The following is a 56079-nucleotide window of genomic DNA, read 5'->3' as shown; positions in this document are numbered from 1 at the left end:
GGAATTGTCGCAGAATGCTTCGAGGACCGGCATCGAGTTCCACTCCGTCCATTCCCGAAGCGACGGCCAGCGCCGACGCCTCACGGAAGCCGACTATCAGCTGGTCGATTTCCGGCTGCCCCATTGCCATCGGCAACTCACGCGTCGCCGGGTCGGCCACTCTTGACGGTCCCCACAGCACCGACTGGGAGTATGCGCTCGATCCCTGCATGCCGGTATGACCGAGCCCGGCCAGAACCAGCGTTCCGTACGGAGCACATGCAGCCGCGATCGACTGCCACCCCGGGCCACATTGCGACGCCAACGGCGCCCGCTCGTACGGCCAGTCGTTCTCCGATACCGAGGCCACTTCGGTGACGACGATCCCGGTTCCGCCCTCGGCGCGGCGCTGGTAGTACGCACGGTGCCGATCGGAAAGCGAGCGTCCCACAGCAAGATTGGTCTCGTGCGGACCGAAAACAACCCTGGACCGGACGAGGCGTCCGGCCAGGGTCGTGTGTTCGTCGAGTGTCAACTCACAGCTCTATCGGAGCCGTAATCTCAGCTGGCACCCAATGTGCGTGTGAAGCCTTCCGGAATCACCAGGTCCGCCGGGCTCAGTTCGGTGATGGACGAGTGGCCGAGGCCCATCAGCCCCGAGTCGATGCCCATCCGCATGAGGTCGAGCACGTTCTCGACACCGGCCTGGCCGTTGGCCGAGAGGCCCCACAGGTAGGCGCGCCCGAGCATGACGGCCTTGGCTCCGAGTGCGAGCGCCTTGACGACGTCGCCGCCGCGTCGAATGCCGCCGTCGAGAACAACTTCCACCTGATCGCCCACGGCCTCGGCAATGCCCGGGAGCACACGGATCGGCGCCGGGGTGCCGTCGAGGTTGTTACCACCGTGGTTGGAGACCGAGATAGCGGAGACACCGGCGTCGACAGCTCGCTTGGCGTCGTCGATGCGCATGATGCCCTTGAGCATGAACGGTCCACCCCACTGCTCACGAAGCCAGGCGATGTCTTCCCACGTCGGAAGCGGAGTCTGCATCCACTCGCCGTATGCGCCGAAGAACGTCGGTGCAGGCTGGCCGGGAGCCGCGAGGTTGGGGGTGGTCAGGTCCGGAATCTTGCCGGTCTTGGCGAACTCGAGCAACCACTTCGGGCGCATGATTCCCTCGGGTGCGAACTGGAACATCGCCTTGAGGTCCATCTTTTCGGGGATGGACGGGCTGCCCCAGTCGCGACCGTACGAGAAGGACCAGTCGGTGGTGATGATCAGGCCCTTGGCACCGGCAGCGCGAGCGCGCTCCATACGCTGCAGGAGCACGTCGCGGCTACCGACCCAATACATCTGGAAGAAGACCTGCGGGTTGGCCGCGGCAACTTCTTCGATGGACTTGCTGGCAAAAGAACTCAGTCCGATGGCTGTTCCCCGTGCTGCAGCCGCACGGGCTACCGCTACTTCACCGTCGGGGTGCACTGCCTGCACACCGGTCGGTGAAATCATGACGGGCAACGAAATGTCCTGGCCCATAATGGTGGTGGACATCTCGCGCTTGTCCGACAGCCCGGCAGCGTGGGGAGCGAAACCCAATTCGCTGAATGCCGCGACGTTGTCGTCGACCGTCAGCCCTTTCTCGGATCCCGCCACCAACGCCGCGTACACGGACTTGGGCAACCTCTTCTTCGCACGGCGCTGTGCTTCTGCCACCGTCTCGAAGAAAGCATTCTTAGCCATTGAACTGACCTCTCTGGGGTGCAGCTTTCGCCGCACTGTCGGTATCGCGCAGTAGTTACTGCATTCCCGCAAGCGGGTTTTCGTCACAAATCTTGGCGGGCGGACGCATCATCAGTGTCAGTGGCACCGATGCGCGCGGGGTCTTACGTTGACCGGAACGGGAGTGGTCGACACTGGACTTCGGGACCTCGCCCGCCGACGCCAGTGCCATTTCACCGTTGCCGATGACGCACTCGGGGTCAGGTCCGTCCATCGGCAGTCCGGTGAAGAACTTGGCCGCCATGCAGCCGCCGCGGCAGGAGTCGTAGTGGTTGCACTTGCTGCAGGCGCCACCGGTTTGGGGCGATCGCAGCTCCTCGAACAGGTCCGAGTGCTGCCAGACTTCCTGGAATCCACCGTCTTTCACGATGTTTCCGGCGAGGAACTGCTCGTGAATCGCGAAGGGGCATGCGTACACGTCACCGACCGGGTCGATCAGGCACACGACGCGGCCCGCGCCACAGAGATTGAGACCGGGCAGTGCATCGCCGAAGGCGGAGAGGTGGAAGAACGAGTCGCCCGTCAGGACGCCTTCGCCATTGGCGACCAGCCAGTTGTAGAGCTCACGCTGCTGCTCCGGACGCGGGTGCAGGTCGTCCCACACGTCGGCGCCGCGGCCCGAAGGACGCAGTCGAGTGATGCGCAGGGTCGCGTCGTACTTGTCCGCGAGAGCCTTGAACTCGTCGAGCTGACTGACGTTGTGCCGCGTGACGACCACCGAAATCTTGGCGTCCTTGAAGCCGGCTTCCTTCAGGTTCGCGAGAGCGCGCTCGGCCATCGCGAACGAACCAGGCCCGCGCACAGCGTCATTGACCTCAGCGGTGGCACCGTCGATGGAAATCTGCACGTCGACGTAGTCACTGGCTGCGAGGCGCGCCGCGACCTTCTTGTCGATCTTCACGCCGTTGGTGGAGAACTTCACACCAACCTGGTGGTCGGTCGCGTAGTCGACGAGCTCCCAGAAGTCGGAGCGTACCGTCGGCTCGCCGCCACCGATGTTGACGTAGAAAACCTGCATACGCTGCAGCTCGTCGATGATGGACTTGCACTGTTCGGTGCTCAGCTCGTTGGGGTCACGACGACCCGACGACGAAAGGCAGTGCACGCAGGACAGGTTGCAGGCGTAGGTGAGTTCCCACGTCAGGCAGATGGGGGCGTCGAGTCCGAGTTCGAACTGATCGACGAGGCGACCCACCTTGGCGGGCGGGGAGGGCTGTTCAAGAACTGAGGTCATGGCTGTGTCCTCGCGAAGAAATGAAGCGGGCGAACGTGCGGAAGGGCTGTTCCGCACGTGGGGGCGAGCGTCTGGCTCAGACAGGCACGATCATGTGCGAGTCGGCGAGAGTGCTCAGCGCGCGGGCATATTGGGGAGCCGCGTCATCTTCGATGCCTTGCGCACGTAGTGCGGACCGGACATCAGGATGGTCTGGCAACGCCTTGACCACCGCAACGATGGTCGTGTTCTTCAGGAACGACAGCTTGCGTGTTCCGAAGTGGTAGAGCAACGCCCCGAAAGGTTCGGGGCGAAGCGCTACCTGCGGGTGGAGTTTCCACCCCGCATCGAGATCCAAAGCAGACACGGTCAGTACACGCCGCACATGCCGTCGATGGAAACTTCCTCCACGAGGGACTCCTCGACGAGGTCGTTCTCGAGCGCCTTGTTGTCACGATCTGACATGGATTCCTCCTGCGGTCGCACTCCGTCTGGAAGTCTGTAGATCAGACTTCCAACCTGGGAGTTGGTGGTCACTAGTGGGACTTCACTGTGACTCGGTTCACCACTGTAATGGCATCGAGTGCAGAATGACACACATGGAGCGAAAAAAGTATGCGTAGCCGCAAGAAACCGTCCGCTCGGATAGGTCGTCGCCCCTCCACAACGAAGGAGGGAATCAGCACGATCGGGATCGAACTGTTCTCGACAGTCGGCTTCAACGAGGTGAGCGTCGACCAGATAGCCGATGCCGCCGGCATCGCGCGTCGGACCTTCTTTCGCTACTTCCCGTCCAAGAACGCCGTCCCCTGGGGAGACTTCGACGGACATCTCGACGAGATGCGCGAGCACCTGGATTCACTGCCCGCTGATATTCCGTTGGTCGACGCACTCGAATCCGCATTGTTGACGTTCAACACCTTCCCACCGGAAGAGACTGCGGTACATCGCAAACGGATGGAATTGATCCTCGAAGTTCCGACGCTTCAGGCATACTCTGTGGTGATGTACGAAGGTTGGCGGCAGGTGGTCGCCGACTACGTCGCACGCCGAATGAATCTCGAGCCGACCGATCACGGCCCACGCACGGTCGGCTATCTTCTGCTCGGGGTCGCGATGTCGGCGTACGAGCAGTGGCTCACCGACGATTCACTCGAGCTACCGGAACTCTTGAAAACAGGTACGCAGTCCCTGCGGACCGGTATCAGCACCTGAGAAAGCATCACCACCTGAGAAAGGCGATCATGTCCACCATCACGAACGAACCCGTCCTGGATTCCCTGGCGCCGTCGACGCCGGGCTTGTGGTCGTTCGGGCATGTCACCGTCGAACGCGTCGAGTCCGGTCCGATCTCGCTCGATCGCCGAGGCGGTCGCCTCCACGTCAGGCACTCCCTCACTCCCGCCGATCTGAGTGAGCGACTCGTCGCCGGAGTCACCTCGTCGATCCAGGACGCGGAGTTCGGTCAGGACGAATTCGAGTTGACGATGGTCGGCCTGGTTCGCTCCACCGTGGACGGCGCTCTCGAATCCTGGACCACCTACTACCGGAACTCCCTTGCCGAACTACTGGACGGCACTGCAGATTTCGCGCCGATTCACGACAAAGCCGAAGAGTTGGTCCGCGGTTCCGTGCTCGATCTGGGTTCCTGCTTCGGTTTCCTGCCCCTGCGGCTCGCGCGCGCCGGAATGGACGTGACCGCCACGGACATCCTGCCCGGAACGATGATCCTGCTCGACGCGGTTGCCCCCGAACTCGGCATCACGATCGACACGGTGATCTGCGACGCGGGTGAAGTACCGGCACCGGACAACAGCGCCGACACCGTCACCGCGATTCATCTCCTCGAACACGTCGACGACGCAGTCGGCGAGGCCGTGATCGCGCAAGCACTCCGGATCGCGCGTCAACGGGTCGTCATTGCCGTCCCCTTCGAAGACGAAGCCACCGCGTGCCACGGCCACATCCGCACTTTCGATCTCGAGTCACTGCGTGCGGTCGGCCGGCAGAGCCGTGTGCCGTTCGAGGTATTCGAGCATCACGGCGGCTGGTTGGTGCTGGACGCTTCGGCCGCCTGAAAAGAACTACCCTTCTTTCAGCGTATGGGCGACAAGCGCATTCGCGTGCCCATGACCCATACCGTGCTCCGACTTCAACCAGTTGACCAATTCCATGTGCTTCGTGAGGTCTGAGCTTCTGATCAGCTCTTGCCATTCACCGATCGGCCGACCGTACTTCTTCTCGATCGACGGAAAATACGACGCCGGGCCTTTCACGGGTTCAGTCATGACCGGAATCTACCTCCACCGCCCGACAATATTCGCGCACCGGCGGCGCCCGCATGTCCGCACCTGCGGAATCGCTGGGTAGATACGCGACCATCGCATTATGGTCGAAGAACACCCACCCGAGAGCACAGGAGTTCAGCGATGCGACTGTCCACACGAAATCAACTCACCGGCACCATCACCGAGGTCAACCTCGGCACCGTCATGGCGACGGTCAAGGTGAAGTTGGACGGCGGGAATCAGATTGTGACCTCGTCGATCACCCGCGATGCCGCACTGGATCTCGATCTTGAACCAGGCCAAGCCGCAACGGTATTCGTGAAGTCCACCGAGGTGACGATCGGCGTCGAGTAACTGGCGAGCGATGTGATCAGGGCCGGGTGAGATGCGTGGTCATCGTGTAGTCCTTGCTCGGCCCCGTCACGGTCCAGACGACAGTCCAGGTCGATCGATCTCCGGCAGTGACGTCGATTCGCCCGCGGTAGGTATCCGCACCGCACAGGTGCTCGACTTCCTCCCCCGGCGCCCAGTCGTGGAACTCTCTGCCGTCTTCGAATGTCACGGCCCACTCGAGGCCGCGCTCGGCAACGAACAGAGTTCGGAACACGGGTAATTCCAGGTCGCCGTCACGCAGCGTGCCGCTCTCGTACCAGCGCATCCGACCGTCACCGGCGTCGGTGATAGTGGTCTCGCCGAATACAAGCTTGGTGGAACCGGAAAGGCGGTCGACGATGTCCCGCTCGAAGTGCCACTTTCCTACCAGCGCCCTCGGCTCGATTTTCGCGTCGTCGACCATGTGGCGATTCTAGTGACCCTGCATTGCCCGACGACACCGGAGACCGACTCGAACACACTGCGAGAGTATGTTCCGAGTACACCCGGAACACGCAGGAGATTTTCACAACCATGAACGATTCGGCCGCCCTTCACAAACGCGCAGTGTTCGCCGAGGATCTCGAGATCGGCCAAGTGATCCCATTGGGTTCGTATTCGGTGACCGAAGAGGAAATCGTCGAGTTCGCAACACAGTGGGATCCCCAGTGGTTTCACGTCGACAAGGAAGCCGCCGAGTCCGGCGTCTTCGGCGGGTTGATCGCCAGCGGGCTGCACACCCTGTCGATCTGCCAGAAGTTGGTGGTCGCCAGTCTCTACGACCAGTGGAACGTGATCGCCGGGAAAACCATGCGCGACGTGAGCTTCCTCCGTCCGCTTCGCCCCGGTGACACCCTGAGCGGAAAGGTCACCGTCGACAACGTCGTGTTCGACAATCGCGCGCGAGGATTGGTGACCATCACAGCGAAATTGGTCGATGCACACGGCAATCGCGTTCTCGACGTGGTCACTGACGCCTACCTGCACTGCCGCTCGACTCGCGGACAGTGAATTATCGGTAAATTTCGCACCACACTGTCCGAATTGCCGTACTTTCAGTGACGTTGCGACGCAACAATACCCATCCCTGCAATCAGGAGTTCCTCACACATGAGCAGCCTCGGCGAGATCAATCCTCTCGGCATTCTTCAGATCCTCATCTACATGCTCTTCGGTGGGTCGTCCAGCACTCCCGAATAGAACCTAGCTTGCCATAGCCATAGTCAGCACCTAGGGTGCTGACTATGGCAATTACTAGTCAGGCATCAGTGGCGGCCGCGCCGTCGACCGACGCAGCGCGTCATCACACCGAATTCGACTCCAGTTGGCGGAGTTTCGACGGCATCCAGGGCGGACTCGCAATTGCACGGATGCTGCGGGTGGCGGCCGACGCGTCCGGAGCCGAACCGCTGGCAGTCACGGCGCATCTGGACCGCCCCGTTCCTCCTGGGCCGGCCGAGTTGACTGTCGGCGAGATGCGGGGCGGGCGGACCGTCAGTTGCCACGTCACGCTGACCGGTTCGGGATCCGCTCTCGTTCGGTTGGCCCGCGACATAGGAGCTACAACAATGTCCGCCCCTGTCGCCGAACCGGCTCCGGCCGACCCGTCAACCCTGCCGCCGCTGGAGATCCCGGTGGATTTTGTGCCGTTCGCCCAGCACCTCGACATCCGGCCGATCAATTCCGCGAGGCCGTTCGCCGGTGGCGACTCCCCTGAATTCGACGTCTGGATCCGCCTGCTCACAGACCTCGATTTCACGGCCCAAGAGCGCGCCGCGGTCCTTCTCGACGCGCTTCCGCCCGGACTGTTCGCGACACTGACGATGCCCGTGGCCATACCGACCATCGAGTTCACCGCGCATTTCACCCCGGAGCACCTCACGGCAGATCCCCGAACGCTGTCACCGTGGTATCGCCTACGCCACGGGACTGCCTGGGCGACGGACACTCTCTGTGTTGACGAATCCGAACTATTCGACTCGACCGGACGACTTGCTGCTCGGGCTCGCCAGCTTCGTCGAATTCTGAGTTGAGTTTCAGCTCTCCTACACCTGGAGGTCGCGACGACGGAACGCAACAAGCGATGCTGTCGAAAGCACCACTGCCACAACGATCATTGCCAGCAGTGGCAGAACTGTCACTGGCTCGGCAGGGGCACCCGGCACGTGAGTGTAGGGCGACAGATCCAGCACTACCTGCGGAAGCTTCAGCAACGTGCCGAGTTGCCCGAGCACGATGCATGCCGCCAAGATTCCCCAGGAGAGCGCCGACGCGTACGTCGGAAACAGTCCGAAAGCCAACGACACCAACCCCACGACTACGAGCACCGCAGGCAGATAGGCCAACGCGGCGCCAGTCATACGAAGTGTGTTGCCGCCGATGTCGTCCGTGACGAGCCCGAAGGCAAAACCGGTGAAGGCACCCATCAAGACGTGCGCGAGGATCACGCCGCCCACAACCACACCCAGGTGGGAAAGCATCCACCTCCACCGCGACAAAGACGTTGCCAGCAACGGTTCCAGCCGTCCCGATGTTTCCTCGCCCCGCATCCGGAGAAGACTCTGGACCGAATACGCCGCGATGACTATCGACGTGAGCCCCAGAGCAGTGGCCAAGTAGGAATCCACCAGATCCGATCCGCCGCCGCCAAGTTTCTCGAACATCTCCGCGGTCTGCTGCGACGATCCCACCATCGCGTCGATCTCGTTGCCCACAGCGCCGTACGCGAACCCGAGTATGACAACGGCAAAGATCCACCAGAACATCGTCATTCGCTGCATGCGCCACGCCAGGCCCCAGGCCGACGGTAGCCACGATGCCGCGACTGGCGGGCCGGGTCGGGGCTGAACGAGTCCCGCTCCCTGATCGCGATGGCCGATGAGAACAAAAGCCACCACCACGTGCACAGCCGCGAATCCGATCAGCAACAACAGGATCCACCAGGCGTCGTCGTCGAAAGGTCTGATCTGTTGTGCCCATCCGATCGGCGAGAGCCACGACAACCAGCCACTGACCACGCGAGTTCCGTCGTCGACGACCGTACTGTTCACGTCGCCGATCGCGCGCAGCATGAACGCAACGCCGATCGCGGCACCCGCCAGGCCGTTGGCCGTACGAGCACCGTCGGTGATCTGCGCCGTCACGGCTGCCACTCCGGCAAACGCGATTCCGGTCCCACCTATCGAGGCGCCCAACGCGAACGAACCGACGACAGGCAAACCGACGGCGATCGATCCCAGTGCAATTCCCAGTGCAAGAACGACGTTCGCACCGACGGTTACGATCAATGCGGAGGTCAGGAGCGCTCGTCGACCTACCACCGCTGCACCGATCATCTCGGCTCGGCCGGTCTCCTCGTTCTGTCGCGTATGGCGAACCACCGCAAGGGTGCTCATCAATGCGGCCACCAACGCGAACACGAGCACCGACTGACTGGCGACTATCGCGCCCTGCGAATCACCGGACACGATCCCGTTGGTCGCCAGCGCGACCGGCGATACCGCGGAACTGACTGCGATGTTTCGTAATTCCTCGGGTGTCGAGTACAGCCCGGTCACACTGGCGACAACCAGCAGCATGAACAAGACGATGGAGATAACCCACACGGAGAGCTGAATTCGGTCCCGCCGCAAAGCCAGCCGAACCAGTCGGCGTGTGCCGGTGAATTGACTTGCCGAGGCCGGTACCGGTGGAGCGGCCTCGACAACAACGGTCACGGCCGTACTCCGGTCTCGGCTCGCAGGTGTACCGAAGTCTCCCTGGCCCGTTCGTCACCGTAATGCCGCAAGAAAAGTTCTTCGAGAGTCGGCGGAGTGGAAGTGAGCGCCACGATTCCGAATCCGACCAAGTACGTCATGAGTGGTCCGAGTTGCGCGCTGTCGACTTCGCAGGTGACGTGGTTACCGTCGATCACCGCGTCGTGGACACCGCCGAGTCCGTCGAGTCCACCGATCGGACGCTGCGTCTCCGCCGCGACGGACGTGCGCGTGAGATGCCTGAGTTCGGACAGTGTTCCCTCTTCCACCGTCCGCCCGTCGCGGATGATGCTCACACGATCGCACAGCGCTTCGACCTCGGCGAGGATATGGCTCGACAGCAGTACCGTCTTTCCGGCGTGAGCCACCTCCTCGACGCAGTCCTGGAATACCGCCTCCATCAACGGGTCGAGCCCCGATGTGGGTTCGTCGAGGACGTAAAGGTCGACGTCGGACGAGAACGCGGCCACGAGTGCAACCTTCTGCCGGTTACCTTTCGAGTACGTGCGCGCCTTCTTGGTCGGGTCCAATTCGAAGCGATCGAGCAACTCGCTGCGGCGTTTTCGGTCCAGGCCACCGCGCAGGCCCGCCAACAGATCGATAGCCTCACCGCCGGTGAGGTTGGGCCACAGATTCACGTCGCCAGGCACATAGGCGAGACGTCGATGCAAAGTGACAGCGTCTCGCCACGGATCGCCGCCGAGAACGGTTGCGTCTCCGGAGTCCGAGCGGAGCAGGCCGAGGAGCACCCGAATAGTGGTGGACTTTCCGGAACCGTTCGGCCCCAGGAATCCGTGCACTTCACCCGTCGAGACGTCGAGGTCGAGGCCGTCCAGCGCGCGGGTGGTACCGAAGGTCTTGACGAGGCTTTTCACTGAAATTGCCGCACCCATGAATTTGACCGTACGCCGATTTCACAAATGTGTGAAGATAGAAAAGACGGAAAGATCGAAGGGTTCCGATGACCGACACCAGCCACACCGTTGCACCGGACGAGAGCCGACACTATGTCGAGCGACTCTCACTCGTACTGAGCAACATGGGTTTTCCGCCGATGCCCGCCCGCGTCTGGGCCGCGTTGATGACCAGCGAGGCACCCTCGTCCACGCCAGGAGATCTCGGATCTCGGTTGGGAGTGAGCCCCGCCGCCATTTCCGGAGCCGTCAGATACCTCCAGCAAGTCGGATTGATCGAGCGTGTGGCCGTCCCCGGATCGCGGCGTCAGCACTACTGCGTCAGCGTCGACATGTGGGCCGACGCGTTTGTCACGAAACAGTCCTCGCTCTACCAGGTCTCGGCAGTTGCGGACGAGGGCATACGAGTCCTCGGTGAAGGAACAACAGCCGGCGATCGAATGGCAGATCTGCGCGACTTCTTCGACTTCATGGCCGCGGAAATGCCGCGAATGCTCGCGGACTGGCGCTCCCGGCGAAAAGACCGGACACCTGGCAGGTAACTTCAGGTTTACCCGCAATTTCGGCGGGGTACCTCAATTCTCGTTCCAGCATGGTCAGGTGCGGTGTAATCGAGGAGTTGCTGATGAAGCTGTCGATCAGGGGCGCGAACACTTCACCGACTCCACCCTTCGCGCGTACCGCTTCACCCGAAACCTGTGAACGATCGATTTCCCTGAATCGCACCGCCGCCGAGGCATTCGCCGGTGATCACCATGCATTGTCGAAACTACTGGCCCGGTTGCACCCTCGCGTCGTTCTCTACTATCGCGCCAGACTCCTCGGGACGCCCGTCGCGACGTTCGCCGACGATCTCGCCCACCAATGCACCCTGGACGTCGTCACACGAATGTCCGACACGATCTCGGCCGACACACGCATCGAGACCTTCGCGTACGAGTTGGCCTCTCGACGAATTGCGTCAATTCCCCAGTCACGCAACATCGACGGACAATTCAAACGCCCGCGCCGCCTGACCGACGACCAACGTGAGGTTCTGGTACTACGAATCGCAGTGGGTCTGACTGCCGAGATGACCGCATCGACTCTGCGCACAACTCGTTCGAGCGTGCTCCTCCTACAGCATCAAGCGCTGCGCGCCTGGACGGTCTCCGAGCAGAGCTAGATCAGACCTTGCTTACTCGCGGCGTAGACGGCCTCTGCTCGACGGCTCACCTCGAGTTTGCGCATGATGTTGCTGACGTGAAACTTGACGGTGGTCGGTGAGATGAACAATCTCTCACCGATTTTGATGTTGGACAAGCCGTTTGCGAGGAGTCTGAGCACTTCGAGTTCGCGATCGGTCAATCGTTCTTTCGACGACGACTGCCCGTTGAGCGATCGCACGACAGCTGACGCGCTGCGCGAATCGAACGCACTCTCACCCCGCGAGACCGCCCTGATCGCACGCACCAATTCGGTGGTGTCGACGTCTTTGACGACATAGCCGCGAGCACCCGCGTGCACCGCTCGCACCACCAGTTGATCGTCGAGAAACGTGGTGAGAACCAACAGTCCGAGGCCGGGATGCGCCGAGGACAGCTGGCCACACAGGGTCAGTCCCTCGTAGTCGGAACTGGCGGAGAGTTTGAGATCCATCAGGACGATGTCCGGGCCGACCTTGTCGACCACGGCGAGTGCCTCGGCGAGGGACGAAGCCTCCCCCACGATCTCGAGATCGCTTTCGCGCTCGAGAACGGAGCGGAGCCCTTGCCGCAGAATTGCATGGTCGTCGACCAGGACGATTCGAACCAATCCCTGAACCGGCGATGCTCCGCGGGTGATGACGGGACGCGCAGTGGTCATGATTCCTCGCTCTCGATTTCAGTGGTGGAGCAAAGGTTTTCCATGCCCGAGTCGAACGGCAGTGGTAGTCGCACGAGAATCTGAATCCCACCGATCCGCGCGCGCCGTACTTCGAGCGCACCACCCAACTCGAGTGTTCGCGCCTGCATGTTCGCGAGACCGCGATGGCGGCCGTCGACGTCGTTGGTGGCTGCGAGTTTGAGGATCAGACGCATTCGCGCAGGGTCGCCGTCACCGTCGTCGGAGACCGACAGCAACACGGAGTCCGCCCGATAGGTCAGACGAAGCACCGCCCGATTCGCGTGAGCATGGACCGCTGCATTGAAGAGCGCTTCCCCCGCGATCCGGAGAAGAGCGTGTTCGGCATCGCCCGGAAGTTCGGTCGGGGTACCGCCGACGCGAACGCTCACCGCCAACTCGTCCGGCATGTGAACCACGCCGAGCTGCTCGAGCATCTCGGGCAACGACGTCCGGTCCGCGTCCGACGAATGATTGAGCGCGTAGATCGCCGAACGAAGCTGCTCGACCGCCCTCCTGGTCAAATCCTTTGCCAAGTCCAGTCTTTCACTGCGTTCAGCCTCCGGGATGTCACTCCGGCAGACCTCGATCTGCATGCCGGCCGACAACACCGCCTGTGTCACACTGTCGTGCAGTTCGCGGGCGATCCGGTGACGTTCGTCGTCGACCACTTGGTGCCGGTGCGCCACTCCGAGTTGACGCTGAGTGGACTCCAATTCGCTGTTGCGCACCGCAAGGTCGGCTGCAGTACGATTGGCCTCCGCATACGCATCTTCGGCACGCTCGAGCAGTAGTTGTCCGCGCTGATAGAGCGCCGAATTCTGCAGAGCCACAGCAGTCTGGCTGGCCAGAATGCTGAGCACGGCTCCGTCCGTCGTGTCGAGGGTTCGGTTGGCCGGCGTCCAGGCCGCAAAGGCACCTACCACGCCGCCACCGAGCACGATCGGCACAAACGCGTAGTGCGCGTCGATCACCGAGTTGGATTCGATTCTTCCGTACCGGATGTCGTCGAGGCATTCGACGACATCCTCCGGAAGTGGCGGCCCCTCGACGTTGTCGACCAGAAAAGGGGTGGCGTCCGGGCCGAGAACCAGTCGCCGTGGTCCGGCGTCGGGCAAAGTTCCGTCAGCCAAGGCGAAGACTATCCAGTTGGCACTCAGATGCGCACGGGCAGCTTCCGCGACCGCGCAGACGAGGGTTTCCGGCCCCTCGACGGTGCGCACCAAAGCCCGCGAGATCAACTCCAAGGCATGCACGACGCGTTCGAGGCGCTCGGCCGCACCGCGATACTGCGGGTAGAACGAACTCTTACCCGATCGTAATCCGGTGAGCCGGGACAGGTCCGCGGTCATCGCCTGCACCAATTCACAGCGGCCCTCTTCACAGCGTCCATCTTCACAGCGTCCATCTTCACAAGGCACCTCGGAACAACGCCACCATCTGTTCCTGCGTCGCTTCCCTGGGATTGGTGGACATGCAGGCGTCGAGTAACGCGAAGCTGGCAAGTCGACTGAGGTCTTCCTCTCGAACACCCAACTCCCCCAGCCCCTTCGGCACACCGACCTCCCGGGCGAGACGTTCGACACGGTCGGCCACCGCCAGCGCTGCTTCCTCCGGGGTGCCGCGCTGCTCGGGAAGACTCAGTGCCGCAGCGATGGCGACAAAGGGGGCGGCGTCCGTGGTGGAATTGAACCGGATGACGTGGGGCAAGAGAATTCCGTTGATGACGCCGTGCGGAAGGTCGAGCATGCCGCCCACCTGATGGCTCATGGCGTGCGCGGCTCCGAGTATCGCGTTGGTGAACGCCAACCCGGCCTCGAGGCTCGCCTGCGCCATCACCGATCGAGCTTCCATCTCCATCGGGTCCTGGATCGTGTGCACCAGATTCTCGGTCACGAGGCCGACAGCGCGGAGCGCGTGATGATCGGTCAACGGATTGTGCGCCAGTGAGACGAAGGCTTCGATTCCGTGCGTCAGTGCGTCCAATCCTGTTGCCGCATTGAGCCACTCGGGCATCGTCGTGAGCAACCGCGGATCGATGACCGTCACATCTGGAACCAGCGCCCGGCCGATGATGGTGATCTTGGTGCCGCGGGTCGTGTCCGTGACGATGCAGAACTGCGACACGTCCGCGCCCGTGCCGGACGTGGTGGGAACCATCACCAACGGCGGGATCGGTTTGGTCGCCTGATCTACCCCCTCGTAGTCGAGTATGTTGCCACCGTTGGCAGCGAGGACGGCTACACCTTTAGCCGCGTCGATGACCGAACCGCCGCCGAGCGCGATGATGACGTCACACTCGCCTTCCTGGTACACCTCGAAACCGGCCGCGATCTCGAAGTCCTTGGGATTGGGCGTCAGCCCTGACCACACCGTCGCCGTCAATCCCTGCTCCGTGAGATGGTCTTCGAGTTCGCTGACCCACCCCGCGTCGATCAGACCGGGATCGGTGACCAGGAATGGCCGGAACCCGCCGAACCTCAGAGTCGCGTGTGCTGCCTCGACCAGGGAACCGATACCGAAGACGATCTCGGGGGCGTGAAATTTGACCAGTCGAGCAGCAGTGCCGCGGCGATGAACACCGTGGTTCACAGCATCCGGGTATGCCACGGACACGACCCCACTCTCCTCTCGCTGCTCTGAGATCTCCGGTCGGGATTTCGCATCCGTCGCTCTCAGCGCATCAACTCCCACGTGCACAAACTGGTGTGATCCACCTTACAATCGCTGGCCCCGAGCCTACGCGGACAGCAGTCGGGGCACACCCACCGAAGGAGAGGCGCTTACCTACCCGTTCGGGCAGGTAAGGCGTCTCGGGAAAATGAATGGCGCGGCGAGAAGGTCCCGCTGTACTTTCGGTTGCGGCCAGAGTGGCCCGTAGAACCGATTCAGAAGGTGTTTATGACCCAGCCCGCGCCGAGCGCGCCTCCCGCCCCTGCACTGCCGGCAACCTCGAGGGTCACATGCTGATCCTCGAAACGTCGGACTGACAGCCGCGAGGCCCCCTCGGCCTGCTCCTACTGCTTTGTTCACTCAGCTAGGAGTTCTCCAGTGCCTCAATCACACAATTCCATCTCGAAAACCGACACCTTCTCGTGCATTCAGTGCGGACTCACAGTCATGACCTACGGCCCCGATGGTGATCGCCGAAACCACTGCCCCAGTTGCCTGCATTCCCGACACCTGTTCGACCAGGTGGAAGGTGGACCGTCGGACTGCGGAATGCGGATGGCTCCCATTTCGATCGCAGTACTGCGCAGTGGCGATTGGATGATCATCCACCGCTGCGCACAGTGCCTCGAGCTCACCTCCAACCCCGTCAGCCGAGACGACAACCAGTTGTTGTTGATGAGAATGGCAGTGCGACCGCTCGCGCAACCGCCCTTCCCGCTCGAAGCCTTCGGCGACTTGTGAGGGGGAATCAGATGCCACGTAGGAATCCCAGCACCCGCGCGCGGCGGGCACCGCAACGGGCCAAGCACGTACTGCACGGAATCGGCGGAGAACAAGGATCGAGCTTCCGTTGTCTCACATGCCGTTTGGACATCTCCACTGCGGCGCCGGGTACCGCTCATCGGAACCACTGCCCGAACTGTCTGGCCAGCCGCCACGTGGACGGTCGCGTTCCGGGCGACCGAGCACAACAGTGCCGAGGTGCCATGGCGGCGCTGTGCCTGTCGGTCCGTCAAGACGGTGAATGGATGCTCGTTCACCAGTGTGTCGAGTGCAATACGTTGAAAGTCAACAGGATTGCCGGCGACGACAACGTCTTGGTCCTGCTGCGCTTGGCGCTACGTCCGTTGGCAGACCCCCGCCTGCGCTCGCGCGCGTTGCTAGCGCTCTGATGATTCGTCCGGTGTACTCGCGCGGTTCTGCGCACGATTACACCGGACGAAGACCACGAACACGATCCCGGCGAGCACGCCGACCACAGTCGGTCCGAGGACCAGTCCCGAGTACAACCACGGGGCAGGTTCTGCCGGAAAGAGGTCCATGAATATGGGTCCGGTGTATGTCGGTTCGGAAAACGGCTCCCGATAAGATCCTCCGGTGAGAATGTGCGGTGACGCCAACGACTTCCACCACCACTGAAACACGCCGAGCGCCACAACCCCACACACGGCGCCGAGCACTGTCAGCGCCGCGATCGGTCGCCAGATCGATCCCCTGATTTCGGACATGAGATCAAACTAGTTCACGACAGATCGCGCAGTGACATCGGTGAAGTGCACTGACATCAGCGAAGTGCGTGCCCCAGCTCGGCGGCCTTTGCCATCAGTTGCGCGGCATCTCGGGCAACAACAACCTCGTCGCAGATCTCCGAATACTCCGGCATCGCGCACGATGCCTGGTTCCAGTAACGCTGTGGTTCAGGCGTGATCCAGGCCAGACGGTGGACCTTTCGGCGGAGTTCCTCGAGCTTGTCCGCCTGCGGGGGCAACCCGTTGCACCGACCGTCGCCCACGATGATGACAGACGTCCGTGAGTTCAAGGTGTTTCCGTGCTCGTCCAACAATTCTGTGAGCACCCGCCCGTAATCGCTGCTGGCTTCCAGATCCAGACCCGGGTGCGCGAGTACCGCGGCCAGTGCGCCGTCACCACTACTGGCGAGAAGGGTGTCGGTCACGTCGACCGGACGATCGACGAAGGCGAGGACTTCACAACGATCTGCTCGGCGATGCATTGCCTGAGCCAAGCGCAGAGTGAACGCGGTGATGGGGCGCACGGACAGCGACACGTCGGCGATGAGAAGTAGTCGAACACGATCGGGGCGAGGAGCTTTCACGACGAGATGGAAGGGTATCCCGTCGGTGCGCAGGCTCGAACGCACCGTGCGCCGCATGTCGAGATGCCCACGAGAGCGCTCACGGGGCCGCGGTCTGGACGGTCCTCTCATCCGCCGAAGCACTTCGTGGCACGCGAGTTCGATGTCGTTGTGCGTTGCGCCCGCGGCAGATTCACTGTCGGGCGCATCGGGAGCGGTTTCGGCGAGTGCAGCTGCCGAGAGTGCTTGCACGAACGCTTCGACCGCCTCGACGAGCCGGTTCAATTGTGCTTGCGTCAACGGCCCGTCGTCGGAGACATCTGCATACGCTTTGCTCGGGTCGTAGGCATCCAACCAGGCGAGGATCGACGTCGGATCGTCCCAGGACAGCGAGCCGACCACTGCTGCAGCAACACTGGTGCTCAGGTCACCGACCACCGCCGATGCTGCACGGTCCACGTCGACCGTGTAACTGACTCCGCGTCGACCGGTCTCCGAACCGGTATCGACCGACAGTTCGGCATCGCTCGACGTCATCGACACATCGTCGTCGTCCTTGTGCGGGTTGAAGCCCTTCTCCGCTTCCGGAGTGTCGAAGTAGTCGCCGACCTCGGCCGCACGCTCGTTGTACTCGGCGTACCGACCAACTTCTTGATCCTCGTCGATCCCCAGCGCGGTGGGCAGACCGTCCGCCACCTCGGCGCGCGAACCCATCCGCTCGCCGTGCGCTTTGCCTGCGGCCGGCCGGAACAGCGCGTCGAACGCCCGATCGAAACCGGCCTGCTCGTAAGAGTACTTGGCGCACACTGCCCGAAGACATGCTCGCAACGTCTCACGATCCGAAGCGCCGACCATCGCGAGAACACGCCGAACCTCGATGACCTCGGCCGGTGACGCGGAAACTCCGGCCGCCCTCAGCAATCGGCCGAAACTCGCGGACACCACGTCGAGAACAAACGACGGTTGCCACACGGCAAGGCCACCGAGCGTCGTCATCGCGTCGAACGGATTCCGCTGCCGCCGCGGATTCCCTGTTGATGAGGGTCACGTCCACCCGTGCCCCGGAACACGGCCGTCGTCGTGTTGGCGGGTTTGCTTGCCACCGTGGACCGCTCGATCGGCTCGCCGCCGTCACGCGACGGTGATTCGAGACGCTTTCCGTCGAATCGTTCCTTGGCCAGCGTCACATCGGACGAGTACTTGAGCAACGCCGTGAGCAGGATGTCGCGCACCTTGGCGTCGGAAGCGGTGTCGAATCCGCCGGCCGCGAGCACTGTTGCCGCTCTGGCCGCGTCGATGACCTCCGAGATGGACGGGCTCTTGCGCAGCGGGAGATCACGCAAGATGCGAGCCAATTCGACAACCTCGGTGGCCGTAGCCGAATCCACCTCCGGCGCTCGGGCCGTGACGATCTCGCGTTCACGCTCCGATGTCGGATAGCCGAGATGGTAATGCAGACAACGACGCTTGAGTGCGGGTGAGAGCTCGCGGGTGTCGTTGGACGTCAGGATGACCCAGGGCTGCGAGCGGGCAACGAACGTACCGACCTCGGGAATGGTGATCTGCTGTTCGGCGAGAATTTCGAGGAGCAGTGCTTCCATCGATTCCTCGGTGCGGTCTACCTCGTCGACCAGAAGCACTACCGGATCGGGTGAGAGGATTGCTTCGAGCAGCGGTCGTACGGACAGGAAGTTCTCGGAGTACAAACCGAAATCCTGATCGGCCAGAAACTTGGACGCTTCGGCGACGCTGTCGAATTCGGAAACCTGATCGCTGATCCGGTCGCGGAGCATCTGCACGTGCAGGAGTTGCTTCGCGTAGTCCCATTCGTACAGGGCGCGATTGTCGTCCAGCCCTTCGTAGCACTGCAATCGCACCAGTTTGCGGCCCCCGATCGCAGCCAGAGACTTCGCCAGTTCCGTCTTGCCGACACCGGCCGGACCTTCGAGCAGGAGCGGACGCCCCAACGCCGTCGCCAGATGAACGACTACCGCGAACTCGTCATCGGCAATGTAGTCCTGCTCTCGCAGAGCATCTTTCACTTCGATTCCGCTGGAGAAACTGCGACCGGACATGGAATACCTTTCGATAGGGGCACAGCCCATGTGCGCCTTTTTGGTAGTGCGGGCTACCAAAAAGGCGCACGGGGCCGAAGGCCCTGCTAGAAGTACGACTTGTTGATCGCGTGATCGACAACCGGGATCATCGACTCCACGGTGACCTCACGGGGATTGCCCGGGGTGCACCAGTCGTCCTGAATGTGCTCGGAGATGGCGCGCACAGTCTTCTCGTCACCCTTGATGACATCACCACGGCCCTCGTACTTCTTGGTGTTCATCTGGTTCTTCGCGTACGAGTCGGTGCGAACCTGACCGAAGTTGTCGGGGATACCGACGTCCTTGGCCAGACGGATGGCAGCCTCGACGGCAGCATCTGCGGCCTGAACCGTGGTGAGGTTGCGAGTGTCGACACCGAGTGCGCCGGCCAACTGGGCGTAGCGCTCGTAGCGCGAAGGCAGGTTGTACTCCCACACACGCGGCAACGCGATTGCGTTGTTCAGACCGTGGTGGCTGTCGAAGAAGGCACTGACCGCGTGCGAGATCGAGTGAACGATGCCGAGGCCACCGGAGTTGAAGGCCTGCCCGGCAATGTACTGCGCGTTCATCATTCCCTCGCGGGCCTTGAGGTTGCGCGGCTCGAAGACGGCCTCGCGCAGGTTCTTCGCGACCAACTCGACCGAGTAGATCGCGTTACCGAGCGAAGGCGCGAAATCGAGACGAGACACGAAAGGCTCACTGCCGTGCGCGAGTACGTCGAAGCCGCAGTACGCGGTGAAATGCTGAGGGCAGGTGTAGTAGAGCAGCGGATCGTCGATCGCCAGGGTGACGATGGTCGCCTCGTCGAAGCCCACCCACTTGTGTGGGTTGTTCATGTCCGACGTGTCGGTGATGACGTACGCCCACGACGTCTCGGAACCCGTTCCGGCCGTGGTGGATACGGCGATATGGGGCGGGTTCTCCTTGTTGGTGGACTTGGCGAAGCCCTCGAACTCGTTGATGTTGCGACCGTCGTGTGCGATCACGACGCGAGCGCCCTTGGCGGCGTCGTGGCTCGAACCACCGCCGATCGAGATGATCGAGTCGCACTTCTCCTTCTGGTAGAGAGCCGCGGCCTCCATGACGTTGTAGTCCTTGGGATTCGACTCGACCTTGTCGTAGAGCACGACCTCGACACCCTGGTACTCGATCTTGCCGACGAGTTCCTCGATGATGCCCGAACCGCGCAGACCGGTCGTCATCAGAAGGGTGCGCTTGAAGCCGAGGTTCTTGGCCTCCACCCCGATGATGTCGTGAGCGCCCACACCCATCAGGGCGCGAGGGAAGGGGTGGAACTCCTTGATGGGAAAGTCCCAGATCTGGTTGAGCTCGATAGCCATCGGTATCTCCTCAGGGATGTGCACGAATGTGACTGCGGGAGGGATTCGAGCCGAATCTTTGTGACCGGCGTCTCACCTGGTTCCCACTGTGTACCGACAAACAGCCCGTGCACAGACTTCGGCAGCTCAACCGCCCGGACGCCGCTCACGAACCGCCCGTTCGGGCAGGTCGACGCCACCCCGGACTGCCAGGACGGCTGGATCAGACCGCCGTGGTTCCCGCTGATCGGGAACGTGTTGCTCGGCGACTACGATCCCCAGTAGCTTTTCATCACTGCTAACATTGAACTAGAACACGTTCTAGATGTTGCACTTCACTGACCTGCGCTTTACCCAGCTTCACGAGAGGACTAGCTTCGCGATGACGACAGTCGAGGTACCGCACAGCTCGCGATCGGCGGTACTCACCGTGTCCGGAGTCATCGAAGAGACTTCCGACGCCCGGTCGCTGGTGTTCGAGATTCCCGCAGAACTGAAGGACAAGTTCGACTACAAGCCAGGTCAATTCCTGACCCTGCGCATCCCGAGTGATCAGACCGGCTCGGTCGCACGCTGCTACTCGCTGGCCAGTTCACCCTTCACCGACGACGCCCCCAAGGTGACCGTCAAGCGAACCGTCGACGGCTACGGCTCCAACTGGTTGTGCGACAAGCTCCAGGTCGGCGACACCATCGAAGTGCTGCCGCCGTCAGGTGTCTTCACGCCCAAGTCGCTCGATCACGACTTCCTGCTCTTCGGTGCAGGCAGCGGTATCACTCCGGTGATCTCGATCCTCAAGTCCGCCCTCACGCAGGGCAGCGGCAACGTCGTGCTGATCTACGCGAACCGCGACGAGAAGTCCGTCATCTTCGGCGCCGAACTTCGCGAATTGGCAGCGCAACACCCCGGCCGCCTCACCGTTGTCCACTGGATCGAAACCGTGCAGGGACTCCCCGCCGTCTCACAGTTGGCGACACTGGCCAAGCCATTTGTCGCGTACGAGGCCTTCATGTGCGGTCCAGGCCCCTTCATGGACGCCGTCCACAAGGCACTGGCAGAGGCCGGCATGCCCCGCACGCAGGTTCACGCCGAGGTCTTCAATTCACTCGCGGGTGACCCGTTCCGTGACGTCGAGGTAGCCGAGGTCTCCGACGAGGAAGCAGCCGACGCCGCAACCGTCGAGGTCGAACTGGACGGTGAAACCCACACCCTCGTCTGGCCGCGCAAGCAGACGCTCGTCGACATCATGCTCGCCAAGGGCCTCGACGTGCCGTACTCCTGCCAGGAAGGCGAGTGCGGGTCGTGTGCCTGCACCGTCACCGAAGGCGAAGTTCAGATGGACAACTCCGAAATCCTCGACGCCGAGGACGTGGCGAACGGCTACATCCTCGGTTGCCAGGCGAAGCCGATCACCGATCACCTGAAGATCGAGTTCTGAACCCTGCCTCGATGCATGACGGCCCCTGATTCCCTGCGGAATCGGGGGCTTTGTCATGTTCGGAGTCTCCCGAGTCATCTTCCGAGTCCCGCCGCGAAACCCACACCGGCGCCGTTGTGGGCAACCGCCACAGCGCAAGAATCAGTGCGAGGGTCACGATCAGGAAACCCTCACGAAGGAGCAACCCGAACGGCAGCAGGAGCGGCGACGTCTCGATGAACTGCTGTCCCATACTCGGCCCGCAGTAGACGATGGCCAACCCCAGAGCGGCCGCACCGAACTGCAGCGGCGATCGAAGCCGAAAGAGAACCGTGACGGCAGCAGGCACGAGATACACCCAGTGGTGAATCCAGCTGATCGGCGAAAGAATCGGCGCGCTCAATCCGATCACCAACGCCGCATCGACCGCTCGCCCGACGCGATAGACATCTCGGGCGATCCATAGCGCTACCCCCGCGCACAGCACGGTCGACGGCATCGCCAGAGACGCTGTCCATGGGCCCAGCGCGGCAAGTCCGCCCTGCAGCGAACTGTTGCCGGCACTCGCGATCGCCTGCCCGCTCAAATCCACCCGGTCGCTGAGGTTCCAGACGACGTCCGACCAGAAGGTCCAGCTGACGGCCGGGTCCACCACTGCTGCGACGGCGGTCGCCGCGGCAAATCCGATCGAACTCCAGATCGCGAGTCGCCACTGCTTCGTGACGACGAAGTAGACGATGAAGAGAGCCGGAGTCAGCTTGATCGCGGCCGCGACGCCAATCAGCAGTCCTCGCGGAAACCACCGGCCGAATCTCGAATCCTCTCGGCGAGTCACGTCGAGCAGTACGAGCACCATCAGCACCAAGTTCACCTGGCCGAATGAGATGTGCGCACTGACGATGGGCGTCACCGACACGGCCAGGACCAATGCCGCCATGACGAGCGGCCGCTTGGGGACGCGAGCGGGAGTGAACCTCGCAACCGTCCACACCAACGCCGCGATGCACAATCCCGACCACAGCAGATAGGCAGTCCACCAGTCGAAGAGGACAGTCGGCCAGAGGAAGATCACCGCGAATGGGGTGTAGGTGAACGGCATACCCTCTTCGACGATCAACGGGCCGGACAGATTGCCCTCGTAGATGTTCGATCCCGCTGCGAACGCCTGGGCAGCGTAGCGGTAGACGAGAAAATCAACGGGTTCGACGGCTCGAACGGAGTACACGAGATAACACAGAGCTGCGACGCCGGCAGCGATCAGTGAACCGATCGTCACAATTCGAGACGCCTCGACACGGGTGGCGGGCATACCGAGAATCGTCCCACAACCTACCGAGCGGTACTTCGCTAGCGGGCCGCCCGGAAGTGCGCTCGCTCGTCTGCGGTCAGGTGTTCGCACGCGTAGCTCAGTGCCGTGCGTCCCATGTCTGCTGCATTCTTCGCGAGGAAACCGGTCAACAAATCCCGGTCCACCCGCTTGCCCACCTCGCGGAGCATCCAGCCCATCGCTTTCTGGGTCAGGTCTCGTCGATCACCCAGCACCCGCGCGGCAAGCTCGAGCGTGGTCGACCCGTCGCCGCGAGTGATGAATCCGTAAGTCGTCAGCAGCGCCACCCGTCGTCGCCACAGGTCACCCGAATCGGAAAGCTCGAAGATCAGCCGGCGATCTCGGTCGTACAGCCAGCCGCCGAGGATCTGTCCGGCGGACGAATCCACGAGATCCCAATTGTTCACCCGCCCGTCCTCGACAGCGCTGAGATAGAAGTCGGCGATGCGGGAGCGACTCTCGTCGTCGAAAAATTTTGGGCGACTGACCTTTTCGAATCGAGCAACAAGGATCAACAGACCGGCCAAGCGATGCTCGTGGACGTCGCTGTCGAGAAGGAGGCGTACCTGAGACAACTCGAGACCGACATGCTTCTTCACCACCGAACGCGTCTTCGGTACTCGCACGCCGATGAAGACGTCACCCTCGCCGTACTCCCCCGGCGCTGTCTTGAAGAACTTCTGTAGCTGGACGGCATCCGCGGGATCCGCGAGGTCGGCCAACTGTTCGATCACGTCCTGGGCACTCGATTGCGTCACCCCAGAACCTTCTCACGGGTCGTCTGTGCGGACTCTTCGATTCTCTCAGCGTCCTCACACCGTGTGCCCTGCTCGGCCACAGGTCGGCAGACGACACTCGAGGACAGTCAGTGAAAGGACCACCCATGATCACCGCCGCTATCGCATTCACCACTCTCACCCTCATGGCACTCTCGGGACATATCGCGGCCAGCGCTCCGCGCGGGCTCGTGGCAATCCGGACGAATAGTCACAAATCTTGATATTCGAGCCTCCACATCGCCTCTAACTGCAACGCGAATGCAATTGGCGGAGAGTTGATCTCGATCTGCCGCGGGCGTGTACTACAGGTGGACACACTCTCGTCTTTGGAGGTCTCGTCATGAAGTCGTGGAATCGAATGCAAGATGCCGTCGCGGTGGTTCTCGGCGTCTTTGCGGCTCTCTCGCCGATGTGGCTCGACACCACCGATCGGGCAATGTGGTCACTCGTCGTCCTGGGTGTCCTGGTTGCACTGTCGGGTCTGGCGCACATGGCACGTCCGGACATGGCCATGGCGGATTACGCGATGGGCGTTTTCGGCGTCTTGATGTTCATTTCACCCTGGGTCATGAGCTTCGACGCTCTACGCGGTGCGTCGTGGACGGCCTGGGTGGTCGGGGTCCTGACCGTTGTGGTCGCGGTGAGTGCGATGCCGGTGATGAGTGCGCGGATGCATCACGGGGGTCACGGCGGCGTAGCCGCACATTGACGGAGCGGAGTAGCCGCCCATTGACAGAGCGGAGTAGCCGCCCATTGACGGAGCGGAGAAGCTGCCCATTGATGAATGGCTGGCTGCAGGCTGGATCAGGCTTTGATCGCGCCCAACAACCGCCCGGCGTCGAAGGCTTCGGCGCTGGGCGGTAGCGCGCCCGGACGTCCACTCACGAAAACCTCGACGGTTCCCGATCCTTCACCCGCGTCACCGAGCCCGTCGATCCGCCGCAGGGTCTGTCGTGCAACGGCTTCGGCACTGTCGAAGAGTGTGACGCCGGCGGGTAGCCGCGCTGCGATTTCGTCCGCGAGCAGTGGGTAGTGCGTGCAGCCGAGGACAACGCCGTTGACGTCGTCCGGCGTCCGGGCCACTGCGGATTCGATGGCTGCAAGTGCGGCTGCACGATCACCGAGGTCTATCGAATCGGCCAGGCCGTGGCACGGCACCCCGACGACCTTGGCGCCGTTGCCGAACTGTTCGATCAGATCGGCTTGGTACCGGCTGGCAGTCGTCGCGGCGGTAGCCCAGATCGCCACTGAATCGCACGCGGCGGCCGCGGGCTTGATCGCGGGCACCGTTCCGATGACCGGCACACCCGGTCCGACCAGTTCGCGGACGTGTGGGAGAGCGGTGACGCTCGCGGTATTGCATGGAAGAACGATGACCTGAGCCCCACGATCGAGGCTCCGCCGCACCGCACCGAGTACCCGGTCGACGACCCACGGCTCGGGCTTGGGCCCCCAGGGGGCGCCGTCCGGATCGAGGGACAGCACAAGATCGAGATCCGGGCGCAGGCGTCTGAGCCACGCAGAGGTAGGGAGCAGGCCCAGTCCCGAGTCGATGAGTGCAACGATCACCGCACAAATCTATCGTCTCGGTACCGGTCCTGCCTCATCCGTTCAGGCCGGTGTGGACTCCAACACGTCCGAGATGGGCGTGCCGGCTGCGATCTTCGCGCGCATCTTCATCACAGCTCCCGCGCTACCGCCGCCGACGACAGCTGCCAGCACACCGTCGCGCTCGTAGTATGCGACGAACTTTCGGCCGTCGTCCTTCACGATGTGAACGGTGTCCGTGGGTGCGACGGTCCCCAATGCCTGGATCTTGACGTCGTACTGATCGCTCCAGAAGTACGGAACCTGCGCCGGCGCATCCGGATCACCCGTTCCGGTGATCGCTCCCGCCAGGATCTTGGCCTGGTCCCCAGCATTGGTCCAGTGTTCGACACGCTTGCGTCGATCTCCGATCTGCCAGGACGCGACGTCGCCGACCGCCCAGACGTGTTCGGTGCTGGTGCGGCCGACGCCGTCGCAGAGCACTCCGTTGTCGAGTTCGATCCCCGAACCGTCGAGCCATTCCGTGACCGGCACCGAACCGACTCCGATCGCGACCACGTCGACCGGGATTTCCGAACCGTCGCTCAAGGTCGCAGCGGCAACCGCTCCGTCGCCGGACAACGAGGTCAAGCCCGTACCGACTCGGACGTCGATGCCCTCGTTCCGATGCAGACGTTCGACGAGGGCGCCGACGGTGGGGCCGAGCACCGACGCCAGCGGCGTCGGCTGGGGTTCGAGCAACACGACGTCGACGCCGTGAGACTTCATGCTCGCGGCCAGTTCGCAGCCGATGAAGCCGGCCCCGACGATCAGCGCACGCTTACCGGGAGCAAGGTCGGCGCGGAGGGCCAACGCTTCCTCGATGGAGCGCAGAACGTGCACTCCGGATAACTCCGGAAGGCCGGAGATGCGACGCGGAGTCAGTCCGGTCGCGATGACCAACTCGTCGTAGTCCAGGGTGGATCCGTCGGCGAACGCCACCGACTTGGCGACCGTGTCCACCGAGGTTGCCGGCGAACCGAGCTTGAGATCGACCTTGTTCTCGACGTAGAACTCGGCCGGACGCAAGGTCGTCTCGTCCTTGTCGCCGCGGATCACTTCCTTCGACAACGGAGGCCTGTCGTAGGGCAGATGCGTTTCCCCACCCGCGAGCGTCAATTCACCTTCGAAACCAGCTCGTCGCAGTTCCTCGACGGTCCGCAGTCCCGACAAACCCGCACCCACGATCACTATCCGTGCCACCACGTACCACCCTGTCCGACCCACGTCACTTGCAGCGCTCACTATGAACGCCGTCACTATTTGCCTCCGACTCTGCCATACCAAATGCCGGAGTAGGTGTGGTGCATCCCGCATGGTCACCTACCAGTCACTACAGTTGGAGGTACTTCAGACGCACGCACTGACACATGAGCAGGGAGCCCCCATGACCAGCGATTCCAGTGAAAAGAACAGCGTCCGATTCGGCGCCGACGGTGGCGCGGAACTAGTCAGCACCCAGGGTAAGACGATCATCGCCGACGCCGTGGTCGCCAAGATCGCCGGTATCGCGACCCGCGAGATCAACGGCGTGTACGACGTCGGCGGGGGCACAGCGCGTGCGGTGGGGGCACTTCGCGACCGCATACCGGGCGCCCGCGTCAACCATGCCCAGGGCGTGGCGGTGGAGGTAGGCGAGAAACAAGCCGCCATCGACATCGGCATTGTCGCCGAGTACGGCGTCGCACTCCACGAACTGGCGGTAGGTATCCGCCGCAACGTCATTGCCGCAGTGGAAAGCATGACGGGTCTCGAGGTCACCGAGGTCAACATCACCGTCTTCGACGTCATGCTCTTCGAGGATGCAGAGAGCGGCGGCAGTACCGATCCGGAAGCCAAGCCGAGGGTTCAGTGAGTACCGCCGACGCCGGCCGCGAGATCGACGCGGCCGAGGTAGTCGCCGACGCGGTTCTTGCCATCCCGGAAGTGGCAGATCTGCACGGAGGACAGTTCGGCGAAGTGGGAACCTACCTCCCCGGACGCCGCATCACCGGCGTCGTCGTCGACGAAAACTCCTGTGCTGTACACATTTCCGTTCACTATCCGGCAGACGTTCGCAGCGTCGCCGAACGCGTACGAGCGGTGGTGGCGAGATTGGTCGACGTACCGGTGAACGTGACCGTCGGCGACCTGTCGACAGCGGGATATCTACCCGTTGATTCCGAAAATGCAGTCACCGAGCCTGCCACCGTCACAGACATTGCACCGAACATTCGAGAAGGGAACTGACATGAACAGCACCACCGTCGGACTGCTGGTCGGTCTGCTCCTCGCACTCGCCGGAATCATGGGTGGGTTCAGCGGTTTCGTCTTCGCAGTCCTGCTCGGCGCCGCCGGTATGGCGATCGGAGCACACCGCGACGGACATCTCGACCTCGGCGCGATCCTCCGAAGCCGTGGCCGTGGCTGAGTCGTCCGATCCCAGCGCAGCGGACGATCCTGGCCTACGCGGCTCCTTGGTCATCAAGGACCGTGCGATGGCCAAGATCGCCACGGCCGCAGCGGTGAACGTCCCGGGGGTGGTCCGCCAGTCCGGTGGCTTGACCCGCCTGACCGGACGCGACCTTCCGCGAGCCGACATCTCGATGGGTAGCGACGCCGTCGCGATCAATCTCTTCCTCGCCGTGTCCTGGCCGTGTTCGGTCACCGAGTTGACCGGCCGGGTGCGAACGGAAGTCGGACGCAGCGTCGAATCGCTGACCGGGCTTCCACTCCACGACATGAACGTGATGATCGCGGCAACCGAGGGTTCTGACGACTCCTGTGTTTCCGGCGTCGAGATCGCGGAGGGCCCGGCACAGCAGGCACTCTCGGATCCGATTCCGCCGCGGGTCCCCTCTGCGAACCCGGCGGCCGCGGTTTCGGCCGTCGTCATCGCGTGTGGTCTACTCGCACTCGCCTTCGTCGTCTCGCGCGAATGGTTCATCAACCGTGAAACTTTCGAATCGGCACCCTGGATCCGAAACTCCGTGGAGTGGACGTCTCGTCTGCACTGGCAACCGTGGCTACTTCCGGTGGCGATCGCTGCCGTTGTCGCGGGTGTTGTCCTGATAATGTCGGCGATCAAACGCCGTGCGAAAACCCATGTCCCACTCGGGAACCCGAGCGCATCGACGGTGTGGATGCGGCCGACTGACATTGCACGTCTGTGCAGTAGCCACGCAGCGGTCGTTCCCGGCGTCGGCTCGGCTCACACCAGCGTCGACCGTAAACACGTCAAGGTCCACATCGAATCGACCGGTGGCGATCGAGTTGAACTTGCCGCAGCCGTCGACGCGGCGGTTCGGCCCCACCTCGCGATACTGCAGCGGCCACTGCAACTTTCGGTTGTCGTGCGAGAAACTGTAGTACGACGAAAGGACGCCTCGTGAACCGTTGGATCTCCGCGGTCGATCGGATCATCGTCCTCATCGTCGGAATCGCACTCCTCGCGGCGGGCGCATACGCCATCGCGTGGGACGCGGGCGCGTCGCTGATTCGAACCTGGGTGTCACGCCTCGATCGGGAGGTCCTCTTCGGCCTTCCGGAGGAGCCGTGGTGGCACTGGGTACTGTCGGGCACCTTCGTCCTCTGTGTCTTCGCCGGTTTCGGGCTGTTGTACCTGAACCTTCGCCGGCGCCGTACAAGCGCAGTCACATTGCGGCACAACGAATCCGGTACCGACGTCAGCGTGGATCTCGGACCCGTCGCAGACGGCGTAGCGGCCGAACTCGCTCAGCTGACCGGCGTGCGGAGCACCAAGAGCAAAGCGACGGTCGATCGCGGACTGCCGACGCTGTCGATTGTCGTCACTGCAGATCCGTCGATCGACGTCGCCGGATTCACCGCTTCGGCCGAACGCATCGCCGGCGCAACCAGGCGCAGCCTCGACGGCTCAACCGTCGCAGTACAGGTTCTGCTGCACCTCGACAGGGTGGAAGCCAACAAGTAAGTAAGAAGCACGCAGGCACCCGATCACCGAACACTCGATCACAGGCCACTCGATCACAGACACAGAAAAGGCGCTCACTCCCCGAAGGGAATGAGCGCCTTTTCAGTGCTGTGAATCAGCTAGCGAGACAAGAGTCTCACTTGATGATCTTGGCAACCTTGCCGGCGCCGACCGTACGGCCGCCTTCGCGAATTGCGAAGCGCAGGCCCTCGTCCATGGCGACAGGCTGGATCAGCTTGACGGACATCTCGGTGTTGTCACCGGGCATGACCATCTCGGTGCCCTCAGGCAGCGTCACGACGCCCGTAACGTCCGTGGTACGGAAGTAGAACTGCGGGCGGTAGTTGTTGAAGAACGGGGTGTGGCGGCCGCCCTCGTCCTTCGACAGGATGTATGCCTGGCCCTCGAACTCCGTGTGGGGAGTCGTGGTGCCCGGCTTGACGACAACCTGTCCACGCTCGACATCTTCGCGCTTGATGCCACGAACGAGCAGTCCGACGTTGTCGCCGGCCTGGCCCGAGTCGAGCAGCTTGCGGAACATCTCGATACCCGTGACCGTGGTCTTGGTCGAGGTTTCCTTGATGCCGACGATCTCGACCTCTTCGTTGACGTTGACAACGCCACGCTCGATACGACCGGTGACAACGGTGCCACGGCCGGTGATCGTGAAGACGTCCTCGACGGGCATGAGGAAGGGCTTCTCGGTCTCACGAATCGGGTCCGGGATGGACTCGTCGACAGCAGCCATCAGGTCGAGAATGGACTGCGTCCACTTCGGGTCACCCTCGAGTGCCTTGAGTGCCGAGATCGGAATGACGGGGGCTTCCTCGTCGAATTCCTGAGCGGCCAGCAGTTCGCGGACCTCCATCTCGACGAGCTCGAGGATCTCGTCGTCGTCAACCATGTCGGCCTTGTTCAGGGCGACGAGGATGTAAGGAACGCCAACCTGGCGAGCGAGCAGGACATGCTCGCGCGTCTGGGGCATCGGGCCGTCGGTAGCTGCGACGACGAGGATAGCGCCGTCCATCTGAGCTGCGCCCGTGATCATGTTCTTGATGTAGTCGGCGTGACCCGGTGCATCGACGTGCGCGTAGTGGCGCTTTTCCGTCTGGTACTCAACATGCGAGATGTTGATCGTGATGCCACGAGCCTTTTCCTCGGGAGCCTTGTCGATCTGATCGAAGGCCGAAGCCTCGTTCAGGTCGGGGAATGCATCCGCGAGAACCTTGGTGATGGCCGCCGTCGTCGTGGTCTTGCCGTGGTCGACGTGACCAATGGTGCCGATGTTCACGTGCGGCTTCGTCCGCTCGAACTTCGCCTTCGCCACTTTGTGTCCTCCTGGACTGTTGTTGCTTGCCGTATGCAGCAGTGCGGTTGGTTGTTACTAGGTCGTGCTTCGTGCCGGAAGAAACCGAGGTTACTTGCCGGCGCGGGCTGGGGAGCTCGCTGTGCTTACTCGCCCGTCGCCTTGGCGATGATTTCCTTCGAGACGTTCGCGGGAACCTCTGCGTAGGAATCGAACACCATGGAGAAGTTCGCTCGGCCCTGGGTCTTCGACCGCAGGTCACCGATGTAACCGAACATCTCCGAGAGCGGAACCAGCGCCTTCACGACACGGGCACCACTGCGTTCCTCCATGGCCTGGATCTGGCCACGGCGGGAGTTGAGGTCGCCGATCACGTCGCCCATGTACTCCTCGGGCGTTGTGACCTCGACAGCCATGAGCGGCTCGAGAATGACGGGGCCGGCCTTGCGGGCGGCTTCCTTCAGTGCCTGCGAACCGGCAACCTTGAACGCCATTTCCGAGGAGTCGACGTCGTGGTAAGCACCATCGAGCAGCGACAGCTTCAGGTTCACGAGCGGGTAGCCGGCGAGAACACCGTACTGCATCGCGTCCTGCGCACCGGCATCCACGGAGGGGATGTACTCGCGCGGGATACGTCCGCCGGAGACCTTGTTCTCGAACTCGTAGGTAGCACCGTCTTCGCCCACGAAAGGCTCCAGAGCGATGATGACCTTTGCGAACTGGCCCGAGCCACCCGTCTGCTTCTTGTGGGTGTAGTCGTGCTTCTCGACCTTCTTGGTGATGGTCTCGCGGTACGCAACCTGCGGCTTACCGACGTTCGCCTCGACCTTGAACTCGCGACGCATGCGGTCGACGAGGATGTCGAGGTGGAGCTCGCCCATACCGCCGATGACGGTCTGACCGGTCTCTTCGTCGAGCTCGACCGAGAAGGTCGGGTCCTCTTCGGCGAGCTTCTGGATCGCGACGCCCAGCTTTTCCTGGTCGGACTTGGTCTTGGGCTCGATGGAGACCTGGATGACCGGCGCGGGGAACGACATCGACTCGAGGACGATGGGGCTCGCCTGATCGCACAAGGTGTCACCGGTGGTGGTGTCCTTGAGGCCGATCATTGCGTAGATGTGGCCGGCTACGGCCTCGTCTACCGGGTTCTCCTTGTTGGCGTGCATCTGGAAGAGCTTTCCGATGCGCTCCTTCTTGCCCTTGGTTGCGTTGAGCACCTGAGCACCCGGATCGATACGACCCGAGTACACGCGGACGAAGGTCAGCTTGCCGAAGAACGGGTGAGCAGCGATCTTGAAGGCGAGAGCCGAGAACGGCTCGTCCTTGCTCGGCTTGCGAGTGATCTCTACTTCTTCGTCACCGAGCTTGTGGCCGATAACCTCGCCGATGTCCAGCGGGTTCGGAAGGTAGTCGATGACAGCGTCGAGCATGGGCTGAACGCCCTTGTTCTTGAACGCGGAGCCACAGAGAACCGGGTACAGCTCGGAGGCGACCGTCATCTTGCGGATGGCGCCCTTGATCTCCTCGATGGTGAGCTCTTCGCCGCCGAAGTACTTCTCCATGAGAGCTTCGTCGGACTCTGCAACCGTCTCGAGCAGCTTCTCGCGGTACTCGGCAGCCTTCTCGACGAGATCCGCGGGGATCTCCTCGATGGTCGGAGCGGTTCCCGTCGGGACCACGCCGCGCCAGGTGATGGCCTTCATCTCGACCAGGTCGACGACGCCGTCGAAGTCGTCCTCAGCGCCGATGGGCAGCTGGAGAACGAGCGGCTTCGCGCCCAAGCGGTCGATGATGGTCTGGACTGTGAAGTAGAAGTCCGCGCCCATCTTGTCCATCTTGTTGACGAAGCAGATGCGCGGAACGTCGTACTTGGCAGCCTGACGCCAAACCTGCTCGGACTGCGGCTCGACACCCTCTTTACCGTCGAAGACAGCAACTGCGCCGTCGAGCACGCGCAGCGACCGCTCCACCTCGACTGTGAAGTCGACGTGGCCGGGGGTGTCGATGATGTTGATCTGGTTGTTGTTCCAGAAGCAAGTCACGGCGGCAGACGTGATCGTGATGCCGCGTTCCTTCTCCTGCTCCATCCAGTCCGTCGTCGACGCACCGTCGTGCGTCTCACCGATCTTGTAATTGACACCGGTGTAGAACAGGATGCGCTCGGTGGTGGTGGTCTTGCCGGCATCGATGTGCGCCATGATGCCGATGTTGCGGACCTTGTTCAGGTCAGTCAGCACTTCCTGTGCCACAGGTTTCTTCCCCGCTCGTTGCTTGGTTTTCGGGTGTCGGCCTTATCGGTGTGTTCCACCGTCAGGGCCATGGTCTTTCAATTATGTCTCTGCCGAGGCGAACCTGGCCACCTGCGTCCGGAATCCGTCGCGATGATCAGGCCGCCAACGGCGACAAGCGTCGGAGCCCCACCCGATGGCAGTTGCTCCGACGCTTTACATCACCAGCGGTAGTGGGCGAATGCCTTGTTGGCTTCGGCCATCTTGTGAGTGTCTTCGCGACGCTTCACAGCTGCACCGAGGCCATTGCTGGCATCGAGGAGCTCGTTGGCGAGACGCTCGACCATGGTCTTCTCACGACGTGCACGCGAGAAGGTGACCAGCCAGCGCAGTGCCAGCGTGGTGGAACGACCGGGGCGAACCTCGACCGGCACCTGGTAGGTAGCGCCACCGACGCGGCGGCTACGAACCTCGAGTGCAGGCTTGACGTTGTCCAGGGCGCGCTTGAGGGTGACGACCGGATCGGTGCCGGTCTTCTCGCGTGCCTGCTCGAGAGCCTGGTACACGATTCGCTCTGCGGTGGACTTCTTGCCGTCCAGCAGGATCTTGTTGACGAGCTGCGTCACCAACGGGGAACCGTAAACCGGGTCGTTGATGAGCGGGCGCTTCGGAGCGGGGCCCTTACGTGGCATTAGCTCTTCTCCTTCTTGGCGCCGTAGCGGCTGCGTGCCTGCTTGCGACCCTTGACACCCTGGGTGTCGAGGGAGCCGCGGATGATCTTGTAACGGACACCCGGGAGGTCCTTCACACGACCGCCACGGACGAGCACCATGGAGTGCTCCTGAAGGTTGTGACCTTCACCGGGGATGTACGCGGTGACCTCGACCGAAGTCGTGAGGCGAACACGTGCGACCTTACGGAGCGCGGAGTTCGGCTTCTTGGGGGTGGTGGTGTACACGCGAGTGCACACGCCACGACGCTGCGGGCTGCCCTTGAGGGCTGCCGTCTTGACCTTGGCGGTCTTGTCGCGGCGACCCTTGCGGACCAGCTGGTTGATGGTTGGCATTTACCGGCTTTCTTGTGACGAACAGACTGCTCGAGCGAACTCGGGCCGTTCGAAAACGTGGCTGTTCTGAAATTAGGGATCTAGCAGTTGGAGCAAGAGAGCTGCTGCTCCTCACCCACCTCAGAGTCTGTACTCAGCACTTTCATGCCGCGCACTGCCCCCGAGGTCGGGCGTGTCGCATACCCCCACACAGGCAGCCGGATGCTCGTTCATCAGCAGTTTCTGCTCGAACGCGCGCACGGCAATACCTAGCTAGGCACACAGATCGGCCCGGGCATGCCGGACACGACCCATAACGATACCTGTCGGCGCGCCACGAGGTCAAAGCGAGGCCACGGTGATAGTGACCTCACGCTCTGACCAGAGACTCTGGCTGCACACTCAGACCACGCAGCCGGACCGGTCGCGATCAGATGCTGCGGTTCAACGTCAACGCGCCGAGCTTTGCCGCAGCCTCGCACGGATCCGCGCCGCCTTGCGGCTCGGTGACCCACCAACCGAACACTCCCCCGGCCGGTGCGCTCGCGCTCACCCCGCAGCTCTGCGGATCGGCCGGCTGGCGAACCTGGTACCCGCCACTGCCGTTGATGTCGATTTTCGCCACCACGTATCCCAGGTGCTCGAATGCAGCGCGCTCGTGATCGAGGGTGCCCGTCTCGAACCAGTTGAAGGTGATCTTGATCGGACCCGCAGCTCCGATGCCGTCCCAACGGCAGATAGCGCCGAAGAACCCACGCCCGACGGCGTCGGCACCCACTGCGCCGGCGATCTGCTCGTCGGTGACGGCTTCGCATTCTTGGAGGACGTTCGCGAATTCCTGGCTGTCACTACCGCCGTAGCTGCCCTCCGCACGAGGAGTCCCGGTGACCACCGAGCCGCAGCCTGTCAGCAGAACCAGCGACCCCGCCAAGGCGAGTCCGATCCTTATGCGCTTCACGGCGCCCTCGAACTTCACTGTGCCCTCGAAACTGTTTTTTCCATCAGATCCCGCGCCACCGTGCATGGATCCGCGGTCGGTGGCAGCAAACCGTAGGTGATCGACCAGTGCACGAAGTCTCCGCCGAACGCGATACCCAACTCGCACAACGAACCTGCCGTGGACGCGATGAAGCCCTGGTGTCCACCGATCGTGATGTCGTCGGCAGGACGTCCGAGCAGGTCGGACCCGGCCCGTTCGCGGCCGATCGGGCTACCGCGGTACCAGGAGAAACTGACGCTCGGGCCGTTCGAACCGGCGACTTCCCACTGGCAACCGACGCCGTTGCGCGTCGTCGTCGCAAAAGCGCCGAGATTGAAGGCGTTGACAACTTCCTCGTCGGTCACCGAGCCGCATTCGGCGAACATCGGGCCCGGATCCGTAGGTGCGAGTGCCTGCGAACCCGCACCGTCGCCCGGCTGATCGACGGACCCGTCGCCGGAGCTGCAGCCGACCACGGCCGAGAGCACGGCAGCCGAGACCAATACCGAAGTCCCGATCGAAGTGAGAGTGCGTGCGGCCATGGAGCCGACTGTACTTCTCGGTGGCCCCCGACACACGCCACGTGCGCGTCGAGAGCACCGGCGCCGGCCCCGCCGCTACCGATTCAGGTAGTTGCCACCGGTACCCGAACAAGCGTGGAATCCAATTGCGCCGCCCACTGTTTGACCACCTCGGTGCGTCGGCGCGAGTCGTCTGTCAAGACATCAGCCAGCCCCAGCCCGCGGGCCAGGTCCAGGGTCGCCTGTACCAAGCGGTGCGTCACCGGGTCGGAGTCGTCGACACCCAGACTCTCGACGGCCATGCGGTGCGCGATGCGCCCGAATCGTTCCTCGAGGGGCAGTACGCGGGCACGCAGGTCGGGGTCGGAGGCAGCGGCCGTCCACACCTGCAGTGCTGCTTTGAACAGAGTCCCGGTGTAGTACTCCACCAACCGCGAAATGATCGCCTCGGTTCGTCCGGCACCCACCGGAAGGTCGGTCGATTCCTTTCGTGCCTGATCCATCCGGGCGTCGAACATCACCTCGAGCGCCGCGGTGATGAGGTCCTCGCGGGTCGGGAAGTGATGCTGCATCGCGCCTCTGGACACCCCGGCACGCTGCGCGACGACGCTCATCGTCGTTGCGCTCCACCCGAGTTCGGCGAGACACTCCACAGTCACTTCGAGCAGGTGGGAGCGCGTGACTCGACTTCGGTCCTGCTTGGGCTCTCGAGTCATCGCGCCGCCATCCCTTCTACTTCTGTGTTCCAGCGCTTCTGTGTCCCAGCTGCGCAGTTTCTACTGCGCCCAGGCCGCTGGACGCTTCTGCAAGAAGGACATCATGCCCTCACGAGCCTCGTCGGAGGAAAACAGCCGAGCCGACTGCGCGATCATCTCCTCGCCGTCCCGGTCGAATCCAGCCAGGACCGAACGCGTCGTGATCCACTTCGATTCGGCAAGTCCCTGCGGTGAACATTGGCGCAAGGTGCCGAGCAGTTCGGTGATCGACTCCCCCGTGTCCTGCGACGCGGCGGTGACGAGTCCGATGGATTCGGCCTCGTGCTGGCCGAACTTCTCTCCGGTGAGCAGATAGCGGCTCGCAGATCGCTGGTCGAGCCTCGGCAGGACCGTGAGCGAGATGATGGACGCTGCCAAACCCAACCGTGATTCCGTCACCGCGAAGGTGCTCGCCGGTCCGGCGACGACGATGTCGCACGCCCCGACAAGACCCATGCCTCCGGCCCGGACGTGACCGTCGATCCGCCCGATCACCGGCTTGGGAAGCTCGAGAATGCTGCGCAAGAGTGTCAGCATCCCCCGTCCTCGCTCCTTGACGGCGTCCTCCGGTGATGCGGACGAACCGGAGGCCTCACTGAGATCGGCTCCCGCACAGAATGTTCCACCGGTGTGGGTGAGTACCACCGCTCGAACTGCCGGATCGGCGGCAGCCGCCGTCAACCCAGCCTGCAACTCCGTGACCAACCGCGTCGAAATCGCGTTGCGGTTGTGGGGTGAGTCGAGAGTGATCGTGGCAGCACCGCCCGATACTTCGTACCGTACGTATGGCTTGTCCTGATCCGTCATGAGTCGCCTCTTCCTAGTAGGACCGTGGCAGACCGAGGGAATGCTGTGAGACGAAGTTGAGGATCATCTCGCGGCTCACCGGCGCGACACGGGCGATACGAGCCGCACCGAGCATGGCGGCCAGTCCGTATTCCTTCGTCAGTCCTGCGCCGCCATGCGTCTGGATCGCCTGATCGAGCGCCTTGATGCTGGCTTCGGCGGCGGCGTACTTTGCCATGTTCGCGGCTTCGGCAGCACCGAAATCGTCACCGCTGTCGTAGAGCACCGCGGCCTTCTGCATCATCAGCTTGGCGAGCTCGAGTTCGATCTTCACCTGCGCGAGTGGATGCGAAATACCTTGGTGCGCACCGATCGGCGTCTTCCACACCGTGCGCTCGTTGGCGAACTTCACTGCGGCATTCAGGGCGTAACGGCCCATGCCGATGGCCATCGACGCACCCAGGATGCGCTCGGGGTTGAGGCCGGCGAACAACTGCATCAGGGCGGCATCGGCTTCGCCGACCAGAGCGTCGGCCGGCAGACGGACGTCGTCGAGGAAGAGGATGAACTGGTGGTCCGGTTCGATGATGTCCATCTCCATCTGCGTCTTCACGAATCCGGGAGAATCCGTGGGGACGATGAACAGAGCGGGCTTGAGCTTGCCCGTCTTGGAGTCCTCGGTGCGCGCAACGACGAGGACCGCGTCAGCCTGATCGACACCCGAGATGTAGATCTTGTTGCCGCTCAGGATCCAGTCGTCTCCATCCCTGCGTGCCGTCGTGGTGATCTGATGAGAGTTGGAACCAGCGTCGGCCTCGGTGATTCCGAACGCCATGATCTTGGAGCCGTCGGCGAGGCTGGGTAGCCACTGCTGCTTCTGCTCCGCCGTGCCGTACTTGCCGATGATGGTGCCGCAGATGGCCGGGGATACGACAACCAGGAGCAGACCGGCACCCTGCGCCGCCAATTCCTCCTGCACCAGCGCGAGTTCGTAGATGCCTGCACCGCCGCCGCCGTATTCCTCCGGCAGGTTGACGCCCAGGAATCCGAGTTTGCCCGCCTCGTTCCACAATTCGGTGAGCGGCTCCCCCTTTCGCGCCTTGGGCAGCACGTAGTCGACGTAGTTGAAGCGCTCACCCAGTTTGGAAACGGATGCCCGCAGTTCCTTCTGCTCTTCGGTTTCGATGAAACTCATCATGCTTCCTCTTCTGTAGCGGGTTCTTCCACACGTGCGAGTACCGATCCGACCTCGACCTGCTGGCCGACGGCGACCGGAAGTTCCACCAGGACACCGGCAGTCGGCGCGGTGACGGTGTGTTCCATCTTCATGGCCTCCAGCCACAGAATCGGCTGGCCGGCGGTGACGGTGTCACCGAGTGCGGCACCGAGGCGGATGACCGATCCCGGCATCGGAGCGAGCAACGAACCGGCGGCGACTTCTGCCGACGGATCCACGAAGCGCGGTGCTGCCGTCAACGCGACGGGTCCGAGCGAGGAGTCGACAAAAATCTCACTCCCGTAGGCCGCAACGTCGAACGAGCGCTGTACTCCGCTCTGCTCGAGCACTACCCGGGTCGCAGTTGCCGATACCAGGCGCACGTCGTCGAAGCCTTCTGCACTCAGCACGCCGCTTCGGCTCAGGGAGTAGCGGACGTCGTAGTCGCCCGACGCAGTGGAATAGCTCTTGCTCTGCGGCTGCGACGGGAGGTTGCGCCACCCGCTGGGCAAGCGGCCGATGACGCGGGCCGACGCCCGGTTGTGCGCGGCATCGGCAAGTGCCGCCGCCAGCGCCGAGAGTCTTTCGGCGTCGGTATCGGCCAAGGGCGTAGACAGCTTCTCGAGGTCGTGAGTCTCGAAGAAGGCAGTGTCGGTGTCTCCGGCAATGAAGGCGGGGTGGGCCAGGACGTTGACGAGCAGGTCGCGGTTGGTGCGCAGGCCGTGAATCCTGGTGCGCGCCAGCGTCGATGCGAGCAGCCGGGCAGCTGCGGTCCGCGTCGGCGCGTACGAGATGACCTTGGCCAACATCGGGTCGTAGTGGACGCCGACAACACTGCCGTCGACGACGCCGGAGTCGAGGCGAACGCCCTGCTCACGCAGAACACTGAATTCTTGCGGGTCACCGGGCAACTCGATGTGGTGGACGGTTCCGCTCTGCGGCTGCCAGTTCTTGGCGGGGTCCTCGGCGTACAGGCGCACTTCGATCGAATGCCCCCGGATCTCCGGCTGTTCGTCCGGAAGTGCTTCACCTGAAGCGACCTGCAATTGGAGTTCCACCAGATCGAGTCCAGTGGTGCACTCGGTGACCGGATGCTCCACCTGCAAACGCGTGTTCATTTCCAGGAAGAAGAAGTCGCCTTTTTCGTCAGCCAGGAATTCAACGGTTCCTGCGCCTTCGTAACCGATGGCGTTGGCGGCGAGCCGCGAGGCGTCGAACAGCTTGTCGCGCATGGCGGGGATGCGTTGCACGAGCGGCGACGGTGCCTCTTCGACCACCTTCTGATGCCGACGCTGGATCGAGCACTCGCGCTCCCCCACCGCCCACACCGCACCGTGGCGGTCTGCCATGACCTGAACCTCGATGTGCCGACCGGTCTCGAGGTACCGCTCACAGAAGACTGTCGGGTCGCCGAAAGCGGACTGCGCCTCACGCCGCGCCGCTTCCAGTTCGCCGTCCAGCGCCGACAATTCACGAACGACACGCATTCCGCGTCCGCCGCCGCCCGCCGACGCCTTGATCAGCACCGGCAGATGAGCCTCGGTCACCGCGGCGGGATCGAGTTCGGAGAGCACCGGCACTCCGGCGGCGTCCATGATCTTCTTGGACTCGACCTTCGACCCCATGAGCTCGATGGATTCGACGGGCGGGCCGATCCACGTCAGTCCCGCGTCGATGACGCTGCGCGCGAACTCCGCGTTCTCGGAGAGGAATCCGTATCCGGGGTGAATCGCGTCGGCGCCCGAAGCCTTGGCTGCGGCGATGACGAGCTCACCCCGCAAGTAGGTCTCGGCAGGCGTGTTACCCGGCAGGCGAACCGAAGCATCGGCTTCGGCGACGTGCGGGCTGTCGGCATCTGCGTCGGAAAATACCGCGACCGTGCCGATTCCGTTCTTGCGGCAGGTTGCAAAGACACGGCGGGCGATTTCGCCACGATTGGCGACCAGTACTGAAGTGATTGTCACGGCGTGCCTCACATACGGAAGACGCCGAAGTTCTCGGTGCCTTCGATCGGGGCGGTGGCGATGGCCGACAGGCACATTCCCACCACGGTGCGGGTGTCTCGGGGATCGATGACGCCGTCGTCGTACAGACGACCCGACAGGAACATCGGAAGTGACTCGGCCTCGATCTGGTTCTCGATCATCGCGCGCATGCCGGCGTCGGCCTGCTCGTCGAAGACCTGGCCGCGCGCCTCGGCAGCAGCGCGTCCCACGATGGAGATGACGCCGGCGAGCTGCGCACCGCCCATGACGGCGGACTTGGAACTGGGCCAGGCAAAGAGGAATCGCGGATCGAACGCCCGTCCGCACATGCCGTAGTGACCGGCGCCGTACGACGCTCCGAGCAGGATCGAGATGTGCGGAACTTTGGAGTTGGCAACCGCATTGATCATCATCGATCCGTGCTTGATCATGCCGCCCTCCTCGTATTCCTTACCCACCATGTAGCCGGTGGTGTTGTGCAGGAACAGCAACGGCGTGTTGGAACGATTGGCGAGCTGGATGAACTGCGTGGCCTTCTGTGATTCCTCACTGAAGAGCACTCCACGTGCGTTCGCCAGGATGCCGATCGGGTAGCCGTTGAGCTCTGCCCACCCGGTCACGAGGGAGGAACCGTAGAGCGGCTTGAACTCGTCGAAGTCGGAACCGTCGACGATACGGGCGATGACCTCACGCGGATCGAACGGGATCTTCAGGTCGGCCGGAACGATGCCGAGCAACTCTTCCGGATCCTCGAGCGGTTCGATGATCTCCGCGCGCGGCGCCGGCCCCTTCTTGGTCCAGTTGAGCCGCTTGACGATCGAGCGCCCGATGCGGATCGCGTCCTGCTCGTCGGCGGCGAAGTAGTCGGCCAACCCGGACTTGCGAGCGTGCATTTCGGCGCCGCCGAGTGCCTCGTCGTCGGATTCCTCACCGGTGGCCACCTTGACCAGCGGCGGGCCTGCGAGGAACACCTTGGAGCGTTCCTTGATCATCACGACGTGGTCGGACATGCCCGGGATGTACGCACCGCCGGCCGTCGAGTTACCGAAGACCAGTGCAATGGTGGGGATTCCGGCTGCGGACAGCTGAGTGAGGTCACGGAACATACGCCCGCCCGGGATGAACACCTCTTTCTGCGTCGGCAAGTCTGCGCCGCCGGACTCTACGAGGGAGATCACCGGGAGTCGGTTCTGCATGGCGATGTCGTTGGCGCGGAAACCCTTACGCAGCGTCCACGGGTTGCTGGTGCCGCCGCGCACGGTGGGATCGTTGGCGACGATCAGGCATTCGACACCTTCGACGACGCCGATACCGACCACGGTGCTGGCGCCGACCGGGAAGTCACTCCCCCACGCAGCGAGGGGACACAGTTCGAGGAACGGTGAATCCTGATCGAGCAGGAGTTCGATCCGCTCGCGTGCCAGGAGCTTTCCCCGCTTGTGGTGCCGCTCGGTGTACTTCTCGCCGCCACCCGCCAACGCCTTGGCGTGCTCGACCTCGATCTCGGCGAGCTTGGTGTTCATGGTCGAAGTTGCGGTCTTGTACACCTCGGAATTGGTGTCCAGTGTTGACCGGATGACACTCATGACTGATACCCCAATCGCTTGGCCGCGAGGCCGGTGAGGATTTCGGTGGTTCCGCCACCGATTCCCAGAATTCGCATGTCCCGGTACTGCCTCTCCACTTCGCTTTCCTGCATGTATCCGAGGCCGCCGAACAGCTGAACAGCTTGGTTCGCAACCCATTCGCCCGTCTCGACTGCCGTGTTCTTCGCAAAGCACACCTCGGCGATCAGATCGCCGTCACCGGCCATGTACCGCTCGATCACCGAGTGCGTGTACACCTTGGCGACGTCGATCTTGCGGGCCATCTCGGTGACGGTGTTCTGGACGGCCTGCCGACTGATCAGGGGGCGACCGAAAGTCTCACGGGCGCGGCACCATTCGAGCGTCAGCTCCAGGCAACGTTCTGCACTGGCATACGCCTGCGCGGCGAGCGCTACCCGCTCGGAGACAAATGCCTGGGCGATCTGCGCGAAGCCGCTGTTCTCTGCACCGACCAGATTCTCCACCGGAACCCGGGCGTCGACAAAGGAGAGTTCCGCGGTATCGGATGCGCGCCAGCCCATCTTCTCGAGTTTGCGCGAGACGGTGAATCCCGGTGTGCCCTTCTCGATCACGAGCAGTGAGACACCACCCGCGCCGGGACCACCGGTGCGCACCGCTGTAACGACGAAGTCCGCTCGAACGCCGGAGGTGATGAACGTCTTGGCGCCGTTCACGACGTAATGATCGCCGTCGCGCTTGGCTGTAGTTGTCAGGTGCCCGACGTCGCTGCCTCCGCCGGGCTCGGTGATGGCGAGCGAGCCGATCTTGTCGCCGCGCAGGGTCGGCTTGACCCACTTCTCGATCTGCGCCTCGTCGCCGGCCGCGATCAGGTGCGGCACCGCGATGCCGCAGGTGAAGAGCGATGCGAACAGCCCGCCCGACGCACCTGCCTGATGCATCTCCTCACAGATCACGATGGAGTCGACGGCGTCGCCGCCCTCACCACCGGCCGATTCGGGTGCGCTGGCCCCGAGGAGTCCGAGAGCGCCTGCCTTGCGGTGCAATTCGCGCGGAATCTCGCCGTCTCGCTCCCACTGCGTCAGATGCGGCAGAATCTCCTGGTTCACGAATCCGCGTACGGTCTCGCGAAGCGCAAGCCTTTCCGGTGTGGTCCACACGGTCACCGTGAATCCTCTTTCTCGTCAGTTACGGGGAGTAGCGAAATCGGGATGTCGATGTGGCGCGAACGCAGCCATTCACCAATTCCCTTGGCCTGCGGATCGAACCGCGCCTGCGAGGCGACACCCTGACCGAGAATTCCCTCGATCACGAAGTTGACGGCACGAAGGTGCGGAAGCTGGTAGCGAGTGACGTTCAGGTCTGCTGCTTCCGGTAGCAGTTCCTTGAGCATCTCGACGGTCAGTGTGTGCGCCAACCACTTCCACTGATCGTCCGTGCGAACCCAGACGCCGACGTTGGCATTTCCGCCCTTGTCGCCGCTACGGGCACCGGCGATCGTGCCGAGTGGTACTGAAAGCGACGTCTGTGGCGGCAACGGCTCCGGACGCTCCGGTTCGCCGACGGGTTCGAGGTCCTGCGTCAACGTGGACGGAGCGATGTCCACGCGCGTGCCGTCCGGCAGTACGGCCACGTGCGGCACCGATCCCGCGTCGACGTAGCCGGGGGTGAACACTCCGTACGGTTGGCCGTTGCTCGGCGGAGCCGTCAGCGAGAAGCCGGGGTAGCTGGCAAGTGCCATTTCCACCGCAACCGCGGAGAAAGGACGACCGATCACCTTGGGGTCGGAATCGCGAACCACGCAGCGCAGCAACGCACTCGCGGTTTCCTCGGTGTCGGAATCCGGATGATCCGTGCGAGCGAGAGTCCAGACCAGTTCGGCGGGCTTCTTCGTCAGCCAGGATTCGAGCTGAGTCTTCGCCAGATCGGCCTTGGCCTCGATGTCGAGACCGGTGAGAATGAAAGTGGCCTCGTTGCGGAACCCGGCCAGCGTGTTCAGCGAGACCTTGTACTGCGGCGGCGGAGCCTCGCCCGTGACGCCGCTGATCAGCACCCGATCCGGGCCTTCCTGGGTGAGCACTGCGTTGTCGATGCGGGTCGTCACGTCCGGGCCTGCATAGCGTCCACCGGTGATCTCGTACAGCAGCTGCGCCGTCACCGTGCCGACGCTCACCTCGCCGTCCGTTCCGGCGTGCTTGGTGATGACCGAAGATCCGTCCGCGTTGATCTCGGCGACCGGGAAGCCAGGCCGGCCCAGATTGGGAATCTCTGTGAAGAACGCGTAGTTGCCGCCGGTGGCCTGGGTTCCGCACTCGATGACGTGGCCAGCCGCGACAGCACCGGCAAGCTGATCGAAATCATCTCGCTTCCAACCGAAATGGTGAGCGGCCGGACCGACGATCACCGACGCATCGGTGACCCGTCCGGTGACCACGACATCGGCGTCGGCCGACAATGCTTCGACGATGCCCCAGGCGCCGAGGTACGCGTTGGCCGTCAGTGGGGAGCCGAGTCCGAGTTCGTCTGCCCGAGAGATCAAATCGTCGCCCTCGACGTGGGCGATCTTTGCGTTCAACCCCAGCTTGGTGTTGACCTCGCGCAACGCGTCGGCCAGTCCGGCGGGATTGAGACCGCCTGCATTCGCGACGATCTTCACCCCCTTGTCGAGCGCAAGGCCGAGCGTGTCCTCCACCTGCCGCAGGAACGTCTTCGCGTAGCCGAGCGACGGGTCCTTCATCCGATCCCGCCCGAGGATCAACATCGTCAGTTCGGCCAGGTAGTCGCCGGTCAGGTAGTCGAGTTCGCCGCCCTCGAGCATCTCGCGCATCGCCGAGACGCGGTCGCCGTAGAACCCGGAGCAGTTACCGATCCGTACCGAACTCATTTGCCCACCTTCGATGCTCGTCCCTCACCGCTGGATCCGACGGCGGCTCGTCCCTCACCGCTGGGTCCCGCAAAGGCCTGCGCGAACCCGAGCCACTCGTCCGCGTCGGCACCCACGGCGACCAGATCGAGATCGGCGCGATTGGCGCGCTGGGTAACCAGCAGGCAGAAGTCCAACGCCGGCCCGGTGACCTTCTGCGGTGCATCTTCCGGCCCCCAGGTCCAGAGCGACCCGTCCGGCGCGGTCAACTCAACCCGGAAATCGTCGGCGGGCGGCGTTTTCTCGTTGACCGAGTACGCGAAGTTTCGCGTCCGCACACCCAAGTGAGCGATGTTCTTGATGCGCGCCGTCGGAGCGCGTTCGACGCCGAGTGCGTCGGCAACGTCCTGCCCGTGCGCCCACGTCTCCATCAGTCGCGCGGTAGCCATGGAGACACCGCCCATGGGCGGGCCGTACCAGGGGAACTTGGTTCCGGCCGGGGCGGCGGTGAGCGCCTCGACGAGAGCGGTGCGCCCCGCTCGCCAATCGGCGAGCAACTCCGCCGGCTGGCGGGCCGCCTGTTCGGCAGCACCGTCGTCGACAAACCCTGCCGGGTTCACGAACGCCGCCTTCAACTGCTCCGCGAACCCGTCCGGGTCGGTGATCGCCAGGATCGCTGCACTGTCCGTCCAGTGCAGGTGCCCGATCTGATGTGCGATGGTCCACCCTTCCGCAGGCGTCATTGTCGCCCACTTCTCCTCGGGCAGATCCGCAACCAGGGCGTCGAGGCTCTCGCCTTCGGCCCGCAAGTCATCGATGAACGTCTGAAGTTCGGCCATGCGACCAGCATCACACCCACATCCATAAAAATCAAGCACGAATGATTGTTATTGCGAAATCCTGTGGTGAGAGACTGAGTTCAACTGCCATCGACAACCAGGAGCACCCATGAGCGACGCCGTACTGATCTCGCGAACCGGCGATGTGGTCACGTGGACCCTCAATCGCCCGGACACCCGCAATGCGATCTCCGAGATCGACATGATCGAGGCCCTCGAAGACGCAGTCACCGCGGTCAACCGAGATCAGAGTGTGCGCACGGTCATTCTGACGGGGGCCGGATCGGCCTTCTCCTCCGGCGGCAACGTCAAGCACATGCGAGACAAGGAGGGCATGTTCGGTGGCGCACCCGGCGAGATCCGCCAGGGCTACCGGCACGGCATCCAACGCATCCCGCTCGCGCTGTACACGTGTGAGGTGCCGACCATCGCGGCGGTCAACGGCCCGGCCATCGGAGCGGGCTGCGACCTCTCACTCATGTGCGACCTCCGCATCGCCTCGACCGCCGCAGTCTTCGCCGAGAGTTTCGTCAAGGTAGGACTCATTCCCGGCGACGGCGGAGCGTGGCTGCTCCTCCGCGCGATCGGCAACGCCCGCGCGGCCGAGATGGCGTTCACCGGTGAACCGATCGATGCTGCGAAGGCACTCGACTGGGGTCTGGTCTCGCAGGTGACCGAGCCCGAGGAATTGCTTTCCGCTGCACACGCTTTGGCAGCTCGAGTAGCCGCCAATCCCCCGCAGGTACTCCGCATGACCAAAAAGCTCCTCCGCGAGGGCCAGCACCAGAGCCTCGAGAGCTTGCTCGAACTCTCGGCCGCCATGCAGTCGATCGCCCACCACACCCGAGATCACCACGAAGCCGTCGCCGCGATGCTCGAGCGTCGAAGTCCCGAGTTCACCGGAGAATGAAGGCCGGCAGTCAGCTACTGCCGGTCGGAGCAGTCCTCACGTCGATACTGTCGCTCCAGTTCGGAGCGGCATTCGCGACGACACTGTTCTCGCAGATCGGGCCGGCCGGAGCCACGACGCTGCGGCTGACGATCGCCGCGATCATCCTCGGCGTCATCGTCCGCCCGCGATGGAGCAGATGGTCGAACCGGCAGCGCAAAGGCATCTTCGCGCTGGGCATCGCCCTCGCCGTGATGAACGGCGCCTTCTACCTCGCCCTCGACACGGTGCCCATCGGAACGGCCGTCACCATCGAGTTCCTCGGACCGCTCACCCTGGCCGCAGTTCTGTCTCGTCGGTGGGCCGACGGAGCATGGGTGCTGCTCGCCTTCGGCGGAGTGTTGCTGCTCGGGTTGGGCGATCACGGCGAATCCGGTTTGGACCCGATCGGGGTGATGTTCGCGTTGATCGCCGCTACTGCGTGGGCCGGATACATCGTGGCCGGTTCCCACCTGGCCGCGACGCTCCCGAGCGCCGACGGGTTGGCAGGCGCAAGCATCGTCGCGGCCGTATTGACGCTGCCCTTCGGCGTCGTCTCGGGCGGAAGTGAACTGCTGGATCCGACGATGCTCGCCGCAGGCGCAGCCGTCGCCGTCCTCTCGTCCGTCATCCCGTACAGCTTGGAAATGTGGGCGCTGCGCTCTCTAGCCAAGAAAGTCTTTGCCGTCCTCATCGCCCTCGAACCCGCAGCGGCCGCACTGGCCGGAGTCCTCGTGATCGGGCAAACGCTCGACGCGTTCACACTCGTGGCCATCGCACTGGTGGTGGCCGCGGGCGTCGGCACAGTCGTCATGAATCGAAAACCCACAGCGAAGTAGTCCAGGTACCGTCAGAGCACGTCATTCCAACGCACAGGAGAACCATGACCAACCCGATCATCGCCACCGTTCTCGGTAACACCCCGCAGATCGACGAAAGTGCGTTCATCGCACCCAACGCCACCGTTATCGGCGCGGTGACCATCGCTGCGGGAGCCAGCATCTGGTACGGCGCGGTTATCCGCGGCGACGCAGAATCGATCTCCATCGGCGCTGACACCAACATTCAGGACAACTGCACCGTGCACGCCGACCCGACGTTCCCCGCAGTGCTGGGCGAACGAATCTCGGTCGGCCACAACGCAGTGCTGCACGGGTGCACCGTCGAAGACGACGTTCTCGTCGGCATGGGTGCCGTGGTGCTCAACGGCGCACACATCGGCTCGGGGTCACTGATTGCAGCCGGTGCCGTCGTGTCTCAGGGGATGCAAATCCCGCCTGGATCACTGGTCGCCGGCGTGCCCGCCAAAGTCAAACGTGAACTCTCCGAAGGCGAAAAGGCCGGTATCACCGCCAACGGCGCCGGCTACATCATGCTCGCGAAGGCTCACCAGGACATCGAACAAGCCTGATCGAAACGACGCTCGCGGCCGGTAGCAGCAAGAGCAACGACTAGCCTCGGGGCCGCAACGTGCTGTTCGGCAACTCGGGTGCCGGGAGCGCCGGACCGTCGTATCCCGGCACGACGCCGAAACGCCGGTCCGGGACGCTGCCGTCGAATCCGGAGGCAAGCTCGGCCTGCCACTTGCGTCGATACTCGACGATCTCTTCGTGTGTACGGCCCATGAAGTTCCACCACATGATGACCTGCTCGCCCAACGGTTTCCCGCCGAGAAGTAGCAGTCGAGCCGGTTCGGATCCCGGATTGCGCAAAGTCAGTTTTCCGAAACCCGGTGCTTGATAACCCAACTCGGCCCAGCCGACAGTGGTACCACGCAGAACAACCGATCCTTGATCGACGATCACGCCGTGCTCATGTGAACGATCGACATCGAGGGCGATCTCGGCCCCAGGATCGAGAATCACCTCGGCACCGAGTAATTCGGTGAAGGTAGACACCGGAGACGTTTCACCGGCGAGCGAACCGAGGAACACACTGAGCGTGACACCATCGGTGGTCACCGGCTCCGGTCGATAGTGAACGAACGCGGGTGCGGTATCGCGCGCCGCATCCGGCAGGGCCACCCACAACTGCATCCCGTGCAGAACCTTCGTATTCGGCGTCGACACCTCGGAGTGCGCGATCCCACTCCCGGCCGTCATCAGATTCAGTTCACCCGGCCGCACCATCGCATGGGAACCGATGCTGTCACGGTGCTCGATCTCTCCGGTGAACAGCCAACTCACCGTCTGCAAACCGGTATGCGGATGCGGCGGCACATGCATGCCCGGTCCTGAGCCGACGTCATCCGGACCGTAATGATCTGCAAAACACCATCCCCCGATCAGCGAACGCTCGCGTTGCGGGAGGGTGCGTCGCACTCGCATGGCCCGCGGGCCACCGAGCGGTACGTCGCGCGGGGTGAGGATCTGAATCTCGCTCTCCGCCGGATGGCCTTCGCATTCCTGCTCGACGGGCTGCGCTTCGAGGTTACTCATATCGTCCATCCTGCCTCCAGTCATGACTGCGCGAGACGCAGACGCGTGCACAATTCGGCCAACAGTCGAAGTTCATCCGCGTCCAGGGCCGGTCCGACGTGGCGGCGGATGCTCGCGGCATGACGGCGACCCACTGATTTCTGCAGCGCTGCACCCGTTTCGGTGAGTTGCACGATCGTCCCGCGGCGATCCTGTGGATCAACACTTCTCGTCACCAGACCTTCGCCCTCCAACCGTTCCACCAGGCGACTGAGCGAAGGCTGGCTCAGCAATATCTCCCGATTCAGGTCATGCAGGCGAAGGGAACTACTCGACGCAAGACTCAGCGTGAACAGCACGTCGTACTCGCGCATCGACACCTGATCCCAGACGTCGTCGGCAGAGAGCCGCCGCAGCACCGACACCTGGGCGCGAAACAAGGCTTCCCAGGCGTCGGTGGCGAGTTCGGTGGTGCTGACCGGAACCTCAGGCGGTTGCTCGTCAGGCAGTGACACTGCTTGCCTCACGAGCCGCCTTCATCGACGCGTGAGTGGGCGGGTTGTCCGGCACATGTGCTGGCCGCCTGGCCGCGAACTCACGGCGCAGAACCGGAACAACTTCCTCACCGAGCAGATCGAGCTGCTCGAGCACCGTCTTCAGCGGCAGTCCGGCGTGATCCATCAGGAACAGCTGGCGCTGGTAGTCACCGAAGAAATCGGCAAAAGCCAAGGTCTTCTCGATGACCTGTTCAGGGGAACCGACGGTCAGCGGCGTCTGCTCGGTGAACTCTTCGAGTGAGGGCCCGTGGCCGTACACCGGAGCATTGTCGAAATACGGACGGAATTCCTTGACCGCGTCCTGACTGTTCTTGCGCATGAAGACCTGACCACCGAGACCGACGATCGCCTGATCCGCGGACCCGTGGCCGTAATGCTCGTAACGCCGGCGGTAAAGATTGATCAGCTCGATGTAGTGCTCTTTCGGCCAGAAGATGTTGTTCGCGAAGAATCCGTCGCCGTGATACGCCGCGATCTCCGCGATCTCGGGGCTGCGGATCGAGCCGTGCCACACGAACGGCGCGACGCCGTCCAGCGGGCGCGGTGTGGACGTGAATCCCTGGAGTGGAGTGCGGTACTCCCCTTGCCAGTTCACGACCTCCTCGTCCCAGAGCCGGCGAAGAAGTTGATAGTTCTCGAGCGCCAACGGGATACCGGCGCGAATGTCCTTGCCGAACCACGGGTACACAGGCGCGGTGTTTCCGCGACCCATCATCAGATCGACGCGCCCCTCGGCGAGGTGTTGAAGCATCGCGTAATCCTCGGCGATCTTCACCGGGTCATTGGTGGTGATCAGCGTCGTGGACGTGGAGAGCGTGATCTTCTCGGTCTGGGCCGCGATGTATCCGAGCATCGTGGTCGGAGATGACGGCACGAACGGCTTGTTGTGATGCTCGCCGGTCGCGAAGACGTCGAGACCGACTTCCTCGGCGTGCTTGGCGATGGTCGTCATGGCCTTGATGCGCTCGTGCTCTGTCGGGGTCGCCCCCGTCGTGGGATCAGTGGTGACGTCACCGACCGTGAAGATTCCGAACTGCATGGTTGCTCCTCCGCGAACTAGATCCATGCGTTTGCATGTAACTGATCAAACATTCAACCATCCAGCTGTATTCCACGGCAAAAAGGTGAGGGCGGCACACAAGATGTGTGCCGCCCTCACCTGGACGAACGATCTACCGAAAAGCGGTCAGTGCATAACGATCGGCGTTGCCGTCTCGCCCTCGGCCACCGGCCTGGTGGTCTTGCTCCGCGGCAGGAAGAACGCCGGGATGAGGGTCAGGACGATCAGCACAGTGGCAACGAGGAAGGTGTTACCGAAGGCATCCGACGCCGCACTGAGAATCGAATTCGCAGCAGACTCCTCCGGACTTCCCGGTTCGGTCGGAATGTGCGAGGCCGCACCGACCATCGTCGTGTCGAGGCCACGATCGAGAAGCTGGTTGGTCAAGACCACCGACATCACGGCGGTACCGATCGAACCTGCGGTCTGCTGAACGATGTTCATCAGAGTGGAGCCGCGAGCGATCTGCTCGTTGGAGAGCGTCACGATAGCTGCGGTCATCAGCGGCATCATGGTGCAACCCATACCGAGGCCCATGACGAACAAGGCGCCCATCAGCAGCCACGTCGGGGAATCCGAGGCAACCTGTGTGAACACACCCAAACCGATGAGAATCAGCGGCAAACCGGTCAGGACGATCTTGCCCGGGCCGATCTTGTCGACCAGTCGACCAGCGATCGGCATGGTGACCATAGCGCCGAGACCCTGCGGAGCCATCAACAATCCGGCAGCGAGCGTGGTGTGACCGCCGACCTGGATGAAGTAGCTCGGGAACAGCAACCCGGCGCCCATGAAGGCGACGATGAACAGCGACGTCGTGATGACGGCGGTGGTCAACTGACGGTTCTTGAACAGGTGCAGGTCGATCAGCGGGTGATCCTTGTTGAGCGCGTGGAACACGAAGGCGATGATCAGTGCCAGACCGATACCGGCCGACACCAGAACCCGAGCGGACGCGACGGTTCCCACCTCAGGGATGGACGACACACCGAACAGGAACAGCGCCAGGCCGGGCGACAGCAGGATCATGCCGAGGAAGTCGAACGACTCCGAAGGCTTCGCCTTGTCGGACGGCAGAATGATGAATGCTGCTGCCAACGCGATGATGCCGATCGGCAGGTTGATCAGGAAGATCCAGTGCCAGCTCGCGGCCTCGATCAGCCAACCACCAAGAATCGGGCCACCGATGGGGCCGAGCAGCATCGGGATACCGAGAACTGCCATGACGCGACCGACGCGGTCCGGACCGGCGGCCCGGGTCATGATGGTCATACCGAGCGGCATCAACATGCCGCCGCCGAGGCCCTGGAGCACACGGAAGCCGATGAGCGAGGTGATGTCCCACGCCATCGCACAGGCGACCGAACCGAGCACGAACAGCACCAGGGCCGTCATGTAGAGGCGCTTGGTGCCGAAACGGTCGGCAGCCCAACCGGTAACCGGAATGACCGTCGCCAAAGCGAGGGTGTAGGCCGTCATCGTCCACGCGACGGTGGCGTACGAAGTTTCGAAGTCCTCGGCAAAGGTGGTGAGCGCGACGCTCACCACGGTTACGTCGAGAATCGACATGATGGCGCCGAGCACCACCACGGAAGCGATCTTGAGGACCGCCCCGTCAAGTTTGTCGGACGCCGGTGCCGGCGCGTTCGGCGATGTCATCGCGAAGTCTCCTGGTTAAGTGCTCGCAGATAGTCACCCGCGAGAATGGGCTTGAGAGCCTCGAACAAACGAATCCGCTCTGGCTCAGGAACACGCGACGCGAATTCGCGAAGCTGGCCGCGCTTGCACTCGATGTGGTTGGTCGTCACCTTACGACCGGCCTCCGACAAGGAAACCCGCTTGACGCGTCGGTCCCGCTCGTCTTCACGGCGATCGACCAGACCCATGTTCACGAGCTGATCGATGTTCCGCCCCGTAGCTGCCACCGAGAGCCGAAGCTCGTCGGCAACCTCGTTGATCGGGATCGCCGCATCACGTTGTGCAAGTACGAACAGCACACGCACCTGAGAGAACGAGAGATCCAGTTCGATCAACGCATCGATCGACTCCGAATCACCGGCGCTCATCAGGCGAGTGAACAACTCGTCGAGTGCTCCATACAGGTCATCAGAATCGGAAGCGATCACCTGGCAAATGGTAGTGCGGTTGCAACTATTGCCCAAATGAAAACATGTTGCAACTTATTATTTGGTGACCACCATCACGTTGCGAAGAATCATTCCTGCAGCAAGATGGCCTTTCCGAGAACTTTGCCGCTTTCGAGATCAGCCAGGGCAACTGCTGCGTCGGCAAGCGGATACCGTGCCTTGACCAGCGGACGCAAGCCGTTTCGGACGTGTTCTACCAGCGATGCGTGTACCTCGGCTACCGCCTCGGGATTGGTACGCGTGAACTCACCCCATGCCGCGCCGACAATGCTGATATTGCGAAACAGCACCCGGTTCACCTTTACCTCGGGAATACCGCCGCCGGCGAATCCGATCACCACGAGTCGTCCTTCGGGTGCCAGAACCCGGACCGCGTCGTCGAACGCATCGCCGCCCACCGGATCCACCACGATCTGAGCGCCGACGCCGTCGGTCAGTTCCCGAATCCGCTCTCCCCATCCCGGAGCCAGCGCGACCACCTCGTCGGCACCGAGCTCACGCAAGAAGTCATCGACGCCCTCGCGTCGTACCACGGCGATCACCCGGGCACCGTGCGCCTTGGCCAGCTGGATGGTTGCCGTTCCGACTCCGCCTGCAGCGCCGAGCACGACGACAGTCTCCCCCGCGACGATCTTCGCGCGACGAGCGAGCGCGAACTCCATCGTCTGATAGTTGATGATCAGCGAGGCCGCCTCGTCGAAGGCGAGTCCGTCCGGAATTCGGAGTACCTGCGCCGGGTTGACGGCAATCCGCTCTGCATACCCACCCAGATACGCGGCCGCGAGAACACGATCGCCCGGAGCGAAACTCGACCCTTCCGGCGCGGAGACCACGACGCCCGAGATCTCCGCGCCGGGAATGAACGGCGGTTCCGGGCGGATCTGATACTTGCCGTAGGTGATGAGCAGGTCCGGAAAGCAGACGCCACTTGCCTTCACATCGATGAGAACAAGACCTTCGGCTGCGGGCTCGGGAACCTCCTGCGCGACAATTCCTTCGGGACCGGACAGTTCCGTAACCACCATGGCGCGCACAGAAAGCTCCTCTTCGGGACATCTGAAGTCTGGACCGGTAACCCGGTTTTCTCGACTTTAACCCGGTACTCACGTCAGATCATCGTTCGCTCCCGATGTGCAGACGTTCGAGTCCGTCGAGAATCAGATCGAGACCGAAAGCGAATTCGGCGGCGTAGCTGTATCCCGGAGCAAGGACGTGCTCGGTGGTCAACTCGGCTAGGTGCGGATACTGACCGCTCTCGAACGAGCCCATGATCGCCTTCGCCAGTTCCGTCGTTTCCTGCGCTGTTTCGAACGGCAAGCTCACTTCTTGCAGCACGAAGCCGTAGATGTACGCATCCATGATCGAAAAGGCATGCGCAGCAAGGGCGACGGGAAAGTCGGCGGCGCGTAGCGTTCCGATGACGGCATCGTGGTGGCGCAGGGTCGCGGGACCAGGCGTCGTTCGGGACTCCATCAACGGAGTTGCCCACGGGTGCCTCCCCAACACTTCCCTTGTCGATACCGCTCGCACATGAAGTTCCGTGCGCCACGGGCGTCCCGGCGTCGGCAGATCGATCTCCGCGAAGACCGCATCGACCATTCCGTCGAGCAGATCCCCCTTGTCCGAAACATGGTTGTACAGAGACATCGCTTCGACGCCCAGTTCGGTGCCCAGCTTCCGCATGGTCATCGAATCGATTCCGACGGAATCGGCAAGCGCGACAGCAGCGTGTACGACGTCGTCTCGGGTCAATCTTGCGCGCTTCTCCACATTGACAGAACTTACACCGTAAGTGCCATACTTACGTTGTAAGTATTCGACGAACGGAGACTCGCATGCCGAAGGAACTGATGACCGCCGTCGTACAGGATCGCTACGGCGAGGCCGACGTTCTCTACGTCGACCACATTCCGCGCCCCACTGTCGCCGACAACGAAGTGCTGATACGCGTCGAGGCCGCGTCCGTCGACCGCGGGGCATGGCATCTCATGGCTGGACTGCCATATCCGTTGCGCCTCGCGGGTTTCGGGCTGCGCAGACCTAGGAACCGGGTACGCGGACTGGACGTATCCGGCCGAGTCGAGGCCGTCGGCAGTTCGGTGACCCGCGTGGCAGTCGGCCAGGAGGTATACGGGATCGCGGTCGGTTCGTTCGCGGAGTACGCACGCGCACTCGAGACGAAGATTGCCGCAAAACCTGCCCGGTTGTCGTTCGCACAAGCAGCAGCGGTGCCGGTCTCCGCCCTCACAGCGTTGCAAGCCGTGCGCGACCACGGCCGCGTGCAGGCGGGCCAATCCGTCCTCGTACTCGGCGCATCCGGTGGCGTCGGGATCTACGCGGTGCAGGTGGCAAAAGCCATGGGCGCTCACGTCACCGGCGTGTGCAGCACCTCGAAAACCGATACCGTCCGCTCCATCGGTGCCGACGAGGTTCTCGACTACCGCGTCGACGACGCCACCGACGGATCGCATCGGTACGACGTCATCATCGACACCGGCGGCAACCGCCGACTGCGAGATCTTCGACGGGCGCTCACACGCACCGGAACGCTGGTGATCGTCGGCGGCGAGAACGGCGGACGGTGGCTCGGCGGAACCGATCGCCAAATACGCGCACAGTGCTTGTCTCCGTTCATATCTCAGAAAATGGGCACCTTCATCGCTTCGGAGAACGCCGACGATCTGGAGGTCCTGACGCAGATGATCGACGCAGGTGACATCACCCCGGTGATCGACTCCGTTCATCCCCTTGCCGACACCGCCGTCGCCGTGGCACGAATGGTCGACGGCTCCGGCTGCGGAAAGCAGATAATCGCCACTCGCTGAAAAGCCTGACAGAATCGGCTCACTCCAGCGAACAGGAATCTCACGTGAACCCAGATCTCACGCTCGCGCAACAGCCGGACCGAGGACCGATCTTCGTCAAGTCCCGCCCGGTCCGCACCGGCGACATCGACGTCGCCAAGCAGGTCAGGCTCGACGCCGTCGCCCGCTACCTGCAGGACATCGGCAACGACAACATCGAGGCCGCGGGAGCCATCGACACCCATCCGCTCTGGATAGTGCGTCGTACGGTCGTCGACGTCGTACGCCCGGCGATCTGGCCGGAAGAGTTGACGATGACTCGCTGGTGCTCCGGCTTCTCCACGAGATGGGCGAACATGCGTGTGCGCTTCGACGGCAGCAACGGCGCGCTGATGGAAACCGAAGGCTTCTGGATCAACATCAGCGCCGAATCGGGCATGCCCACGCGGATGAGTGACGACTTCATGCGGCCACTGGAGGAATCCACCGACGAGCATCGCCTGAAGTGGAAGCGTGTCCTCGCCGAGAACGCACCGGAGGCGGACGACGCCGGTGTTCTGGACACGCCGTTCGCTCTGCGCGCCACGGATATCGACCCGTTCGACCACGTCAACAACGCCGTCTACTGGCAGGCAGTCGAAGAGGTCCTCAGCGCTCGCACCGAACTACGGACAGTTCCGCATCGAGCACTGAT

At 63.0% G+C, this 56079-nt stretch carries 62 protein-coding genes (2 of these 62 running past the window's edge); 21 read left to right on the top strand and 41 right to left on the bottom strand.

Annotation, left to right across the window (positions count from 1 at the left end; all coding sequences use genetic code 11):
• The 5 genes from GN300_RS19930 to mftA all read right to left on the bottom strand — a co-directional run.
• Positions 1-514, bottom strand: the start of a protein-coding gene (locus GN300_RS19930) for a mycofactocin system FadH/OYE family oxidoreductase 1 (protein WP_063314735.1). 1418 nt of this gene lie to the left of the window's left edge; only the first 514 of its 1932 coding nucleotides appear in the window; the start codon lies at positions 512-514; its stop codon lies off the left edge, out of view.
• 26 nt (positions 515-540) lie between these two features.
• Positions 541-1719 (bottom strand): pre-mycofactocin synthase MftD, encoded by a 1179-nt coding sequence (gene mftD / locus GN300_RS19925; protein ID WP_003942047.1) that lies wholly within the window; start codon positions 1717-1719, stop codon positions 541-543.
• A gap of 55 nt (positions 1720-1774) precedes the next feature.
• The gene (gene mftC, locus GN300_RS19920; protein WP_003942089.1) at positions 1775-2992 is read right to left on the bottom strand and encodes a mycofactocin radical SAM maturase; all 1218 of its coding nucleotides are present in this window, start codon (positions 2990-2992) and stop codon (positions 1775-1777) included.
• Positions 2993-3068: 76 nt separating this feature from the next.
• Positions 3069-3356: a mycofactocin biosynthesis chaperone MftB gene (gene mftB, locus GN300_RS19915; RefSeq protein ID WP_007728309.1), complete on the bottom strand. Its 288-nt coding sequence runs from the start codon at positions 3354-3356 to the stop codon at positions 3069-3071.
• Positions 3341-3436 carry a mycofactocin precursor MftA gene (gene mftA / locus GN300_RS19910; protein WP_063836238.1) on the bottom strand — a complete coding sequence of 32 codons (96 nt, stop codon included), beginning with the start codon at positions 3434-3436 and terminating at the stop codon, positions 3341-3343. Before mftA ends, mftB begins: the two co-directional genes overlap by 16 nt.
• A 150-nt stretch (positions 3437-3586) precedes the next feature.
• Here mftA and mftR point away from each other — a divergent pair, with 150 nt between their 5' ends.
• Together mftR and mftM are read left to right on the top strand one after the other, a co-directional pair.
• The gene (gene mftR / locus GN300_RS19905; protein ID WP_007728311.1) at positions 3587-4186 is read left to right on the top strand and encodes a mycofactocin system transcriptional regulator; all 600 of its coding nucleotides are present in this window, start codon (positions 3587-3589) and stop codon (positions 4184-4186) included.
• A 29-nt stretch (positions 4187-4215) separates the two neighbouring features.
• Entirely contained in the window at positions 4216-5049 is an 834-nt protein-coding gene (mftM, locus tag GN300_RS19900; RefSeq protein ID WP_058038123.1) for a mycofactocin oligosaccharide methyltransferase MftM, read from the top strand.
• A gap of 6 nt (positions 5050-5055) precedes the next feature.
• Here the strand turns inward: mftM and GN300_RS19895 are convergent, their stop codons facing one another.
• Complete coding sequence (locus tag GN300_RS19895) at positions 5056-5259, bottom strand: DUF4287 domain-containing protein (RefSeq protein WP_007728313.1); 204 nt, start codon at positions 5257-5259, stop codon at positions 5056-5058.
• Between the two features lie 141 nt (positions 5260-5400).
• Between GN300_RS19895 and GN300_RS19890 the strand changes: the two genes are divergently transcribed.
• Positions 5401-5613 carry a molybdopterin-binding protein gene (locus GN300_RS19890; protein ID WP_003942061.1) on the top strand — a complete coding sequence of 71 codons (213 nt, stop codon included), beginning with the start codon at positions 5401-5403 and terminating at the stop codon, positions 5611-5613.
• A gap of 16 nt (positions 5614-5629) precedes the next feature.
• On the opposite strand, the gene GN300_RS19885 is transcribed toward GN300_RS19890, so the two are convergent.
• A complete protein-coding gene (locus GN300_RS19885) occupies positions 5630-6055 on the bottom strand; it encodes a DUF6314 family protein (RefSeq protein ID WP_054781287.1) in 426 nt (141 codons plus the stop codon).
• 110 nt (positions 6056-6165) lie between these two features.
• On the opposite strand from GN300_RS19885, the gene GN300_RS19880 reads away from it, so the two are divergent.
• Positions 6166-6642 (top strand): MaoC/PaaZ C-terminal domain-containing protein, encoded by a 477-nt coding sequence (locus GN300_RS19880; protein ID WP_007728315.1) that lies wholly within the window; start codon positions 6166-6168, stop codon positions 6640-6642.
• 233 nt (positions 6643-6875) lie between these two features.
• Positions 6876-7664: a thioesterase family protein gene (locus GN300_RS19875; RefSeq protein WP_042920993.1), complete on the top strand. Its 789-nt coding sequence runs from the start codon at positions 6876-6878 to the stop codon at positions 7662-7664.
• 12 nt (positions 7665-7676) lie between these two features.
• Here GN300_RS19875 and GN300_RS19870 read toward each other — a convergent pair whose 3' ends face one another.
• Complete coding sequence (locus tag GN300_RS19870; protein WP_063314736.1) at positions 7677-9347, bottom strand: ABC transporter permease; 1671 nt, start codon at positions 9345-9347, stop codon at positions 7677-7679.
• Entirely contained in the window at positions 9344-10279 is a 936-nt protein-coding gene (locus tag GN300_RS19865) for an ABC transporter ATP-binding protein (protein ID WP_003942009.1), read from the bottom strand. Before GN300_RS19865 ends, GN300_RS19870 begins: the two co-directional genes overlap by 4 nt.
• Positions 10280-10347: 68 nt before the next feature.
• Here GN300_RS19865 and GN300_RS19860 point away from each other — a divergent pair, with 68 nt between their 5' ends.
• Positions 10348-10842, top strand: coding sequence for a GbsR/MarR family transcriptional regulator (locus GN300_RS19860; RefSeq protein ID WP_047268922.1), 495 nt, complete (start codon positions 10348-10350; stop codon positions 10840-10842).
• A gap of 83 nt (positions 10843-10925) precedes the next feature.
• On the top strand, positions 10926-11465 hold the full coding sequence (locus GN300_RS19855; RefSeq protein WP_007728324.1) for a hypothetical protein: 540 nt from the start codon (positions 10926-10928) through the stop codon (positions 11463-11465).
• Here the strand turns inward: GN300_RS19855 and GN300_RS19850 are convergent.
• From GN300_RS19850 to GN300_RS19840, 3 genes are read right to left on the bottom strand one after another with little or no spacing between them, the layout of a single operon-like run.
• The gene (locus tag GN300_RS19850; RefSeq protein ID WP_003942005.1) at positions 11462-12145 is read right to left on the bottom strand and encodes a response regulator transcription factor; all 684 of its coding nucleotides are present in this window, start codon (positions 12143-12145) and stop codon (positions 11462-11464) included. The two genes, GN300_RS19855 and GN300_RS19850, sit on opposite strands and share 4 nt — an antisense overlap.
• The gene (locus GN300_RS19845) at positions 12142-13515 is read right to left on the bottom strand and encodes a GAF domain-containing sensor histidine kinase (RefSeq protein WP_003941844.1); all 1374 of its coding nucleotides are present in this window, start codon (positions 13513-13515) and stop codon (positions 12142-12144) included. The genes GN300_RS19850 and GN300_RS19845 overlap by 4 nt, the downstream gene beginning before the upstream one ends.
• Before the next feature lie 58 nt (positions 13516-13573).
• A complete protein-coding gene (locus GN300_RS19840; RefSeq protein WP_003942060.1) occupies positions 13574-14779 on the bottom strand; it encodes an iron-containing alcohol dehydrogenase in 1206 nt (401 codons plus the stop codon).
• 435 nt (positions 14780-15214) lie between these two features.
• On the opposite strand from GN300_RS19840, the gene GN300_RS19835 reads away from it, so the two are divergent.
• Both GN300_RS19835 and GN300_RS19830 read left to right on the top strand, forming a co-directional pair.
• On the top strand, positions 15215-15577 hold the full coding sequence (locus GN300_RS19835) for an RNHCP domain-containing protein (RefSeq protein ID WP_003941922.1): 363 nt from the start codon (positions 15215-15217) through the stop codon (positions 15575-15577).
• An 11-nt stretch (positions 15578-15588) separates the two neighbouring features.
• Entirely contained in the window at positions 15589-16008 is a 420-nt protein-coding gene (locus GN300_RS19830; protein ID WP_054187804.1) for an RNHCP domain-containing protein, read from the top strand.
• Here GN300_RS19830 and GN300_RS19825 read toward each other — a convergent pair.
• From GN300_RS19825 to mdo, 4 genes are all read right to left on the bottom strand, one after another.
• A complete protein-coding gene (locus tag GN300_RS19825; RefSeq protein WP_063314737.1) occupies positions 15997-16344 on the bottom strand; it encodes a hypothetical protein in 348 nt (115 codons plus the stop codon). The two genes, GN300_RS19830 and GN300_RS19825, sit on opposite strands and share 12 nt — an antisense overlap.
• 56 nt (positions 16345-16400) lie before the next feature.
• The gene (locus tag GN300_RS19820) at positions 16401-17924 is read right to left on the bottom strand and encodes a VWA domain-containing protein (RefSeq protein ID WP_063314738.1); all 1524 of its coding nucleotides are present in this window, start codon (positions 17922-17924) and stop codon (positions 16401-16403) included.
• Entirely contained in the window at positions 17921-19003 is a 1083-nt protein-coding gene (locus GN300_RS19815) for a MoxR family ATPase (RefSeq protein WP_063314739.1), read from the bottom strand. The genes GN300_RS19820 and GN300_RS19815 overlap by 4 nt, the downstream gene beginning before the upstream one ends.
• 86 nt (positions 19004-19089) lie before the next feature.
• Complete coding sequence (mdo, locus tag GN300_RS19810) at positions 19090-20364, bottom strand: NDMA-dependent methanol dehydrogenase (protein ID WP_003942095.1); 1275 nt, start codon at positions 20362-20364, stop codon at positions 19090-19092.
• 361 nt (positions 20365-20725) lie between these two features.
• Here mdo and GN300_RS19805 point away from each other — a divergent pair, with 361 nt between their 5' ends.
• Entirely contained in the window at positions 20726-21781 is a 1056-nt protein-coding gene (locus GN300_RS19805; RefSeq protein WP_003941851.1) for a ferredoxin--NADP reductase, read from the top strand.
• On the opposite strand, the gene GN300_RS19800 is transcribed toward GN300_RS19805, so the two are convergent.
• Positions 21753-23069: a glycosyltransferase 87 family protein gene (locus GN300_RS19800; protein WP_063314740.1), complete on the bottom strand. Its 1317-nt coding sequence runs from the start codon at positions 23067-23069 to the stop codon at positions 21753-21755. The two genes, GN300_RS19805 and GN300_RS19800, sit on opposite strands and share 29 nt — an antisense overlap.
• 38 nt (positions 23070-23107) lie before the next feature.
• Positions 23108-23845 carry a DNA alkylation repair protein gene (locus GN300_RS19795; protein WP_063314741.1) on the bottom strand — a complete coding sequence of 246 codons (738 nt, stop codon included), beginning with the start codon at positions 23843-23845 and terminating at the stop codon, positions 23108-23110.
• A gap of 361 nt (positions 23846-24206) precedes the next feature.
• On the opposite strand from GN300_RS19795, the gene GN300_RS19790 reads away from it, so the two are divergent.
• A complete protein-coding gene (locus tag GN300_RS19790; protein ID WP_003941901.1) occupies positions 24207-24575 on the top strand; it encodes an SPW repeat protein in 369 nt (122 codons plus the stop codon).
• A gap of 95 nt (positions 24576-24670) precedes the next feature.
• On the opposite strand, the gene GN300_RS19785 is transcribed toward GN300_RS19790, so the two are convergent.
• Positions 24671-25435 carry a glutamate racemase gene (locus GN300_RS19785; RefSeq protein ID WP_003941981.1) on the bottom strand — a complete coding sequence of 255 codons (765 nt, stop codon included), beginning with the start codon at positions 25433-25435 and terminating at the stop codon, positions 24671-24673.
• A 42-nt stretch (positions 25436-25477) separates the two neighbouring features.
• On the bottom strand, positions 25478-26713 hold the full coding sequence (locus GN300_RS19780) for an NAD(P)/FAD-dependent oxidoreductase (RefSeq protein WP_232354234.1): 1236 nt from the start codon (positions 26711-26713) through the stop codon (positions 25478-25480).
• Positions 26714-26840: 127 nt separating this feature from the next.
• Here GN300_RS19780 and GN300_RS19775 point away from each other — a divergent pair, with 127 nt between their 5' ends.
• Genes GN300_RS19775 through GN300_RS19755 form a run of 5 tightly spaced genes read left to right on the top strand, consistent with a single transcriptional unit; the run spans position 26841 to position 29384 of the window.
• Positions 26841-27308 (top strand): Asp23/Gls24 family envelope stress response protein, encoded by a 468-nt coding sequence (locus tag GN300_RS19775; protein ID WP_003941912.1) that lies wholly within the window; start codon positions 26841-26843, stop codon positions 27306-27308.
• Positions 27305-27682 carry a hypothetical protein gene (locus tag GN300_RS19770; protein WP_003941945.1) on the top strand — a complete coding sequence of 126 codons (378 nt, stop codon included), beginning with the start codon at positions 27305-27307 and terminating at the stop codon, positions 27680-27682. The genes GN300_RS19775 and GN300_RS19770 overlap by 4 nt, the downstream gene beginning before the upstream one ends.
• Position 27683: 1 nt before the next feature.
• Positions 27684-27863 carry a hypothetical protein gene (locus GN300_RS19765; protein WP_003942043.1) on the top strand — a complete coding sequence of 60 codons (180 nt, stop codon included), beginning with the start codon at positions 27684-27686 and terminating at the stop codon, positions 27861-27863.
• Positions 27850-28824 carry a DUF6286 domain-containing Asp23/Gls24 family envelope stress response protein gene (locus GN300_RS19760; RefSeq protein WP_082845662.1) on the top strand — a complete coding sequence of 325 codons (975 nt, stop codon included), beginning with the start codon at positions 27850-27852 and terminating at the stop codon, positions 28822-28824. Before GN300_RS19765 ends, GN300_RS19760 begins: the two co-directional genes overlap by 14 nt.
• A complete protein-coding gene (locus tag GN300_RS19755; protein ID WP_003942084.1) occupies positions 28821-29384 on the top strand; it encodes a hypothetical protein in 564 nt (187 codons plus the stop codon). Before GN300_RS19760 ends, GN300_RS19755 begins: the two co-directional genes overlap by 4 nt.
• 136 nt (positions 29385-29520) lie before the next feature.
• Here the strand turns inward: GN300_RS19755 and tuf are convergent, their stop codons facing one another.
• The 14 genes from tuf to GN300_RS19685 all read right to left on the bottom strand — a co-directional run bounded on the left by tuf (position 29521) and on the right by GN300_RS19685 (position 45472).
• Positions 29521-30711, bottom strand: a complete 1191-nt coding sequence (gene tuf, locus GN300_RS19750) for an elongation factor Tu (protein ID WP_003941926.1) — start codon at positions 30709-30711, stop codon at positions 29521-29523.
• 125 nt (positions 30712-30836) lie between these two features.
• Positions 30837-32939 carry an elongation factor G gene (gene fusA / locus GN300_RS19745; RefSeq protein ID WP_007728394.1) on the bottom strand — a complete coding sequence of 701 codons (2103 nt, stop codon included), beginning with the start codon at positions 32937-32939 and terminating at the stop codon, positions 30837-30839.
• A gap of 200 nt (positions 32940-33139) precedes the next feature.
• Positions 33140-33610, bottom strand: a complete 471-nt coding sequence (gene rpsG, locus GN300_RS19740) for a 30S ribosomal protein S7 (RefSeq protein ID WP_003941856.1) — start codon at positions 33608-33610, stop codon at positions 33140-33142.
• Positions 33610-33984: a 30S ribosomal protein S12 gene (rpsL, locus tag GN300_RS19735; RefSeq protein ID WP_003941908.1), complete on the bottom strand. Its 375-nt coding sequence runs from the start codon at positions 33982-33984 to the stop codon at positions 33610-33612. Before rpsL ends, rpsG begins: the two co-directional genes overlap by 1 nt.
• A 409-nt stretch (positions 33985-34393) precedes the next feature.
• Positions 34394-34939 carry a DUF3558 domain-containing protein gene (locus GN300_RS19730; protein WP_003942022.1) on the bottom strand — a complete coding sequence of 182 codons (546 nt, stop codon included), beginning with the start codon at positions 34937-34939 and terminating at the stop codon, positions 34394-34396.
• On the bottom strand, positions 34936-35484 hold the full coding sequence (locus GN300_RS19725) for a DUF3558 domain-containing protein (protein WP_003941874.1): 549 nt from the start codon (positions 35482-35484) through the stop codon (positions 34936-34938). Before GN300_RS19725 ends, GN300_RS19730 begins: the two co-directional genes overlap by 4 nt.
• Positions 35485-35567: 83 nt before the next feature.
• Entirely contained in the window at positions 35568-36179 is a 612-nt protein-coding gene (locus GN300_RS19720; RefSeq protein ID WP_063314743.1) for a TetR/AcrR family transcriptional regulator, read from the bottom strand.
• Positions 36180-36239: 60 nt separating this feature from the next.
• The gene (locus tag GN300_RS19715; RefSeq protein ID WP_047268915.1) at positions 36240-37025 is read right to left on the bottom strand and encodes an enoyl-CoA hydratase family protein; all 786 of its coding nucleotides are present in this window, start codon (positions 37023-37025) and stop codon (positions 36240-36242) included.
• A 13-nt stretch (positions 37026-37038) separates the two neighbouring features.
• Complete coding sequence (locus tag GN300_RS19710) at positions 37039-38199, bottom strand: acyl-CoA dehydrogenase family protein (RefSeq protein WP_003942033.1); 1161 nt, start codon at positions 38197-38199, stop codon at positions 37039-37041.
• Positions 38199-40184 carry a biotin carboxylase N-terminal domain-containing protein gene (locus tag GN300_RS19705; RefSeq protein ID WP_063315118.1) on the bottom strand — a complete coding sequence of 662 codons (1986 nt, stop codon included), beginning with the start codon at positions 40182-40184 and terminating at the stop codon, positions 38199-38201. Before GN300_RS19705 ends, GN300_RS19710 begins: the two co-directional genes overlap by 1 nt.
• 8 nt (positions 40185-40192) lie before the next feature.
• Entirely contained in the window at positions 40193-41791 is a 1599-nt protein-coding gene (locus GN300_RS19700; RefSeq protein ID WP_063314744.1) for an acyl-CoA carboxylase subunit beta, read from the bottom strand.
• A complete protein-coding gene (locus GN300_RS19695; RefSeq protein WP_007728404.1) occupies positions 41788-42936 on the bottom strand; it encodes an acyl-CoA dehydrogenase family protein in 1149 nt (382 codons plus the stop codon). The genes GN300_RS19700 and GN300_RS19695 overlap by 4 nt, the downstream gene beginning before the upstream one ends.
• A complete protein-coding gene (locus tag GN300_RS19690) occupies positions 42933-44654 on the bottom strand; it encodes an acyclic terpene utilization AtuA family protein (RefSeq protein WP_063314745.1) in 1722 nt (573 codons plus the stop codon). Before GN300_RS19690 ends, GN300_RS19695 begins: the two co-directional genes overlap by 4 nt.
• A complete protein-coding gene (locus GN300_RS19685; RefSeq protein ID WP_003941918.1) occupies positions 44651-45472 on the bottom strand; it encodes a TIGR03084 family metal-binding protein in 822 nt (273 codons plus the stop codon). The genes GN300_RS19690 and GN300_RS19685 overlap by 4 nt, the downstream gene beginning before the upstream one ends.
• Before the next feature lie 109 nt (positions 45473-45581).
• On the opposite strand from GN300_RS19685, the gene GN300_RS19680 reads away from it, so the two are divergent.
• The 3 genes from GN300_RS19680 to GN300_RS19670 are packed head-to-tail and all read left to right on the top strand — an operon-like array spanning position 45582 to position 47811.
• Positions 45582-46382, top strand: coding sequence for a crotonase/enoyl-CoA hydratase family protein (locus GN300_RS19680; RefSeq protein WP_063314746.1), 801 nt, complete (start codon positions 45582-45584; stop codon positions 46380-46382).
• Positions 46379-47239 carry a DMT family transporter gene (locus GN300_RS19675; RefSeq protein WP_007728407.1) on the top strand — a complete coding sequence of 287 codons (861 nt, stop codon included), beginning with the start codon at positions 46379-46381 and terminating at the stop codon, positions 47237-47239. Before GN300_RS19680 ends, GN300_RS19675 begins: the two co-directional genes overlap by 4 nt.
• 44 nt (positions 47240-47283) lie before the next feature.
• Positions 47284-47811, top strand: a complete 528-nt coding sequence (locus GN300_RS19670; RefSeq protein ID WP_063314747.1) for a gamma carbonic anhydrase family protein — start codon at positions 47284-47286, stop codon at positions 47809-47811.
• Positions 47812-47851: 40 nt separating this feature from the next.
• Here the strand turns inward: GN300_RS19670 and GN300_RS19665 are convergent, their stop codons facing one another.
• The 7 genes from GN300_RS19665 to GN300_RS19635 all read right to left on the bottom strand — a co-directional run bounded on the left by GN300_RS19665 (position 47852) and on the right by GN300_RS19635 (position 54351).
• Positions 47852-48838 (bottom strand): pirin family protein, encoded by a 987-nt coding sequence (locus GN300_RS19665; protein WP_039972959.1) that lies wholly within the window; start codon positions 48836-48838, stop codon positions 47852-47854.
• Between the two features lie 20 nt (positions 48839-48858).
• On the bottom strand, positions 48859-49332 hold the full coding sequence (locus tag GN300_RS19660; RefSeq protein ID WP_054187814.1) for a MarR family winged helix-turn-helix transcriptional regulator: 474 nt from the start codon (positions 49330-49332) through the stop codon (positions 48859-48861).
• On the bottom strand, positions 49319-50413 hold the full coding sequence (locus GN300_RS19655; RefSeq protein ID WP_007728412.1) for an LLM class flavin-dependent oxidoreductase: 1095 nt from the start codon (positions 50411-50413) through the stop codon (positions 49319-49321). The genes GN300_RS19660 and GN300_RS19655 overlap by 14 nt, the downstream gene beginning before the upstream one ends.
• Positions 50414-50560: 147 nt before the next feature.
• Positions 50561-52093 (bottom strand): DHA2 family efflux MFS transporter permease subunit, encoded by a 1533-nt coding sequence (locus tag GN300_RS19650; protein WP_058227496.1) that lies wholly within the window; start codon positions 52091-52093, stop codon positions 50561-50563.
• Positions 52090-52560, bottom strand: a complete 471-nt coding sequence (locus GN300_RS19645; RefSeq protein ID WP_003941890.1) for a MarR family winged helix-turn-helix transcriptional regulator — start codon at positions 52558-52560, stop codon at positions 52090-52092. Before GN300_RS19645 ends, GN300_RS19650 begins: the two co-directional genes overlap by 4 nt.
• Positions 52561-52649: 89 nt before the next feature.
• A complete protein-coding gene (locus GN300_RS19640; protein WP_063314748.1) occupies positions 52650-53615 on the bottom strand; it encodes an NADPH:quinone oxidoreductase family protein in 966 nt (321 codons plus the stop codon).
• Between the two features lie 79 nt (positions 53616-53694).
• Positions 53695-54351, bottom strand: coding sequence for a TetR/AcrR family transcriptional regulator (locus GN300_RS19635; protein ID WP_003941871.1), 657 nt, complete (start codon positions 54349-54351; stop codon positions 53695-53697).
• A gap of 65 nt (positions 54352-54416) precedes the next feature.
• Between GN300_RS19635 and GN300_RS19630 the strand changes: the two genes are divergently transcribed.
• Together GN300_RS19630 and GN300_RS19625 are read left to right on the top strand one after the other, a co-directional pair.
• Positions 54417-55406, top strand: coding sequence for an NAD(P)-dependent alcohol dehydrogenase (locus tag GN300_RS19630; protein ID WP_007728421.1), 990 nt, complete (start codon positions 54417-54419; stop codon positions 55404-55406).
• Positions 55407-55450: 44 nt separating this feature from the next.
• Positions 55451-56079, top strand: the 5' portion of a protein-coding gene (locus tag GN300_RS19625; protein WP_007728423.1) for an acyl-[acyl-carrier-protein] thioesterase. Its footprint extends 130 nt past the window's final position; 629 of the gene's 759 nt are visible here — the first part of the coding sequence; the start codon lies at positions 55451-55453; its stop codon lies off the right edge, out of view.

The sequence above is a fragment of the Rhodococcus sp. Ni2 genome, assembly GCF_021352185.1.
GTDB classification, from domain to species: Bacteria; Actinomycetota; Actinomycetes; order Mycobacteriales; family Mycobacteriaceae; genus Rhodococcus_F; species Rhodococcus_F qingshengii.
Note: the sequence above shows the minus strand (reverse complement) of the source record. Positions and strands in the feature narration are given on the sequence as shown.

Coding starts and splice junctions, on each gene's coding strand:
- mftC (WP_003942089.1), bottom strand. CDS start 2,992: ATGACCTCAGTTCTTGAACAGCCCTCCCCGCCCGCCAAGGTGGGTCGC.
- GN300_RS19720 (WP_063314743.1), bottom strand. CDS start 36,179: ATGACTCGAGAGCCCAAGCAGGACCGAAGTCGAGTCACGCGCTCCCAC.
- GN300_RS19790 (WP_003941901.1), top strand. CDS start 24,207: ATGAAGTCGTGGAATCGAATGCAAGATGCCGTCGCGGTGGTTCTCGGC.
- GN300_RS19800 (WP_063314740.1), bottom strand. CDS start 23,069: ATGCCCGCCACCCGTGTCGAGGCGTCTCGAATTGTGACGATCGGTTCA.
- GN300_RS19860 (WP_047268922.1), top strand. CDS start 10,348: ATGACCGACACCAGCCACACCGTTGCACCGGACGAGAGCCGACACTAT.
- GN300_RS19650 (WP_058227496.1), bottom strand. CDS start 52,093: ATGACATCGCCGAACGCGCCGGCACCGGCGTCCGACAAACTTGACGGG.
- GN300_RS19875 (WP_042920993.1), top strand. CDS start 6,876: ATGGCAATTACTAGTCAGGCATCAGTGGCGGCCGCGCCGTCGACCGAC.
- GN300_RS19675 (WP_007728407.1), top strand. CDS start 46,379: ATGAAGGCCGGCAGTCAGCTACTGCCGGTCGGAGCAGTCCTCACGTCG.
- GN300_RS19680 (WP_063314746.1), top strand. CDS start 45,582: ATGAGCGACGCCGTACTGATCTCGCGAACCGGCGATGTGGTCACGTGG.
- GN300_RS19880 (WP_007728315.1), top strand. CDS start 6,166: ATGAACGATTCGGCCGCCCTTCACAAACGCGCAGTGTTCGCCGAGGAT.
- GN300_RS19630 (WP_007728421.1), top strand. CDS start 54,417: ATGCCGAAGGAACTGATGACCGCCGTCGTACAGGATCGCTACGGCGAG.
- rpsL (WP_003941908.1), bottom strand. CDS start 33,984: ATGCCAACCATCAACCAGCTGGTCCGCAAGGGTCGCCGCGACAAGACC.
- GN300_RS19825 (WP_063314737.1), bottom strand. CDS start 16,344: ATGTCCGAAATCAGGGGATCGATCTGGCGACCGATCGCGGCGCTGACA.
- GN300_RS19895 (WP_007728313.1), bottom strand. CDS start 5,259: ATGACTGAACCCGTGAAAGGCCCGGCGTCGTATTTTCCGTCGATCGAG.
- GN300_RS19715 (WP_047268915.1), bottom strand. CDS start 37,025: ATGACGGATCAGGACAAGCCATACGTACGGTACGAAGTATCGGGCGGT.
- GN300_RS19685 (WP_003941918.1), bottom strand. CDS start 45,472: ATGGCCGAACTTCAGACGTTCATCGATGACTTGCGGGCCGAAGGCGAG.
- GN300_RS19710 (WP_003942033.1), bottom strand. CDS start 38,199: ATGAGTTTCATCGAAACCGAAGAGCAGAAGGAACTGCGGGCATCCGTT.
- GN300_RS19850 (WP_003942005.1), bottom strand. CDS start 12,145: ATGACCACTGCGCGTCCCGTCATCACCCGCGGAGCATCGCCGGTTCAG.
- mftR (WP_007728311.1), top strand. CDS start 3,587: ATGCGTAGCCGCAAGAAACCGTCCGCTCGGATAGGTCGTCGCCCCTCC.
- GN300_RS19775 (WP_003941912.1), top strand. CDS start 26,841: ATGACCAGCGATTCCAGTGAAAAGAACAGCGTCCGATTCGGCGCCGAC.
- GN300_RS19890 (WP_003942061.1), top strand. CDS start 5,401: ATGCGACTGTCCACACGAAATCAACTCACCGGCACCATCACCGAGGTC.
- GN300_RS19805 (WP_003941851.1), top strand. CDS start 20,726: ATGACGACAGTCGAGGTACCGCACAGCTCGCGATCGGCGGTACTCACC.
- GN300_RS19665 (WP_039972959.1), bottom strand. CDS start 48,838: ATGAGTAACCTCGAAGCGCAGCCCGTCGAGCAGGAATGCGAAGGCCAT.
- mftD (WP_003942047.1), bottom strand. CDS start 1,719: ATGGCTAAGAATGCTTTCTTCGAGACGGTGGCAGAAGCACAGCGCCGT.
- GN300_RS19725 (WP_003941874.1), bottom strand. CDS start 35,484: ATGGCCGCACGCACTCTCACTTCGATCGGGACTTCGGTATTGGTCTCG.
- mdo (WP_003942095.1), bottom strand. CDS start 20,364: ATGGCTATCGAGCTCAACCAGATCTGGGACTTTCCCATCAAGGAGTTC.
- GN300_RS19700 (WP_063314744.1), bottom strand. CDS start 41,791: ATGAGTGTCATCCGGTCAACACTGGACACCAATTCCGAGGTGTACAAG.
- rpsG (WP_003941856.1), bottom strand. CDS start 33,610: ATGCCACGTAAGGGCCCCGCTCCGAAGCGCCCGCTCATCAACGACCCG.
- GN300_RS19655 (WP_007728412.1), bottom strand. CDS start 50,413: ATGCAGTTCGGAATCTTCACGGTCGGTGACGTCACCACTGATCCCACG.
- GN300_RS19865 (WP_003942009.1), bottom strand. CDS start 10,279: ATGGGTGCGGCAATTTCAGTGAAAAGCCTCGTCAAGACCTTCGGTACC.
- GN300_RS19815 (WP_063314739.1), bottom strand. CDS start 19,003: ATGTCCGGTCGCAGTTTCTCCAGCGGAATCGAAGTGAAAGATGCTCTG.
- GN300_RS19845 (WP_003941844.1), bottom strand. CDS start 13,515: ATGACCGCGGACCTGTCCCGGCTCACCGGATTACGATCGGGTAAGAGT.
- GN300_RS19855 (WP_007728324.1), top strand. CDS start 10,926: ATGAAGCTGTCGATCAGGGGCGCGAACACTTCACCGACTCCACCCTTC.
- GN300_RS19690 (WP_063314745.1), bottom strand. CDS start 44,654: ATGAGTTCGGTACGGATCGGTAACTGCTCCGGGTTCTACGGCGACCGC.
- mftM (WP_058038123.1), top strand. CDS start 4,216: ATGTCCACCATCACGAACGAACCCGTCCTGGATTCCCTGGCGCCGTCG.
- mftA (WP_063836238.1), bottom strand. CDS start 3,436: ATGTCAGATCGTGACAACAAGGCGCTCGAGAACGACCTCGTCGAGGAG.
- GN300_RS19885 (WP_054781287.1), bottom strand. CDS start 6,055: ATGGTCGACGACGCGAAAATCGAGCCGAGGGCGCTGGTAGGAAAGTGG.
- GN300_RS19670 (WP_063314747.1), top strand. CDS start 47,284: ATGACCAACCCGATCATCGCCACCGTTCTCGGTAACACCCCGCAGATC.
- GN300_RS19820 (WP_063314738.1), bottom strand. CDS start 17,924: ATGACGACGCTCGGTGGCCTTGCCGTGTGGCAACCGTCGTTTGTTCTC.
- GN300_RS19830 (WP_054187804.1), top strand. CDS start 15,589: ATGCCACGTAGGAATCCCAGCACCCGCGCGCGGCGGGCACCGCAACGG.
- GN300_RS19765 (WP_003942043.1), top strand. CDS start 27,684: ATGAACAGCACCACCGTCGGACTGCTGGTCGGTCTGCTCCTCGCACTC.